We start from the raw sequence: 56,717 nt of genomic DNA, 5'->3' as shown, positions 1-56,717 counted from the left end.
TTCCCGGCGTTCTTGCTTCAATCCAGGGCGGTTTGCCGCCGGTCTACGGCGTGGATTTGGACGATGACGTAAACGCCCGCTACTGGAATGATAAGGCGTTTCAGCAACGGCTCAGCCAAACCCTCAAACTCTCGGAAACCAACAGCGACGACTACAGCGCGGTACTGTTTGTCGGCGGGCACGGCACCATGTGGGATTTCCCGGACTGCCCGGATGTACAGCGCATCATTCGCGAGCTGTACGAAGCGGATAAACCGGTCGCCGCCGTGTGTCATGGCCCGGCGGCGCTGGTTAACGCCACGCTTAGCGATGGGCGCTATCTGGTGGAGGGCAAGCGGGTCGCGGCTTTTACCGATGCGGAAGAACACGCAGTAAAACTGGCGGAGGTGGTGCCGTTCTTACTGGAGACGACGCTGAAAAATCGCGGCGCATTGCACCAGGCGGCAGGGGAATGGCAGCCGTTGACGCTCGTTGACGGCAACCTGATCACCGGGCAGAACCCGCAGTCCGCCACTGGCGTCGGCGAGGCTCTGCGCAATAAACTTAACGGCTAATCGTTACGGCGTGCCGTTGTCGCCATGACGGCGGAACGCCGGGCGTTGCCCAAGCCGTGCGAACCAGGCGTCTATCGCGGGTACAGCGGGGTGATCGATGGGGGTCATCTTCCAGCGGTTGACCGACAGGCCGAGCACGATATCCGCCAGCGTGAAGGTCTGGCCGGTTACCCACAGCCCGCTTTGCTGGAGCTTATTATCCAGAATGGTAATGCAACGGTTCCAGTCGGCGATGCTGGCGTCAATCTCGCTTTGCAGGTTGTACGCCGGGTTTTTGCGCACCAGCGCGTTAAAGGCATAGCGCCAGGCGCTGTTAAGCTCGGTGGCCTGCCAGTCCATCCACTTTTCCACCCGTGCCCGACCGCGCGGCGTGCTGGACAGCAAATCATCACGGCCCGCTTTCCCCACCAGATAGCGGCAAATGGTATTGGATTCCCACAGCACAAAGCCTTCATCAATCAGGACCGGCACCAGTCCGTTAGGATTGAGCGCCAGGAAGTCCGGCGTATCGGTCGGCGCAAAGCCGCTGCCGTAATCTTCCTGATGATATTCCAGACCCAGCTCCTCACAGGTCCAGAGCACTTTGCGCACGTTAATCGAGGTGCTTTTTCCAAGAATTTTTAGCATCGGCCGCCGCTCTCTTTTTATGGGTGATAGAGCAAATATAGCAGCGCGTTCCTCAGGCGTGCCGTTTGCGGGCGAAGCTGGCCGACAGGCGATCCAGCAGGATCGCCATCAACACCACCACCACGCCGCTTTGCAGGCCAAGGCCGATATCCAGTTGCTGAATGCTGCTTAAAATGTCGTTGCCAAGGCCGCCTGCCCCCACCATCGAGGCGATAATCACCATCGACATCGCCATCATGATGGTTTGGTTAACGCCCGCCATAATTGACGGCTGCGCGGCGGGAAGTTGCACCTTCCTCAGTAGCTGCCACGGCGTACAGCCGAAGGCGAGGCCCGCCTCAATGCGTGCCGCATTCACCTGGCGGATGCCTAAATCCGTCAGCCGCACGACCGGCGGCATGGAGAACAAAATGGTGGCGAATATGCCTGGCGGACGGCCCAGCCCGAACAATATCGTCGCCGGAATTAAGTACACAAAGGCAGGCATAGTCTGCATAAAATCCAGCAGCGTGCGCACTACGCTGCCCACCACCGCCCGGCGCGCGCTCCATATCCCCAGCGGAATGCCGATCAGCAAGCTGAAGAAGGTTGAGGAGAGCGTTAACGCCAGGGTGATCGCGGCGTGTTCGCTGTAGCCGCTGTAGATGATGTACAGCGTGGCGAGCAGGGCAAACAGCGCAAACGCTTTGCCGATGCGCCACGCGCCGATACCCACCGCCAGCACCACCAGCCCCCAGGGCGTCAGCCAGCCGATCACGCTTTCCAGCCCACCGGCGAAGCTGTCAATCACTGCCGCAATCGTGTCGAAAAAGCCGCCTGCGTGGGCCAGCAGGGTGTGGATCACGCTGTCTATTTCACGACTAAAATCTAAGGGATAAGCCATACCTACCTGCTCAACAATCGTTAATTACGCCTGGGGCTGCCAGACGTCGGCGTAGCTGTCCGCCAGCTGCCAGCGCGAGGTATCCACGCCAGAAAACAGATGCCGCACATACGACGTCGCCGGGGCGTTAATAATTTTTTCCGGGGTGCCGACCTGGATCAGCTTGCCGGCTTCCATGATCGCGATGCGGTTGCCGAGGCGCAGCGCCTCTTCCATATCGTGGGTGACAAATACGATGGTGCGCTGCTCTGCGTCCTGCAAACTGAGCAGTAGCGTCTGCATTTCGCGGCGGATAATCGGGTCGAGAGCCGAGAACGCTTCGTCCATTAACAGCACCGCCGGATTCACCACCAGCGCCCGCGCCAGCCCGACGCGCTGCTGCATCCCACCGGACAGTTCCGCCGGGTATTTCTCTTCAACGTGCGACAGGCCAACTTTTGCCAGCATCTCCCGCGCCCGCTGGTGGCGAATCTCGCGCGCCACGCCCGCCACTTCAAGACCGAACGCCACGTTATCCAGCACGTTGCGCTCCTCGAACAGCGCGAAGGACTGGAATACCATGCCGGTTTTCTCGCGCCGCAGGGCGATCATCTCGGCGGCGTTCAACGAGCCCAGCGCCTGTCCCTGAAAGCGCACTTCGCCGGAGGTCGGCGTAATCAGGGAGTTCAGGGTACGCAACAGGGTCGATTTCCCCGAGCCCGACAGCCCGACAATGACAAAAATTTCGCCGGGCCAGATATGCAAATTAATGTCGCTTAAGGCGTTAACCGTCGGCACCGCTTCCCGGCGCGATAAAAATCGCTTACGCGGCGCAGGCGAATAATTCTTTACCACATGATGCAATTCAATAATGGGCTGCGACATAGTTCGGTCGTCGGTTAACTGATTTGGTTATACGCTAACGTATTTCCGATATAAGCCGTGACATCTTTTTTAAATTTGGTTAGCTCTATTTTGCAATTGCTTATTAATAATTGAGCAATAGAGGTAAATACCAAAAATATCAGCAATAAATTTACGATAAGAATCGCTGGTTTTTTATTTAACTTGATTATATTCAAGTGTTTATATTGGTATTCTGGCGATAGGTAAGCCTGGCGGTTGTTACTGAATAGCCCGTTATCAGGCCTGAATAATCCTCTTCCCAGAATGAAAATGGCATGCGATAAAAAATGACACGAATGAATGAATACTCTTCTGGTCGGATTTTAAGATGCTTATAAATAAACCGAATATCGTTATTCTAATGGCGGATCAGTTAACGGCGGGCGCGTTACGCACCTATGGCAATAACCTTAGCCTGACGCCCAATATTGATAAATTAGCCAGCGAAGGGGTGGTATTCGAATCCGCTTATTGCAACAGCCCTCTGTGCGCGCCGTCGCGGGCTTCTTTGATGACCGGCCAGTTTTTATCGAAGAACGGGGTATTTGATAACGCGGCGGAATTCCGCGCCGATTCTCCCACCTTTTGCCACTACCTGCGCGAGCAGGGTTATCGCACCTGGCTTTCCGGAAAAATGCACTTTTGCGGCCCGGACCAACTGCACGGTTTTGACGAGCGTCTGACCACGGATATCTACCCGGCGGATTTCGGCTGGACGCCGGACTGGCAGCACCCGGCGCGTCGCCTCGACTGGTTCCACAACATGAGCTCAGTGCTGGAGGCCGGGGAGTGCGTGCGCACTAACCAGCTTGATTTTGATGATGAGGCGCTGTTTATGGCGCGTCAGCGGCTGTATGACGCGGCGCGCCAGCCGGACGACAGGCCGTTTCTGATGCTGCTGTCGCTCACCCATCCGCACGATCCGTTCGCCATTCCGCGCCGCTATCTGGACAGGTTCAACGAGGCAGATATTGATTTGCCGGTGACCGGGGCAGGGGATGTTGAGACCGATCCGCACTCCGAGCGGCTGCGCGCGATGTACCAGTTGGAGGAGGGGCTGCTCAGCGAAGCGGACATCCGCCGCGCCCGTCACGCCTATTATGGCGCGATGGCCTACGTCGATGATTGCTTCGGTGAAGTGATCCGCACCCTCGAAGAGACGGGTCTGGCGGAAGACACGGTGGTGTTTGTGATTGCCGATCACGGCGAAATGCTCGGCGAACGCGGCCTTTGGTACAAGATGACCTTTTTCGAAGGGGCGGTGCGCGTGCCGCTGATTGTCCATAACCCGAAGCGCTTTGCCGCGCATCGCGTCAGTGAAAACGTCTCGCTGGTGGATTTGCTGCCGACGTTTACCGATCTGGCAGGCGGCGCGGCGCGTCTTGCCGCCCCGGTTGCGCCGCTGGACGGGCATAGCCTGGTGCCGCATCTGCGCGGTCTGCCGGGTTCAGACGAAGCCTGCGGCGAATACCTGGCGGAAGGGGCGATTGAACCGGTGGTGATGATCCGCCGCGGCCCGTGGAAGTACATCCATTCGCTCAGCGAAGCGGCGCAGCTCTACAACCTGAAACAGGACCCGCACGAGCGCCGCAATCTGATCCGCGATCCGGCCCATCAGGACACCGCGCAGGCGTTTGCCGCCGAAGTCGCCACCCGCTGGGATCTGGCGGCGCTGAATAAAGAGGTGCGCGCCAGCCAACAAAAACGGCTGTTTTTAACTGCCATTGCCGGGCGCGACGCCATTCCGCAATGGGATTTCCAGCCGCATCAGGCGGCATCGCAACGCTATATCCGTAATCACCAGACGCTGGATGAGCAGGAAGCGTTCGCCCGCTATCCGCGTCCCATTAAACACCCGGTCGGGGAATAAATAATGATGAGCATAAAAAAATTAACCGCATTACTAATTTTGGCAACCACAGCAGGGTTACCCTTTGGCAGTTACGCCGCTGATGAGGCGAACTGCGCCACCGTCACCCAATCCGATCCGGGCTGGACCGATATCGCCGCCACCAACGCGCTCTCTGGCGTGGTGTTGAACGCGCTGGGCTATCAGCAGAAAGTGCAGAACCTGTCGGTCGCGCTGGCGTTTCAGGGCTTAAAAACCGGCCAGGTGGATGTCTTCCTCGGCAACTGGATGCCCGCCCAGGCGCCGGTGATCGGGAAATTCACCGACGACGGTTCTGTTAAGGTGCTGGGCGCGAACCTGCCATCCGCGAAATTTACCCTTGCGGTGCCGGATTACGTGGCTGCGGCGGGCGTCAAAGATTTCGCCGATTTGCAGAAATTCGCGGATAAGTTCGATCGCAAGATATACGGCATCGCGCCGGGCGCACCCGCCAATCAGAACATCAAAAAAGCCATCGACCAGAAGGGGTTGGGCCTGAAGGGCTGGAGCCTGGTGGAGTCCAGCGAAAGCGGGATGTTAGCGCAGGTGACCCGTGCGGTGAATCGTAAAGACTGGGTGGTATTCCTCGGCTGGGAGCCGCACGCCATGAATACCCGCTTTAAACTCACTTACCTGAGCGGCGGCGACCCGTGGTTTGGCCCCAACTACGGCAGCGCGACCGTAAACACCGTCACGCGCAAGGATTACGCGACCCAGTGCCCGAACCTGAACCGCTTCTTTACGCAGCTAAAATTCGACGTGGCGCTGGAAAACGCCGTGATCGCCCGCGTGCTGGATGACAAACAGGACGTTAACGACGCGGCGCGCGCAGAGTTAGCCAAACGCCCGGAGCTGTTGAATGGCTGGCTAAACGGCGTCACCACGCGTAACGGCGAACCGGCTGAACCGGCAGTGAAGAAAGCGCTGGGGATTTAATCCGCAAGATTCGGTCCCTTGTAACAACATCGCTCACACATATAACGATTGGCTATAACGCATATTTATTTATTCGTTCTAAGCCTTAGGGCGGATAGTTATATTTCTCTGAAAACGCTGATAAGCATTAAGAGAAAAAACCTTACGCGCCGTTAAGGCGCGTATTAGTGGGACTCTGGGGACACCAACACATCATGATTGTTTTGCGGAATATTTCGAAGATCTTCCACCACGGCAAGGATGCGCTGACCGCGGTGGATGACGTCAGCCTCGATATTGAGCGCGGGCAAGTTTACGGCATTATCGGTTACAGCGGCGCGGGCAAAAGTACCCTGATCCGCCTGCTTAACGGCCTGGAGAAACCGACGTCAGGCAGCGTGACGATCGCCGGGCAGAATATCTCGGCCGCCAGCGGTGAAACCCTGCGCCGGGCGCGGTTGAAAATCAGCATGGTGTTCCAGCACTTTAATCTGCTGTGGTCGCGTACCGTCAGCGAGAACATCGCGTTCTCGATGCAGATCGCGGGTGTGCCGAAAGCGGAAATCAAAAAGCGCGTGGCGGAGCTGATTGACCTGGTTGGCCTCAACGGCCGCGAAAATGCCTATCCCTCGAAACTGAGCGGCGGGCAGAAACAGCGCGTGGGTATCGCCCGTGCGCTGGCCAATAACCCGGACGTGCTGCTGTGCGATGAAGCCACGTCGGCGCTCGATCCGCAGACCACCGATCAGATCCTCGATCTGCTGGCGGACATCAATCGCCGCTTTGGCCTGACCATCGTGCTGATTACCCATGAAATGCACGTGGTGCGCAAAATCTGCGATCGCGTGGCGGTGATGGAAAATGGCCGCGTGGTGGAAGAGGGCGAAGTGCTTAGCGTCTTTACCCATCCGCAGCAGGAGATTACCCGCCAGTTTGTGCGCCAGATTAGCCAGGAGAGCGACGCGTTTGATGAAACGCTGGTGAACCACCTGGAGGGCGCCATTATCAAACTGACGTTTGTCGGCCACAGCACCCATCAGCCGGTGGTGGGCGAACTGACCCTGCGCTACGGCCTGCCGTTTAACATCCTGCACGGCAAAATGAGCCAGACCGCCCACGGCGTGTTTGGTCAACTGTGGCTGCATGTCACAGCGAATAATGAACAACTGGAAAGCATCCTCGCGGATTTGCGCCAGCACGAGATCCACTGCGAGGTCATTAAACATGGATGATTCACTGTTTCCGCACCTGAAATGGCCGCAACTGCTGGCGGCGACCCAGGAAACCTTATACATGACCGCACTGTCCGGCGTAGCGACCTTTGCTCTCGGCATCGTGCTCGGTCTGGCGCTGTTCCTGACGGCCAAAGGCGGCCTGTTCCAGAACCGCGCGATTTACAGCGTGATTTCCATTGTGGTGAACGTGTTCCGTTCAATCCCGTTCATCATCCTGATTGTGCTGCTCATCCCGTTTACCAAAGCGATGGTCGGCACCATTCTCGGGGCCAACGCGGCGCTGCCCGCGCTGATTGTCGGCGCTGCGCCTTTCTATGCGCGGCTGGTGGAAATCGCCCTGCGTGAGGTGGATAAAGGCGTTATTGAGGCCACCCGCTCCATGGGCGCGCGCATGAGTACCCTGATTTTCCGTGTTTTGCTGCCTGAGTCATCGCCCGCGTTAGTGTCAGGCATCACCGTCACCCTGATCGCCCTGGTGAGCTACAGCGCCATGGCCGGTGTGATTGGTGCTGGCGGGTTAGGAAATCTTGCTTATCTGGAAGGATTCCAGCGTAACCATAATGACGTCACCCTGGTGGCGACGGTGACCATCCTGATCATCGTTTTTATCATCCAGTTTATTGGTGATGCCATTACCTCTTATTTAGATAAACGTTAAAAAACAATAGAGAACACACATCATGAAAAAAGTACTGACACTGATAGCAGCAGCCACCCTGAGTTTCTCCGCCTGGGCCGACACCCTGACCGTGGGCGCGTCCAACGTGCCGCACGCGGAGATCCTCGAGCAGGCGAAACCGATTCTGGCGAAGCAGGGCATCGACCTGGAAATCCGTCCGTTCCAGGATTACATCCTGCCGAATACCGCGCTGGCCAGCCGCGATATCGATGCCAACTACTTCCAGCACATCCCGTATCTGAACAGCGTGCTGAAAGACCATGCCGGCGACAAAACTTATGATTTCGTCAGCGCGGGCGCGATCCACATCGAGCCGATTGGCATCTACTCTAAAAAATACAAATCGCTGAAAGATCTGCCAGAAAATGGCCGCGTGATCATGCGTGACGCAGTGGCGGAAGAGGGCCGTATCCTCTCTATCTTTGAAAAAGAGGGTGTGATCAAGCTGAAGCCGGGCGTGGATAAAGTCGCCGCGCGCATCAGCGATGTGGTGGAAAACCCGAAAAAACTGCAATTCCTGCCGAACGTAGAAGGGTCTTTGCTGCCGCAAATGTATAACAACGACGAAGGTGATGCGGTGGTGATCAACGCTAACTACGCTATCGACGCGGGCCTGGACCCGGTGAAAGATCCGATTGCGGTTGAGAGCGGCGAAAACAACCCGTATGCCAACATCATCACCGTGCATAAAGGCGACGAGAAGAAGAAAGATATCGTCGCGCTGGTTGAGGTATTGCACTCCAAAGAGATTCAGGACTGGATCCGCACCAAATACAAAGGCGCGGTGATTTCGGTAAACAACTGATCATGGTACAGGCAAAACGCCTGTCAGCCTGTGCTGACGGGCGTTTTGCTTTCTTTTTAGCGCAGGTTAGCGCGGTCCAGACCCTGAGCAGTATCCAGCGCGCCGGGCGTCATACGCGATAATATTTGCAGTCGGTTCCAGGTGTTGATGAGGGCAATAGAGAAGGTGAGTTCAGAGAGCTGCGTCTCGCTGAAGTGCTCCTGCACCGCGCGATATAATTCATCGCTTACCCCGTGTTCGCTAATCCGCGTTAAGGCTTCCGCCAGGGCCAGCGCCGCTTTTTCCTTTGCGCTAAACAGCGGCGACTCCCGCCAAATCGTCAGGTGATGGATACGCAGTTCGCGCTCCTCTTTTAACTTCGCTTGTTTAACGTGCATATCCAGGCAGAACGCACAGCCGTTCAACTGAGAAACGCGAATATCAATCAGATTCTTGATGGTCGAATCCAGCGAGCTTTTGTGTGATGCGATGCTGGCATCGGAGAGCGCTTTCGCCAGGGTTGGTGCCGCCTGGAAATGGTTTATGCGAGTCGTCATTGTCTTATCCTCTTTATGGCAGGTGATAAATCTAAAAGGGAGCATGAGGTTCCGTTAGGCGATATCTTATGAGGATATGACATACCCGAAAGGGTCAACACTGTTGAAAACAGGTAGGACATCATGAGGGGTTATCGGGAAATTTACGCGCGTTACCGGCAAAATATCCTCGCGGGGGTGTTAAAGCCGGGGGATAAGGTGCCGTCAATCCGCGTGCTGGCTGAGGAGCTTAACGTCGCCCGTAAAACCGTCGAGGCGGCCTATGCGGTGCTGGTGGGTGAGGGCTATCTGGTAAGCCGGGGCGCGAAAGGGACCTGCGTGAACCCGGATCTGGTGATGTCTGCTCCGCGACCTGATATGACGCCTGATAGCGACGACGCGGCGCTGAATCAGTTTCTCGATCTGCGCGACGGCGCGGGCTATTTACGCCTCGGCATTCCTGCGCTGGACGCGTTTCCCAATAAAAAATGGCTGCTACTGGCGGGCAAAGCGGTGCGTAGCCTGCGCCCCAGTGAGATGACCAACCCACCGGTGATGGGGTATACCCCGCTGCGCGAAGCCATCGCCAGCTATGTGAATATCTCCCGCGGGCTAAACTGCACGGCGGAACAGGTGTTCGTCACCAGCGGCTACCGCAGTAATTTGATGCTGATCCTCCACGCGCTGGGGGAAAAAAGCGACAAAGTGGTGTTTGAAGATCCGGGCTATTTTTTCGGTCAGCGGCTATTAAAGCGCTTTGCGACACGGCTGCACTACGCACCGGTGGATCGGCAGGGCCTCGACGTGGATTACCTGCTGCGCCATCATGAAGACGCCCGCTTTGCCATCGTCACGCCCTCGCACCACAGCCCGCTTGCCGTTACGCTCTCGCTGCCGCGTAAGCATCAGCTGTTGGAGTGGGCGGCGGCCAGGCAGCGTTGGATCATCGAGGACGATTATGATGGTGAATTTCATTACACCCGCAAAGTACTCCCCGCGCTGAAAAGCCTTGATACCCAGGACCGGGTGATTTATGTGGGCACTTTCAGCAAAACCGTGATGCCTGCGATTCGCATTAGCTATATCGTGATGCCGAAAGCGACCATTGCGCGGTTTCGGGAAATTGGCGAGATCATGGAGGCCGGGCAGCCGGTGCTGACCCAAAAAATTCTCGCGGCGTTTCTCGGCGAAGGCCATTTCTATAAACACCTGAAGAAAATGCGCACGCTGTATCAGCTGCGGCGGAAAATGCTGCTGGAAGCGCTGCACACCGTTTATCCGGGGCTGTTTGAGATTGAGCTTTCTGATGGCGGGATGCATATCGTCGCTTTCCTGCGCGCCAGCACGCGCGATGTGGAACTGGCGACACTGTGGCAGCGCCATCAGCTACAGGTCAGCGCGCTCTCCGGCTGGTATTGCCTGAACGCAAAGCGCTATGGCCTGGTGATGAGCTACACCAATATCGCCTCGATGGAACAGGCCATTGCGCTAATCAGCCGCCCACGCGCCGAAACCCTGGCGTTACTTGCTTAATTCGCCGCACAGAGTGCGTGACCGGCGGCGAGGATATGCAGCGCCGCGCCCTGTTCCAGCGGGCGTGAAAAATAGTAACCCTGCATAAAATGCACGCCGCACTGTTTCAGGATCGCCACCTGGATTTTGGTTTCAACTCCTTCGGCAATCACATCAAAATCCAGGCTTTCGGAGATATCTTTTACCGCCTGAACAATGGTGCGGCCTTTATTTTCAATATTATTGATAAACGAGCGGTCGATTTTTATAAAATCGATATTCATATTGTGGATCACCGACAGGCTGGAATAGCCGGTACCGAAATCATCCACCGAGAATTTCACGCCGCGTTTCTGTAACTCGCTGACCTTTTGATAAATCGTGTGCTGCTCGGAGTGAATAATCGATTCGGTCACTTCGAGATGCAGTAAATGCGGAGGAATGGCATAGCGGTCGATAAGGTTATTCACGTTATCAACGAACTCTTTGTCGTAGAACTGAATAATCGAAATATTTACGCACATTGAAATACCCGACTTCAGCTTCAACATTTCGGAAAGTATCCGACAGGCTTCTTCCATTATCCAGTTGCCGATCTGGACGATGCGCCCGCTCTGCTCCATTAACGGAATAAATTCCGCCGGAGAGATATCCCGGCCGCCGAAATGCCAGCGCAGCAGCGCCTCGAAACTGACAATCTCGCCGTTACTGTCGACGATAGGTTGATATACCGCGCGAAACTCATTGCGATCCAGCGCGTAGCGCAGTGCTTCGTTCAGGGTTATTTTGCGCCGCAGGCTTTCTTCAAGCTCATGATTATAAAAGGCGACCCGCTCCGGGTATTTGCCTTTTTGCGAATACATGGCGATATCCGCGAGCTGAATTAGCCGGGTAATGGAAGTATCATGTTCCGGGCACACCGCAATGCCAATGGTTGCGCCCAGCGTAATGGTTTGGTCATCCAGCAGGATTGGACGGGAAAGGCTGGTGACCATATTTTCCGCCAGTTGCCAGGTGAGATGACGGTCGGTTTCAGTGGTCAGATAGATAAATTCATCCCCGCCCCAGCGGCAGATTAAATTCCCCTGGCGATAAAAATCGTTCAACCGGGCGCTGAGGGAAATCAGTACCATATCGCCAATATCATGACCGAGCGTATCATTGATATTTTTGAAGCCGTCTAAATCGATAAAGAAAATTGAAAAGCCTTTTTCCCGGTTGTTTTTGTAGCGGTTGGCGATCTCTTCGGCGGCGGATAAAAATGAAACCCGGTTATAAAGCCCGGTAAGCGCATCGATATGGGATATTTCGTAAACTTCCTGGGTACGCCGTTTGATGGTTTTTTCCATCCGCTCTAACAGCGTTTGATTCCGGTAGCGTAATAAGATGGCTTCTTTAATATAACGGGCGGCTTTCATCGATGAGATAATCATCGTCAGGGTAAAACAGACGCCGAGAAAGCCTAAATTAACCCGGTATTGCTCCGGCTGAAGGATTAATAGCACTGACATCGGCAACAAAATAATAATGTTATACAGCGAGGATAGCATCAGGTTGCCGGATAATACGCTGGTGGCTCCACCCGCCATGGCGGAGAGAATAACGATGGTGGCGGTAAATTCTTCAGTCGAAAAAGTATGATAAAAACAGAGGATATAGGCGCTCCAGATGGCCGCAGTCAGCAGGCAACCGGATGAAAAACGTGCAATCCAGGAAATATCCCCTTTGCGCAGGGGATCGGCTTTTACCCATAATTGGGTATCTATGATGCGAATAATGAGAACCCCCATCATCAGTCCCCACCAGGTCAATTTGGTATACAGATTGTTCGAATTAAGAAATGAAAAGGCCAGGGTAGAGGAGGTGATAAAGGTGATTAAGATGCCGGGTAACGCATTGTTGTATAAAAGTTTTACCCCTTCCGACAGGTATAGCTTTGTATGTTCTTGATTTTTAGTCATTATTATTCACACCGCTGTCATACCGTGATGGCTAATACATTAATATGGCTTATGTAAAAGAATACGTAAAATCATTATCGGCCAGGATGACAAAAATGTTAATAATTTTGCGTTTGCGCAATCGGATAGGGGCGGCAGGATAATATATCGATGAGGAATAAAATTATCCGACAAATTTTCCGCTCAAAGTTAAGCATTGCCGGTTAATTGTACAACAGCGGGATCAAGCTTATTTGGTGTTCAGATGCTTGTAGTAATAGGTGGTGGAGCAAATAACCCCATCCGGCATCAGGGCATAATGGGGAATCTCTCCCACCCGCTGCCAGCCTGCTTGCTGATAAAAGGTTTCCGCGCCGCTTCCTGTGGCGGTATCCAGCACCAGCACCGATCTGTTCTGGCAAGCCGCCTGGCATTCCAGTTCGGCCATAAGCTGTTGGGCAATACCCTGACGCCGTGCGCCAGGACTCACCAGCAGCTTGGCCACATCCGCGCGATGCGGCTGGTTTTCCGGCTGATCGAGGATAAGCTGCACCGTACCCGCGATCTGCTGGTTACCGTCCAGGGCTACCAGCACAATCCGCTCTGCGCGCGCGACGCTGTCGGCTACCCCGCTCCAGAACGCCTGCGCCTTAGCAGGGGTCATCGGCAGCATAAAACTCACCGAGGCGCCGTCATTGACGCAGTCGATCAGTAACTGGCTTAAGGCATTAAGCTGCGCCAGAATTTGCGGTGCGCTAAGGGCGGTGATGGTGGTCATTTTACTGGAGCCTGAGTGCGGAGGATGATTTACCTTGTCAGGAAGCCGCTGCGCTGACAAGCGGTAAAGCAAGAGGTTTTTCTTATGACGACGCGGCCAGCTCCGCGCCAAATCCGCGCTGGCACCAGGCGGTAAGAAATTCCACGCATACCCGCAGTTTAACGCTCTGGTATAACGGCTCCTGATACACCGCCCAGATATTGGCGCTCTGGGCGTAATCCGGCAGAACCTGCACCAGTTCGCCGCGCGCCAGGAACGGCTGCACATCCCACTGGGAGCGCAGCATAATTCCCCGGCCTTCCAGCGCCCAGCCCAGCACGATTTCACCGCTATTGGAGGAGAGATGCCCGGATATTTTCACCGAGCGTTTTTCTTTACCGTTTTCTAATTCCCAGATGCCCGGCGTCATATCCCGTTCTTTAGTGACCAGACAATCATGCTCGCTTAATTCCGCTAAATTACGCGGGGCCGGGTATTTTGCTAAATAGCGTGGCGCTGCACAAAGTATTCTTTTATTGTTAACCAGTAGCCGGGCAATATAGTTTTCCGGTATTTGGTTATTAATGCGAATATCCAGATCGATATTGTCGCGGCTTAAATCAATTTGCCGATCGAACAATTCAAAGTAAATTTGTAACTCCGGATACAGCTGCATTAATTCAGCAATCGCGCTGGCGATATGGGTTCTGCCAAAACCAAAACTGCATCCGATGCGGATCATTCCGGCTGGGCGCTGTTTAATAAGCGTTACCTCATCCACCAGTTGTTGTAACTGATTAAGAATGGTTAATGCCTGTTGATAGCACAGGGTGCCGCTTTCCGTGAGCGCAATGCCCCGGGCGGAGCGCTGTAGCAGGGTGGTCGAGAGGGTAGCCTCAAGGATTTGGATGCGTTTGGTGACGAAGGCGGGCGTCTGGCCCAGGCTTTCCGCCGCCGCGCTGAAGCTGCCGGTGCGGACTATCTCTACCAGAACTTGCAGATCTTTCGCCAGCGGGTAGTTATTTAACGCCATAATCAATCCCCGGAAAAATGTTATTTCTATCATGCCGCGTTAAGCTTATTCCGACAATGGATTTTATTTGCTGACACGTGCGCACCGTTTTATGAATGTATCCGGGCTGTTAAATAAATGCTGCCAGAAGCAATATCTCGCTCTATTCACGATCTGTTAATTGATCATTCACGGCTACCAGAAACATAAATCCACACTTTCCGTGGTAGTTTAATTTTAATTATCAGTATCAGCAGTTCGGTTTAATAAAACTGGAGCAGTGTCGATGAACATAAATAATAAGCAGGATGATATCGGCAAATTAACGCAGATTGTCGCCGATTTTACCGCCATGATTTCCACCCGTATGCCCGACGATGTGGTCGATAAATTAAAAGCCCTGCGCGATGCGGAAACCTCGCCAATGGCCAACATCATTTATCACACCATGTTCGACAATATGCAGCGCGCCATTGATCTCAATCGCCCGGCCTGCCAGGACACCGGGGAAATCATGTTTTTCGTCAAAGTGGGTACTCGCTTTCCGTGGCTCGCCCAGTTGCAGTCGGTACTCAAACAGGCCGTGGAGGATGCCACTGTCAAAGCGCCGCTGCGCCATAACGCAGTCGAGATCTTTGATGAGGTGAATACCGGTAAAAATACCGGCAGCGGCGTGCCGTGGGTCACCTGGGATCTGATCCCCGATGGCGACGAAGCGGAGATCGAAGTCTATATGGCGGGCGGCGGTTGTACGCTGCCGGGGCGCTCCAAAGTGCTGATGCCGTCAGAAGGCTATGAAGGCGTGGTGAAGTTTGTGTTTGAGAATATCTCAACCCTGGCGGTGAACGCCTGCCCGCCAGTGCTGGTGGGCGTGGGTATCGCCACCTCGGTAGAAACGGCGGCGGTACTGTCCCGTAAAGCGATCCTGCGGCCAATCGGCACCCGCCATCCCAACCCGAAAGCGGCGGAACTGGAGCTGCGTCTGGAAGAGGGCTTAAACAAACTCGGTATCGGGCCGCAGGGCTTAACCGGCAACAGCTCGGTGATGGGGGTGCATATCGAAAGCGCCGCCCGTCATCCCTCCACCATCGGCGTGGCGGTCTCCACCGGCTGCTGGGCGCACCGCCGCGGCACCCTGCGGGTCAAAGCCGATCTCTCGTTTGAAAACCTCTCTCACACCCGGAGCGCATTATGAAAAAGATCCTGACGACCCCGATCAGCGAAGCCGATCTGGCGGATATCCGCGTGGGCGATGTGATTTACCTGACCGGCACCCTGGTCACCTGTCGCGACGTTTGCCATCGGCGGCTCATTGAGCTAAAGCGTCCCATCCCGTTCGATCTCGCCGGGAAAGCCATTTTTCACGCCGGGCCGATTGTGCGCAAAAACGGCGACGGCTGGGAGATGGTCTCCGTCGGGCCGACCACCAGCATGCGTATGGAGAGCTTTGAGCAGGAATTTATTAAGCAAACCGGCGTGAAGTTGATTGTCGGTAAAGGCGGCATGGGGCCGAATACCGAAGCGGGCTGTAAAAAGTATAAGGCGCTACATGTGATCTACCCGGCAGGCTGCGCGGTGCTGGCCGCCACCCAGGTGGAGGAGATTGAAGAGGTGCACTGGACGGAGCTGGGGATGCCGGAGTCGCTGTGGGTGTGCCGGGTGAAAGAGTTCGGGCCGCTGATTGTGTCCATCGATACCCACGGCAATAACCTGATCGCCGAAAACAAAAAACAGTTCGCCGAGCGTTGCGAGCCGCTGATCGCGGATATCTGCGAGCACGTGCATTACATCAAATAACCGCGCAGCGCGGATTTCCTGAGAGGCGTTTCGCCTCTCTTTCACAGGACGTTATCATGGCTACATTGCGCAATTACTGGCGCTATCTGGCGCCGCTCGCTGTTATTCTCATTCTTGCCCTTATTCCCGCCCCGGCGGGTCTCGAGCTGCACAGCTGGCTCTATTTCGCCGTGTTTATGGGGGTGATCGTCGGCCTGATCCTGGAACCCGTTCCGGGAGCGGTGGTGGCGATGCTCGGCATTTCAATCATCGCGATTTTATCGCCCTGGCTGCTGTTCAGCCCGGCGCAACTGGCGGAACCGGGGTTTAAATTCACCGCCAAAGCGCTCAACTGGGCGGTCTCCGGGTTTTCCAATTCGGTGATCTGGCTGATTTTCGCTGCGTTTATGTTCGGCACCGGCTATGAGAAAACCGGCCTCGGGCGGCGCATCGCTCTGATGCTGGTGCAGAAGATGGGCCACAAAACCTTGTTTCTGGGCTATGCGGTGATGTTTTCGGAGCTGCTGCTTGCGCCGGTGACGCCTTCGAACTCGGCGCGTGGCGCAGGCATTATTTACCCGATTATCCGTAACCTGCCGCCGCTGTATCACTCGCAGCCCGGCAGCGCCAGCGCGCGCAGCGTCGGGTCGTACATCATGTGGATGGGGATTATGGCGAACTGCGTCACCAGCGCCATTTTCCTCACCGCGATGGCGCCTAACCTGCTGCTGATTGGCCTGATGAAAAGCGCCAGCGGCGCGGCGCTGAGCTGGGGGCAGTGGTTTACCGGCATGCTACCGTTGAGCATTGTGCTGGTGCTGCTCACGCCGTGGCTGGCTTACGTATTGTATCCACCGACCATTAAATCCGGCGATCAGGTGCCGAAATGGGCCGCAGAAGAGTTGCGCGCCATGGGGCCGCTGTGCTGTCGCGAAAAACGGATGTTGGGCTTTATGGTCTGTGCGCTGCTGCTGTGGATTTTCGCCGGGGATTATATTGACGCCGCGATGGTGGGATATGGCGTGGTCGCTCTGATGCTGGTCACTAAAATTATCAGCTGGGATGACATCATCACCAATAAAGCAGCGTGGAGCGTATTTTTCTGGCTGGCGTCGCTGATTGCCCTGGCGACCGGGCTGAACAATACCGGCTTTATCGCCTGGTTTGGCCAACTGCTGGCGAAGGGGATGAGTGGGTACTCACCTGGGCTGGTAATGGTGGTATTGATAGCCGTGTTTTACGGGCTGCGTTACTTCTTCGCCAGCGCCACTGCCTATACTTCCGCGTTGGCCCCGATGATGATTGCCGCCGCCGTGGCAATGCCTGCCATCCCGCTGCCGGTGTTCTGTTTGATGATTGGCGCCGCTATCGGCCTCGGCAGTATTTTGACGCCATACGCCACCGGGCCAAGCCCGATTTACTATGGTAGCGGGTACTTACCTACATCAGACTACTGGCGCTACGGGGCGATCTTCGGCGGGCTGTTTTTAGTGCTGCTGATTGCCACCGGGCTGCTGTGGATGCCCGTCATCCTGTAAAAAGCACGCTTTTTTACACGCCAAACCCGGCTCGCGAAAGCGCCGGGTTTGCCGCTTGTACATTTGGTTACGTGCCGATACCAATCACTCACGGAAGGCCGTCCCTCACATCACTATAGTGAACTCAACGGCCCACAGGGGCTGAATCACACACTACTTGAGGGTTACAAAATGAAAAAAGTATTAGCGCTGGTTGTTGCTGCCACCATGGGCCTGTCTGCTGCGGCATTCGCTGCTGATACCACCGCAGCCCCGGCTACCGCCACTGCCGCGCCGGCGAAAGCACCTACCACCCAAACTACCCATAAGAAAAAACACGCTAAAGTAGAACAGAAAGCCCAGGCGGCGAAAAAGCACCACAAAAAAGCGGAGGTGAAACCGGCCTCTGAACCGGCTGCGCAGAAAGCCCAGGCGGCTAAAAAACACCACAAACAGGCAGCCCACAAAGCGGCGGCAAAACCGGTTGCTCAGCCAGCGGCATAAGTAAACACCCGGGAAACCGGTTGTGATAAAGAACCCTGATTCCCGTCGGAATCGGGGTTTTTATTTTTCTGCCGCCTGATATACACAGGAGACTGTGTTCAAAAACGCCCGCTCCCGTGCGGAGGATTACAGGATCTTCTTCTCGGCCAGATCGAGGGCGAAGTAGCTGAAGATCAGATCTGCGCCCGCGCGCTTAATCGCGCCCAGGCTTTCGAGGGTCACTTTCTCTTCATCAATCGCGCCCGCTTGGGCGGCGAATTTGATCATCGCGTATTCACCGCTCACCTGGTAGGCGCCCAGCGGCAGGGTGGTGCGCTCGCGGATATCGCGCAGCACGTCCAGATACGCGCCGGCCGGTTTCACCATCAGGGCGTCCGCGCCTTCCGCTTCGTCAATCAGTGATTCACGGATCGCTTCGCGGCGGTTCAGCGGGTTCATCTGATAGGTTTTACGGTCGCCCTTCAGCGCGGTGCCTGCGGCTTCTCGGAACGGGCCGTAGAACGACGAGGCAAATTTCGTCGAGTAAGAAAAAATGGCGGTATCGGTGAAGCCCGCAGCGTCCAGCGCCTGGCGGATGGCTTTCACCTGGCCGTCCATTGCGGCGGAGGGGGCGATAAAATCCGCGCCCGCAGCGGCGGCGACCACCGCCTGCTTGCCGAGGTTCGCCAGGGTCGCGTCGTTATCCACGCCGTGATCGCACAATACGCCGCAGTGGCCGTGGGAGGTGTATTCGCAGAAACAGGTATCGGACATGACGATCATTTCCGGCACCGCGTCTTTGCAGATGCGCGACATCCGCGCCACCAGGCCATTTTCATTCCAGGCATCGCTGCCGGTGGCGTCGGTGTGATGAGAAATGCCGAACGTCATCACCGAGCGGATCCCGGCCTTGGCAAAGCGTTCGATCTCGCGGGCCAGGTATTTTTCCGGAATGCGCATCACGCCAGGCATGGCGGTAATGGCTTTGTAATCATCGATCTCTTCTTCAACAAAGATGGGCAACACCAGATCGTTTAAGGTCAGGGTTGTCTCTTCGAACATAGCGCGCAGCGCGGGCGATTGACGCAGACGGCGCGGGCGAGAAATCAGGGAGAAATCAGACATGGTAGCTATCTTATGTGAGTCAAAGAGGCCGCCAGTTTACCCGATGTGACGAAATTTTGTTTCACGAATCTGGGCGTAATCAAAGCAATGCAATTGCATTGGCAATGCAATTGCATTACATTGGGTGAGTACACCGTTCAACGGGAGGGATAAATGAATAACGTAATCATGGCAGGCGTCACGCTGCGAGCTTCCTCGAAATTAACCGCACGCAGCCAGACAACCATTCCGGCTTCTGTTAGAGATGCTATGAATTTAAAACCTGGCGAAGAGATCGAATACGCCGTCTTGGCTGACGGGCAGGTGCTGATGACGCGCAAGCAAACGAATCCCGAAGACGATCCGGTTATGGAAGGTTTTCTGAGTTTCCTCGCTAACGATATCCAGCATAATCCGTCGCAGATCCATGCGCTGGATACAGCGTTCTGGGATGACGTTGAGGCATTAACAGAAGGTGTGGATGTCGATCTCGATGCGCCGCTTGCTGATGAGAAATAAAAATGAATGGAATGCGGGCAGAGGCCCCATGGAAAGTGTATCAACATCCCTGCTTTGTTGCCCAGGTTAAGGCGCTTCGGGACGAGGTAACCGCGCTCAAGCATCACTATCCTGACGACTACCGAAACAAAGCGGCCACCAGGCTGTTAGCGGCTATCAACAAAGCCCGCAAAGAGATTTCTGCTGACCCAACCCAGGCAAAATATCGCCTGGGTGACACATTAGGCGCGGGCTACCGGCACTGGTTTCGGGCAAAGTTTCTCGGCCAGTATCGCTTGTTCTTTCGCTATAGCCTGAGAGAACGCATCATTATTCTTGCATGGGTCAATGATTCGCAAACGAAGCGCGCTTATGGCAATAAGCGAGATGCGTATAAGGTTTTCGGTGCCATGTTGGCTTCAGGGCATCCACCTGACGACTGGGAAACCTTGCTCAAAGAGACGATAAAGCAAGTCTCCCTGAGTCTGTGCGAACCCCAACCCTGAAATAACAAACCCGGCATCACGCCGGGTTTGTTATTTCAGACACCGGGTTTACTCATCGCTCACCGGCACCTGCGCTGACGCGGTAACCATCACCGGCTTATTGCCGGTCAGCTCGGTTATCAGGTTATTCACCCCGTCGCTCATATTCACAAAGCGGGTGAGCGGTGAACGGGTCACCACCACGAAAACGCCAATGTTGCTTTGCGGCACCATCGCCATATAAGTGATGAACCCGCCGCCGCCGCCGGTTTTCTGAATGATGCCCGGGCGGCCATTCTTCGGCTGCATGTACACCCAACCCAGGCCCAGCGCGTCGGCGCGCCCCGGTACGTCCATGCCGATCACTTTGGTGAACTGGCTGCGCTGGTAAATCAGCGTCTGCATCCGGTCCGCCTGGCTGGTGCGGGTATGGAAATCGGAGGCCAGGAACTGCTGCATCCAGCGCATCATATCGTCAGGGGTGGAGTAGATCCCGCCGCTGCCAATCGCCGCCAGGGTGTTGTTGCACGGGCTGGCGCCTTTTTCCGCCACCATTAAGCGACGGCACTGATCGGGGGAGGGCGTAAAGGTGGTGTCTTTCATGCCAAGCGGGCGGGCGATGTACTCATCAAATAACTGCGGATACGGCTTGCCCGCCGCACGGGACAGCGCGTCCGCCAGCAGATCGAAGGCGATATTGGAGTAAGCGACAACGGTGCCGGGCGCGGCTTTTAAATTCGCGGTGGCGAGCCAGTTCCAGCGTTGCTCGCGGGTCGGCCAGACAAACACCGGGCGATGCGCCGCGCCGCCCGGCTGTTCGCGGGGCAGGGCGCTGGTATGGGTCGCCAGGTTCACCAGCGTAATCGGTTTGCCCTGGTAGGTCGGCACCCGCGCGCCGGGAGGCGCGTATTTACTTAGCGGATCGTCGAGTTTCACCGTTCCCTGATCGAGCAGTTTCACCAGCATTTCGCTGGTCATCAGTTTGGTGAGCGAGGCTACGCGCACCACGGAATCGAGCTGCGGGCGCACATTATTGCCCGGGCGAGTTTCGCCAAAACTGCGGAACACCCGCTGGTTGCCGTCAATCACCACCAACGCCATGCCCGTCGCACCGCTGCCATAAAAAATATGCTCAGCGTAACGGTCAGTGATTTCGGACGCGAAGACCGGATCGGGGGAAGTTTGCGCCTGGCTTGCGGCAGGCAGCAGCACGGCACTCAGTGCGGCGAAAGTAAGCAGACAACGTTTCAACGAAGCAATCCATTCAGTCAGTGGCGATAAAAGCTATTTATACTACGGTTGCCGCTCCGGCAATGGGCGGATTAACGAAGTGTAGCGAGAAAAAACGTAACCACGGGTTACAGCGGCCCATTTTTTGCCGCGGCTCACAGTGCAAGCTGTTAAAAAGCCGGGAGTACGCTACGTTTTTAACGTTGGCCCCCTCAACACTGCGGCAATGGAACAGTTTGTTACCGAAACCAACCGGAACTAACCAGGCCGCGCTGTGTCTGATTGTCGCTGCCTCCGAGGCAAATTTTGGGGTTGTGATTCAACCCTGGACTGGATGTAAAAACGTTACGCGCAGCAATCGCGATAACAACAAGAATGAGCAGGAGTGAAGTGATGTTTAAATCGTTCTTTCCCAGGCCGACCGCCTTTTTTTTGTCGGCGTTTATTTGGGCGATGATCGCCGTAATTTTCTGGCAGGCAGGCGGCGCAGAGTGGGCCGGCAGGCTGGCAGGCGCAAGTAAAGAGGTGCCGATTAGCGCCGCGCGCTTCTGGTCACTCAGCTATCTCACTTTTTACGCGTATTACGCCCTTTGCGTGGGCCTGTTCGCGCTGTTCTGGTTTATCCGCAGCCCGCATCGCTGGCAGTACTGGTCGATTCTCGGCTCCGCGCTGATTATTTTCGTCACCTGGTTTCTGGTGGAAGTGGGTGTGGCGGTCAACGCCTGGTATGCCCCGTTTTACGATTTGATCCAGACCGCGCTCAGCTCGCCGCATAAAGTCTCTATCAACCAGTTCTACCGCGAAGTGGGCGTATTTTTAGGTATCGCCCTGATCGCGGTGGTGGTCAGCGTCCTGAACAACTTTTTTATCAGCCACTACGTGTTTCGCTGGCGCACCGCAATGAACGAATACTATATGACGCACTGGCAGCGCCTGCGCCATATCGAAGGGGCCGCTCAGCGTGTGCAGGAAGACACGATGCGTTTTGCTTCTACGCTGGAAAGCATGGGCGTCAGCTTTATTAACGCCATCATGACGCTGATTGCTTTTTTGCCGGTGCTGGTGGCGCTCTCCCCGCATGTGAAAGAGTTGCCGATTATCGGTTACGTGCCCTATGGCCTGGTGATCGCCGCGATCATCTGGTCGCTGATGGGTACCGGATTGCTGGCGGTGGTGGGGATCAAACTGCCGGGGCTGGAGTTTAAAAACCAGCGTGTGGAAGCCGCCTATCGTAAAGAGCTGGTTTACGGCGAAGATGACGCCAACCGCGCGACGCCGCCGACGGTGCGTGAACTGTTTGGCGCGGTGCGTCGCAACTACTTCCGCCTGTACTTCCACTACATGTATTTCAACATCGCGCGCATTTTGTATTTGCAGGTGGATAACGTATTCGGTTTGTTCCTGCTGTTTCCGTCGATTGTAGCGGGTACGATTACCCTCGGCCTGATGACCCAAATCACCAACGTGTTCGGCCAGGTGCGCGGGGCGTTCCAGTATCTGATCAGCTCCTGGACCACGCTGGTGGAACTGATGTCGATCTATAAGCGTCTGCGCAGTTTCGAGCGCGAGCTGGATACGCCGCAGCAGGAGATGGCCGAAGCGAATTAATCCACACACGGAGCGCGAATGCGACTGCAAAACGGAAAACGCGTAAGCCTGCTGGCACTGCTGGTGCTGGCGGGATGCGCTGGTAAACCCACGCCGGAGAAACCCTCCGGCCCCACGGTCGACGTGGCGCAAACGGTGAAGCGTAAAATGCCCGCCAGCGTGAAAGACCGCGACGGCTGGGCGAAGGAGATCGCCACAGCATTCGACAGCCAGAAAATCGCCCCAACGGAAGAGAACGTTTGTTCGGTGCTGGCGGTGGCCGAGCAGGAGGCTAATTACCAGGCCGATCCGGTGGTGCCAGGCTTAAGTAAAATCGCCTGGAAAGAGATAGAGCGGCGCGCCGACCGGGTGCATGTGCCGATGTTTTTGGTACGCACCGCACTGATGATTAAATCGCCCAACGGCAAAAGCTATAGCCAGCGGCTGGATAACGTGACCACCGAAAAACAGCTTAGCGCCATTTTCGATGATTTTATTGGCATGGTCCCGATGGGCCAGACGCTGTTCGGCAATTTAAACCCGGTGCATACCGGCGGCCCGATGCAGGTCAGCATTGCTTTTGCCGAGGCCCATACCCGCGGCTATCCGTGGAAAATGGACGGCACGGTACGCCAGGAAGTATTCAGCCGCCGTGGCGGATTGTGGTTCGGGATTTACCATCTGCTCAACTATCCGGCGAATTATACCCAGCCGCTGTACCGCTACGCCGATTTTAACGCCGGGTGGTACGCCAGCCGCAACGCCGCGTTCCAGTACGCAGTGAGCAAGGCCAGCGGCGTGAAGCTGGCGCTGGATGGCGACCTGATCCGTTACGATAGCGACGAGCCGGGCAACACCGAGCTGGCGGTGCGTAAGCTGAAAACCGGGCTGAGCGACAGCGAGATCCATCGCGCGCTGAAGAAGGGCGATGCGTTAGATTTCGAAGAAACCGCGCTGTACAAGAAAGTGTATGAAATGGCTGAGAAGAAAACCGGTAAGCCGCTGGCGCGTGAAATGCTGCCGGGCATTCAGCTTGAGAGCCCGAAAATCACCCGCAATCTCACCACGGCGTGGTTTGCGAAGCGGGTTGACGATCGTCGGGCTCGCTGCATGAACAAATCGTAAGGTTAGTAGCGTCGTTGTTGAAAGCGCAGCCACAGGCTAATCGCCGCCGCGATCAGGCAGCCCACTAAAAAGGGCACCAGTCCAAAGATCGTGCCGACCAGCATTCCTATTTCGATGTGCGGTCGGCCGTTCTCCTTCACATCAAGTTGCATCAAGTGCTCAAACACACCGGGTGCATTCACCAACATGTTCAGAATCTGCGATCCGACCCAGAAGCAGAACAGGACAAAAACCGCGTACGCGATGTTGCCGAGCGTGGTCGACGGCTCGCGCTTTTTCCCTGCGATGATGGTGGACTTCGACAAAGTAAACTCTGCCATAATGACCTCCCGGAAACGCATAAACCCAGGCATGTCGCCTGATGACTCACAGGCGAGTCTGACAGTTGATCGCAAATGTCAATATCGGATTTCTGGTAAATTCGTGTCCAGATTACTCCTGGATGTCAGAAGTCTGTCTTTAGTCACATTTTTGTAACTTTTGTGAATGACGATTAACATCATGCTTTTGGCGTATTTGTCACGGCGTGTAAAGGCGCGTGCCGTGCCGCAGACAGCCTGAAAGCGATGTGCGATGATGCCGTTTTTCTTCTCTGGAGCCACCATGAATCTGCCCGCAAAAATTCGCCGCGACTGGCATTACTACGCCGTCGCTATCGGCCTGATTTTTATTATGAACGGGGTTGTCGGTCTGCTGGGTTTTGAAGCCAAAGGCTGGCAAACCTATGCGGTGGGGCTGGTAACCTGGGTGATCAGCTTCTGGCTGGCGGGGCTGGTGATCCGTCGGCGTCCGGAAGAGTCGGACGCCGCGCAAGAGTAACGATTACAGCGTGATAGTGCTCTTCAGGGCGCTATCCCGGGCATGGCGCTCCAGCGCCAGCTCAATCAGCCGGGTAATCAGTTGCTGATAGCTGATGCCGCTGGCCTGCCACAGCTTCGGATACATGCTGATATTGGTGAAGCCGGGTAGGGTATTGATCTCATTGATAATCACCTCGTTATCCGGCGTCAGGAACACATCCACCCGCGCCATGCCGCTGCACTCCAGCGTCTGGTACGCCTGGAGCGCAATGGCGCGAATTTTGTCGTTGATGTCCGCCGGGATCGCCGCAGGCACTTCCACCCGGGCGGCGTTGCCGTCAATGTATTTGGTGTCGTAAGAGTAGAATGCACTGTTGACGACGATCTCACCGCAGGTACTGGCTTCGGGATGATCGTTGCCCAGCACGGCGCATTCGATCTCACGTCCTTTGATCCCGGTTTCCACCACCACTTTATGATCGAATTCAAACGCCAGATCGACCGCTGCCCGATATTCCGCTTCGTTGGTGACTTTGCTTACGCCAACTGAGGAACCCTGATTAGCAGGTTTCACAAACAGAGGGGCGCCCAGCTTAGTTACAACATACTCAAAGTCATACTGCGAGCGGTTGGCGCGGGTGAGGGTGACAAACGGCGCAACCGCCAGACCGGCGTCACGCAAAAGGCGCTTGGCAACATCCTTATCCATACTGACAGCGGAGCCCAGTACGCCAGAGCCGACAAACGGCAGGTTCGCAACGCGCAGTAACCCTTGCAGGCAGCCGTCTTCACCCAGCGTGCCGTGAACGATAGGGAAAATCACATCCACCTGCGGCAGCGTGTCATGGCTGTGGGTTTCGATTAGCTGCTGGGTGGCCTGGCCGGGTATTAACGCCAGGGTTTTCTCGGAACGGTTAAGAGCAATATGCGCGGGATCGTTGGCGTTAATCAGGTATTCGCTGGCGTCATTGATGTGCCACTCGCCCTGTTTATCAATGCCCATCAGCACCACGTCAAACTTCTCTTTATCAATGGCGTCGACGATATTTTTCGCTGACTGAAGTGATACTTCGTGTTCAGATGATTTGCCGCCGAACACAATCCCTACCCGCAGTTTTGCCATTTCTCTGTCCATCTCATAAAAACCAAAGCACACAACATAGCACGCTCAATTCGGCTATTCATGCTCAATCGTAAGGGAGGTAGAGATGTCAGCCGCTATACTGGTAGTTCACAGGAGCGGAGGGCGTGGATGGCGACGACGGGCGGAATGATTACCGGATTTTTACTCACTGCGCTGGCGGGGTGGGGGTTGTATGAATACCTGCCGCCGCAGTACAACCCCTTCGCGCCGCTCTCCCCCAGCGACCCGCCCACCGTGGTGACCCGCTATAAGCTGCGTCAGTTAGCTAACGACCCGGCGGCCTGTATGGCGGTGCTCAGACAAGCCAGCGAGCAGGGAATGATCCAGTTTCGGGAGCAAGCCAGCACCACCGGCAACTGCCCGCTGGATTCCCCGGTGCGCGTCACGCGCTTTGGCGAGGTGCAGCTCAGCAGCAGCTTTCTGGCCAGTTGTCCGCTGGCGCTGAGTTCGGCGATGTACGTTCAACAACGCGCGGTGCCGACGGCGCAGCAGATCATGGGCAGCCCGCTGCGGCGTATCGATCATCTTGGCAGCTTCGCCTGCCGCAATATCTACAACCGTGAGCAGGCGCGGCGCAGTGAACACGCCACGGCGGATGCGCTGGACATCAGCGGTTTTCGCTTCGCCAATGGCCAACAAATCACGGTGCGCAAAGGCTGGAATGAAAGCGGGCCGCGCGGCGAGGTGATGCGCGAGCTGTTCAGCCACAGTTGCGCGTTTTATGGCAATTCCCTCGGGCCCAACTACAACGCCGCCCATGCCGATCATTTCCATTTAGGTATGCGCGGGTTCGGGATCTGCCGTTAAAGCAGATTCCCCGGTTAGCTGGCGGTTATTTCGTGATGCGTATCACGGTTAAGCGCTTTTGTGTGATAAATCACTGAATTTCATCCTGGCGCATGGATCGCAAGAAGTCGCAGGCCGACTCTTGCTACCCTGCCATAAAATCTTCACATCTTATTGAAAACGCGCGTCATGGAATCCTGGAAAGTTAATCTTATCTCCGTCTGGTTCGGCTGCTTTTTTACCGGGCTGGCTATCAGTCAGATCTTGCCGTTTTTGCCGCTGTACGTGGCGCAGCTTGGCGTCACGTCCCACGAAGCGCTGTCGATGTGGTCGGGGTTGACCTTTAGCGTTACGTTTCTGGTTTCCGCCATCGTATCGCCGATGTGGGGCAGCCTGGCGGACCGCAAAGGCCGCAAGCTGATGCTGCTACGCGCGTCGCTAGGGATGGCAGTGGCGATCCTGTTGCAGGCATTTGCCACCAACGTCTGGCAACTGTTTTTCCTGCGCGCGCTGATGGGCCTGACGTCAGGCTATATTCCTAACGCCATGGCGCTGGTGGCATCCCAGGTGCCGCGCGAGCGCAGTGGATGGGCGCTGAGCACGCTCTCTACCGCGCAAATCAGCGGTGTGATCGCCGGGCCGCTGATGGGCGGTTTTCTGGCGGACTGGGTGGGGTTGCACTGGGTATTTTTAATTACCGCCGGTTTACTGATGGTCAGTTTTGTCGTGACGCTGTTGTTTATTAAAGAAGGTGTACGCACCGTGGTCACCAAAGATCAGCGGCTGAGCGGCAAAGCGGTGTTCGCGTCATTACCCTATCCGGGCCTGATTGTGAGCCTGTTCGTCACCACCCTGGTGATCCAGTTATGCAACGGCTCGGTGGGGCCGATCCTGGCGCTGTTTATCCAGTCGCTCGCGCCGGGCAGTAATAACATTGCGTTTTTAAGTGGCCTGATTGCTGCGGTGCCCGGCGTTTCGGCGTTAATGAGCGCGCCGCGCCTCGGGAAACTGGGCGATCGCATTGGCACGGCGCGCATCCTGATGGCGACGCTGATTGTCGCTGTGGTGCTGTTTTTCGCCATGTCGTTTGTCACCAACCCGGTGCAACTGGGCATCCTGCGTTTCCTGCTGGGTTTCGCCGACGGCGCCATGCTGCCAGCGGTGCAAACGCTGTTATTGAAATATTCCAGCGACCAAATCACCGGCCGTATTTTTGGGTACAACCAGTCGTTTATGTATCTGGGCAACGTCGTGGGGCCGTTGATGGGCGCGGGCGTCAGCGCCGCTGCCGGGTTTCGCTGGGTATTTGTCGCAACAGCGCTGGTTGTACTGATAAATATCGTCCAGCTTGCGGTTGCACTTAATCGCACCGCGGCTAAAAGACGGGTAGCAAAGTCCTGATATATCATATACATTGCAGCGTGATTTTTTATTCGTTATCGTTGGCAAACCGTTTATTCGCCGCAGGGAATACTATATATTCAGTGAAACGTTTCGCTGAATATATTATTCGCGGTTTCACATAAATACGATAAAATCGGCAAAATACTACTTTTCCCCCCTATCAAAAATGGGGAGGGGATGTTAACGTCATTTGACTTTTTAAAGGGATAATCTTCATGAAGAACTTAATTGCTGAACTATTAGTGACCCTCGCTGATAAAGAGCAGGAGTCAAAAGCGTTAGTGGCTCAGGTTGAAGCGTTGGAGATTGTTGTGACGGCGCTGCTGCGTCGAATGGACCCTGGTGAGCAACAGGCAATTATTGACAGCATCGACGGTGCAATGGATGGTGCGCGCGTAAAGTCTGAGGTCTCTGTAGAGGATTCGGAGCTCCTACAGCAGTACCTGAAAAAGCTCCTGAAACATCCCCGAACCTGAGGTTCAGGATTAGGTATCTGTTATTTTTGAGTCTTAAGCGAAATTATTCGCTGTGCCGATCTCTTTATTACCGTCATGCTATGAGACAATCGGGAAATAAATAACAAGGTATTTTATTTCTCGACTCTCATGGTGCATTTCTTCATTTATATTAAATATGCTTAAGGATATTACCGTTTCGGTAATTACCCGGCATTTTAGCCCTGCCTGGAAATAGCCTGATTGGGTAATAAGCGCGCAATCAGCGTTATTTCGACACGCCTTAGGGTATTGGTGTGTAAAAAAAGACACAAAAATTAATGTTATCCCGCTGGCAATCCTGAGATGCGCCAGTGGTTTTTCTGCTGCGCCAGGCCAGGCTTAAAACGCCTTATTTCAATTGGGATGGTGCTATGAAATCAACATTACTTTTTACGCTTCTGGCTGGAATGTTAAGCAGCTCTCCAGTCCATGCCGCCGAAAGAACGCTCACGCCGCAACAGCAGCGCATGACCACCTGTAACCAGCAGGCCACATCACAGGATCTGAAAGGCGACGCGCGAAAATCCTATATGAGCAATTGCCTGAAGAACAGCCACTCTGCGCCAGGCGATAAAAGTTTGACGCCTCAGCAGCAGAAAATGAAAAGCTGCAATACCGAGGCGGGAAATAAATCTCTTACTGGCGATGCCCGCAAAACCTTTATGAGTGAGTGTCTGAAAAAGGCCAGCTAATCATCCATTAGGGTGAGTTTGATTTAAGTCTCACCCTAAATTTCATACTCCGCGCCGTAGACCCGTTTCTATACTCTGGGAAATTTGTCCAGTAAATCTCCTATACCAATGAATGATGAACAGACCTTCAACAAGTGGCGTCTCTGGGATATTTCGGCGCGCGAAAAACCTCTTAATGACGATAAATACCGCAGCGGTTTACGGTTTGCGCGTCGTATCTGGCTGCCGCGTACCGTAGGCCATTTTTGCAACTTCATCATGTTTGCTGGCGTGCTGGTGGACCAGGCGTTGCCGGGATGGTGGTGGTTGGCGCTGGTGATGTATGCCTTCGTCTGGCCGCACCTGGCGTTGCAAATCGCTGAACGTTCGTCGGATCCGATGACGGCGGAGCGGCGTAACTTAATTATCGATACCCTGATGGCGGGCATCGGGATCGCCATCATGGGCGGCAATGCGCTGCCCTGTTTGCTGCTCTCGATGATGGTTAATATGAACAATATCGGCGCATTCGGCGTGCGCTTTTTTGCCGCCGGGCTGATGTTGCAGATGATGACGGCGTTGATGTCCGTGCCGTTTATCGATGCGCCCCTTAACGTCACCACTACGCCGCTACAGTTTTTCCTCAGTTTACCGACTTTGATCATTTATCCCGCGCTGTTCAGCTTCGTTTGCTATCGCACGGCGGTCAATCTGGCGGAGCATAAGCGGCGGTTGCAGCAGATCAGCACCCGCGACGGGATGACCGGCGTCTATAACCGTCGCCACTGGGAGCAGTTGTTGAGCATTGAGTATGAAAACGCGCTGCGCTATCGCCGCGCCTCCACGCTGCTGCTGATTGACATCGACCACTTTAAGCAAATTAACGACACTTACGGGCATGATGTCGGCGATAAAGCAATTATTGCCGTCACTCAATATTTACAGCTTACGCTGCGGGTGAGCGATGTGATTGGCCGGTTCGGCGGGGATGAGTTTGCGGTGATCATGAGCGGCACGTCCCCGGAAAGCGCCGTCGCCGCTATGGATCGCGTCCACGAGCGTTTGCAGAACCTGAGTATTGATAATGCCGCATCGCTAAACGTGCAGATCAGCGTCGGCATCGCGCCATTCAATTACCATATGAAGGATTATCAGGAGTGGCTGAAAGCCGCTGACATGGCGCTGTATAAAGCAAAGAAGGCCGGGCGTAACCGAACCGAAGTGCATACGGTCAGATGAGCGCCAACGCGCGCCCATCTGACGTGGCGCATTAACCCTTGCTCAGCGCCTCGGATTTGGCCATGCATTGCGCCATGGCTCCCATGACCGCCGCGCGCAGGCCTTTCTCTTCCAGTACTTTTACCGCCTCAATGGTGGTACCGCCCGGTGAGCACACCATATCCTTAAGCTCGCCCGGATGTTTGCCGGTTTCCAGCACCATTTTGGCGGAGCCCATCACCGCCTGGGCGGCGAACTTATAGGCCTGGGCGCGGGGCATGCCGCCCAGCACGGCGGCATCCGCCATGGCTTCGATAAACATAAACACATAAGCCGGCGCAGAACCGCTGACCCCCACCACCGAGTGGATCATATATTCCGGCACGTTTTCCGCCTGGCCGAAGCTTCTGAACATGGTCAGCACCGCGTCGGTCTCCTCCGGTGACACCAGCGCGTTGGCGGTGATCGAGGTCATCCCGGCGTTCACCAGCGACGGCGTGTTAGGCATAGCGCGGATAATTTTACGATCGTGGCCCAGCGCCACGGCGAGCTGATCGAGCGTGATCCCGGCGGCGATGGATACCACCAGCGAATCCTTATTCAGGCTGGAGGCGATGTCGCCCATCACTTTTAGCATGATATTGGGCTTCACCGCGCCGAACACGATATCCGCCGCCTGAGCGACCTCCTGGGCGCTCTGCGCACCGTTGATACCATATTCGTGCTGCAACGCGGCGACATTATCGGCTGAAGGGGTATAGACCCAGATATTGCTGGCGGGTACGTCGCCGCTGGCGATCAGCCCGCCGAGAATGGCTTTTCCCATATTTCCGCAGCCAATAAAACCGATCTTCTTATCCATCTTATCCCTCCATCATGGTTATTTTTCGTTGTGCACGCCCCTAGCTTAACGCGCCTTTTACGGTTTTCGCTATCGCGGCGGCTTTCTGCAACCGTTAAAAATCGCCATACTTTTCGCAAAGCGGGTAGAATCCGCGTTTTTATTATCACGCCGCAGGCGGATCTGGAGTCAGAATGTCGATATGGGTAGATGCCGATGCGTGTCCGAACGTGATTAAAGAAGTGTTGTGGCGCGCGGCAGATCGCTGCCAGGTCATGGTAACGATGGTGGCCAACCAGAATCTGCGCGTGCCGCCCTCGAAATTTGTCCGGGCCTGGCGGGTGGAAGCGGGTTTTGATGTGGCGGATAATGAAATCGTGCGCCACTGCCAGCCGGGCGATTTGGTCATTACAGCGGATATCCCGCTGGCGGCGGAAGTCATTGCCAAAGGCGCGCATGCGTTGAACCCGCGCGGTGAACGCTATACCGAGGCGACGATTCGCGAGCGCTTAACCATGCGTGATTTTATGGAAACGCTGCGCGCCAGCGGTGTACAGACCGGCGGGCCGTCTACGCTCAGCCCGCGCGACCGGCAGCAGTTCGCCGCCGAGTTGGATAAATGGCTGCTGGCCCGCGCCCGTAACGCTTAAGTCCAGCTATCGTCGTCGCCGCCGAAATCGTTGCCGAAATCGTCATCGGCTCCAAAATCCGCATCGTCATTGGTGGCGTAGTCATTGACGTTGTCCTGCGGCAGACCGGCGTCCTGATTCAGGAACTGGCTGTCATCAGACTGGTTATAATCTTCCACCGCGTTGATCGCGCCGCTATCCGTCGGCTGGGTCGGATCGTCAATGATATTCACGATCTCTTCCGGTTGGCTGTGGCTGAACATGCTGGTCAGCATATTGGCCATAATCACGCCGCCCGCCACGCCGACCGCTGTTTGTAACGCGCCGCCCATAAAACCCTGGCCTCGTGGTGCGCCGTAGCCCTGCGCGCTTGCCGGTGGCGCATTGTACTGGCCCGGCGCAGCGCGGCCGTACTGGTCAGCGCCCGGTATCGGTTTGTCGACCGGACGCGCAGGCGTATGGTCGCCGCCGCCGAACAGTCCGGCCAGAAAACCGCCGCTACTCTGTTTTTGCGCCGCTTCATGTTCGCGCTGCGCCAGTTGCCCTTCCAGCGCTTGCAGACGCTGGTTGAGCTGTTTGATGGCGGCTTCCTGGATCAGGATAGTCTGCGCCATGTAATAGGGCGCTTGCGGCTGTTGCTGGAGATGGCTGACAATACGCGCCTCGGCTTCAGCGTCGCGCGGCGCGCTCTGGCTTTCCGCCTGTTGCAGACGGCTAAAGAGTCCATCGATCAGGCGTTGTTCTTCGGATTGCATGATTCATATCTCCGTCATTATGCATCTGTAATAACTATAATCCTGATTTATTCCCTCGATCGCGTTACGGGATAAATCTGCAAAACAGATCCGGTTGATAAAAGGAGGATCCAGATTGCGCATCAGGGGTTGTAATTGATAGTCAGTTTCAAGTAAGGTGGGCGCACCTTTCAGTGGTAGAAATTGTTTACATGCATCAGCCTGATTCCATACGGCCTGGCAGCGGAAAAAATTTCTATATTTCATTTTTGTAACTATATTTTTACACCTATCTTGTGTACTAGCTTGCTGGTATGATTACTATTCTTAACGCTAATAACGCCATCTCAACGGCTGAGATGCTGAGGACACTCCTTTCATGACTCAACCCCTTTTTCTGGTCGGGCCGCGCGGATGTGGCAAAACAACCGTGGGTCAGGGTTTAGCGGCATCGCTGGGGTTTCATTTTGTCGATACCGACCGCTGGCTGTTAGAACAAAGTGGCGCGACGGTGGCGGAAATTGTGGAACAGGAGGGATGGCCGGGATTTCGCGCCAGGGAAAGCCAGGCGTTGCAGGCGGTGACCCAGCCCGCCACCGTGGTGGCTACCGGCGGCGGTATGGTGCTGGCTGACGCCAACCGGGCTTTTATGCGCAATCACGGCGCGGTGATCTACCTGCAGGTTCCGGCTGAAACCCTGGCCGAACGCCTGATGGCGTCACCGGAAGAAGATCAGCGGCCCACACTGACCGGCAAACCCATGGTCGAAGAAATTGAGGACGTGCTGGCCCAGCGTGAAGCGTTGTACCAGGCGGCGGCGCATCATGTTATCGACGCCAGCCTGCCGGTTGACCTTATTATTGCGCGTATTCTGGAAGTGCTGCGTTTAGCTCGCGCGAGCTAGCGGTTGTCTATACTTAATACTTCGAATCCATTGATAAGGAAGTGTTATGGCATCCAGACCCCCGTATCCCCGAGAAGCACGCATTGTTACGATTGAGAAAGGCACCCCAGGGCAGACGGTGACCTGGTATCAACTGCGTGCGGACCATCCGAAACCTGACGCATTGATTAGCGAACATGAAACGGAAGCCGAAGCACTGGATGCGAAGCGGCGCTATGAAGACCCCGAAAAAACGTGACGCCATTCACAGGGGAGAGCGGCTGGCTCTCCCTTCCTCGCTCTCTTCGCCTCGACAAATTCCGAATTTACAATCAGCGAAACCGTTAAATTCCCGTTACTATTAAACCCTTACTCTGATAGCGGCTGCGACGAGAAGAAAATGCGCGGCAAGATTGCCAGAAGCTGCCAGGCTATATGGTTAATTTCTCCCCGATAACCGCATGGCGCAGTAAGCAGTGCAGTAAAAAAGCAAGAGATTAGACAGGCGGAATGAACATGAATCCTACGTTAGCGATACTCACCATTGGCGTTGTCCCCGTCGGCGCAATTTTACCGTTACTGGCGGGGCAGGTTCCTGAGGAGCAAATAAAGCATATCAGTCTTATGGGATCGCTAAGCAAGGAAGAAGCGTTACAGGAGTATGGCGTAGAACCCGGGCACGAGCCGATGCTGACGCTGTTAAGTAATAAAGAAGTGGTTGAAGTGTCGCATAAGAAAACCGAGCAAGCGCTGCAAAGCGCCATTGAGGTGCTGGATGGCCAGGGCTATGACGTTATTTTGTTGATGAGCACTTACCGCTTTACCAAACTTCGCGCCCACAATTCAATCTTACTGGAGCCGCAGCGCATCATTCCGCCGCTGGTGGCATCGATTGTTGATGGTCATCAGGTCGGCGTGATTGTGCCGATCCCGGAGCTGCTGCCCACCCAGGCAGAGAAGTGGGCGCTGCTGGAAAACCCGCCGCTGTATGCGTTGGCGAACCCGGTTTTCGACACCGAACAAGAGCTGGTGGAAGCTGGACGCACGTTAATCGACCAGGGGGCCGATGTGCTGATGCTGGATTGCCTGGGGTATCACCAGAAACACCGCGATTTGTTGCAGCAGGCGCTGGATGTGCCGGTGCTGCTGTCCAACGTGCTGGTGGCCCATCTGGCCTCCGAACTGCTGGTATAACTCAATTCTGTGATACGCGCTGGGCTTGCCTGAAATACCCGTCATTGTTAAAGCTGCAAGTTATATGAATTCGGGTATATTGGTTTTTCGACCATTTCTAAAAGGGCCTGTCCATGCTTCAAAGTAATGAATATTTCTCCGGTAAAGTGAAATCCATCGGTTTTACCAGTAGCAGCACTGGCCGTGCCAGTGTCGGGGTGATGGCGGAAGGGGAATATACTTTCGGCACCGCTCAGCCTGAAGAGATGACGGTCGTCAGCGGCGCGTTAAACGTGCTGTTGCCTGGGGAGGTTGAGTGGAAAACTTACGGGCCGGGCGACGTCTTTCATGTGCCTGGCCACAGCGAGTTCCACCTGCAAGTGGCGGAACCCACTTCTTATTTATGCCGCTATTTGTAATACCTTCACCCTCTTTGCGAGGGTGAATGCTGTCAGCGTTGGGCTTCGCCGCCCAACCCTTCCACCAGGCTGCTAATCAGGGCCGCCAGTTCGCCCGTCATCAGAATAAAATCGGCATCAAAACGTTGGGCCACGTCTTCACGGTCGATATCCTCATTCTGATCGCGCAGCTCGTCGGCAAACTTCAGGCGCTTAATCGAACCGTCTTCACACATCATAAACTGAATGCGCTGCTGCCAGTCGAGCGCCAGTTTAGTGACCACTTTGCCCGCCTCGATATGCACGGCGATTTCATCACTCACCAGTTCCTGCTTTTTACAGCGGATCACGCCGCCATCTTCCAGCATCGCTTTGAGTTCGGCTTCGTCCATCAACTGGAAGCCCTGTGCGGCGCTGCCGCTGCGCACCCATTCGGTCAGGGTCAGTTCCGGCGGCGTCTCCAGGGTCAGCGGCACTACCGGTAGCGAGCCCAGGCTTTTACGCAGCAGCGCCAGGGTATCTTCCGCCTTTTTGGCGCTGGCGCAGTCAACCATAATCAATCCGTTTACGGTATCGATCCACATCATGGTCTGGTTAAAACGGCTGAAGGCGCGCGGCAATAAGGAGTGCAATACTTCATCTTTCAGCGAATCTTTTTCGGTCTTTTTCAGCTTGCGCCCCTGGTCCGCTTCCAGTTTGGCGATCTTCGCTTCCAGCGCCTGTTTGATCACGGGCGCAGGCAGGATTTTCTCCTCTTTGCGGGCACAGATAACAATTTGACCGTTCGCAGTGTGCGTCAGCGCATCACTCTGTGAGCCCATCGGTGGCACCCAACCGGTTTTCGCCATATCCTGGCTGCCACAGGGGGTAAAGGAAAACGCCGCCAGCTGTTTTTCCATCTCTTCGGCTCGCAGCGAGATGTCGCGGCTGACGCGATAAACCATTAAATTTTTGAACCACAGCATGATATTTTCCACGGTCTGGTAGTTAAACGCAGCGGGCATGATAACGAAACCGCCGCTCAGTTTCATGGCCTTTGAGAGAAAGGCCCGCAACCGTCACTCTGAACTGCGTAAATAAGGGGCTTCTTGTGCGTATTGGGATTGATTTAGGTGGTACTAAAACCGAAGTGATCGCGCTGTCTGACGACGGCCAGCAATTGTATCGTCACCGGCTGCCCACGCCGCGTGACGATTACGCGCAAACGATTGAGACCATTGCCGAGCTGGTGCGGCTGGCGGAAGAGGCCACCGGCGAGCGCGGCACCGTAGGGATGGGCATTCCCGGATCGATTTCGCCCTATACCGGCGTGGTCAAGAATGCCAACTCCACATGGCTTAACGGCAAGCCGTTCGATAAAGATCTCAGCGCCCGGCTGGGGCGAGAGGTTCGCCTGGCGAATGACGCCAACTGCCTGGCGGTGTCTGAGGCGGTGGATGGCGCGGCAGCCGGGGCGCAAACGGTATTTGCGGTGATTATCGGCACCGGCTGCGGGTCCGGGATTGCGCTGGGTGGCCGCAGCCATATTGGCGGCAACGGCACGGCGGGGGAGTGGGGCCACAATCCATTGCCGTGGATGGACGCCGACGAGTTGCGCTATCGCGAAGAAGTGCCGTGCTATTGCGGCAAGCAGGGGTGTATCGAGACCTTTATTTCCGGCACCGGGTTCGCGACCGATTACCGGCGGCTCAGCGGGCATCCCCACAAAGGCAGCGAGATTATCCGGCTGGTGGAGCAACAGGACCCGGTGGCGGAGCTGGCGCTCAGCCGGTATGAAATGCGGCTCGCCAAATCGCTGGCGCACGTGGTGAATATTCTCGATCCCGATGTGATTGTGTTGGGAGGCGGGATGAGCAATGTGGATCGGCTGTATCAGACGGTACCGCAGTTGATTAAGCCGTGGGTGTTTGGCGGGGAGTGCGAGACGCCGATATTGAAGGCGAAGCACGGGGATTCGAGTGGGGTGCGGGGGGCAGCGTGGTTGTGGCCTCAATGATGGTTTGTGCTGGGGTGTAGGTTGGGATGTTTCGTTCGCTCATACTGTGTACATTTATGAGATACCGGCGTAGGCGAACGAGTCAGGGACGCTCGCCGCCGCGTCCCCGACACCCCAGGCTCCCGGCCAGCAAAATCGCCGCTTTGCGGTTCCCTCGGCTTCATCTCCTCGTTCCAGGTCGGTCGTGATGCTACATCCTGTAGCTCACGACCTCAGCCAGCATCCATGCTGGCTGACCTGGCTCGTCAATTGCGCCTCGGCGATTTTGATGCCGGACGAAAACCCCCAGCTCTGGCTCCGCAGGGGGGATTTTTGGAGTTAACTTACTGCGTATTCTTTTGCTAATCGGCTGACGCCGAGGCCGTTTATTTTCTTCACTTTGATTTGTACCGGGATGCGTTCTTTCATGGCTTCTACGTGGCTGATGACGCCAATGGTTTTGCCGGTGGCGTTGAGAGCGTCCAGCGCATCGAGGGCGATGTCCAGGGTTTCGGCGTCGAGGGTGCCGAAGCCTTCGTCGAGGAATAGCGAGTCGATGCGAGTTTTGTGGCTCACCAGATCCGATAGCGCCAGGGCCAGCGCCAGGCTCACCAGGAAGCTTTCGCCGCCGGAAAGGGTGCGGGTGTCGCGTACCGCGTCGGCCTGCCAGGTATCCACTACTTCCAGCTCCAGCTCTTCGCTGAGTTTACGCTTCAGCAAGTAGCGCCCGTGCAGCCGGTTGAGCTGCTGGTTCGCCAGCCAGACCAGATTATCGAGAGTTAAGCCCTGGGCATACTTGCGGAATTTGTCGCCTTTTTGCGAACCGATTAAGTGGTTGAGATGCGCCCAGGTCGCCAGATGGGCGCTGGCGTCCTCGATCTGCTGTTGCAGCCCTGACAGCCGTTCACGGTTGTCAGTATCCTGTTTAAGCTGTTGATTGAGTTCCCCCTGGCGGGTGGCGTTTTCGCGCAGCGCCTGGCTGAGTTGCGCCAGCGCGGCCTGTAAGGCGTCCAGATCTATCGTTAAATCAATCTCAGCAGGCGGTGCTTGCAGGTGGGCATTTAATGCCTGTTCTGCCTGGGCCTGCCGGGTTTGCTGCTCATGAAGCTGGCGCTCGGTTTGGGTTTTCAGCGCGCTCAGGCGCTCCAGCTCAAGCGGTTCCAGCACTGCGGCGAGAAACGCGGCTTCATCGGCAAAGGGGCTTTGCGCGAGCATTTGTTCAAATTCCTGCGTTAGCTGCGCTTCACGGACCTGTTCCTGCTGGCACTGTTCGCTGAGCGCCGTCCACTGGGCTTCCAGCGTCAGGCATTGATTGTGGCAGGCCTGCCAGCTTTCCAGCGGTTCGCCAGTGAAGGGCACAAGCTGCATCTCCTCATCCGGCAGTACTGCCAGCACTTCATCGCAGCGGGTAACAAGATTTTGCAGTGTAAGCTGGCGGGTTTGCTGTTGTTGCCACTGCTGCGCTTCCTGCTCGCGCGCCCGGAGCCACTCGGCTTCTTGTTCGTTATCGGGCAGCGTCAGCGCCAGCGCGGCAAAGTGTTCGCTGAGCGCCTGATAGCGCGCCGCCATCTCCGCTTCATATTTTGTGATGGCCTGCTGCCGCGCACGCGCGTCGTCCGCCAATTGTTGGTGCTGTTGCAGCAGATAAAGCTGCTGTTCGTACCGGGTCTGCGCCTCAAGCCACGGCTCCAGCGGCTGGCTGGCGTCCAGCGTCGCGTCCAGCGCCTGACACAGCGCATCCCATTGCGCATTCAGCGCCTGCGCTTTCTGGGTCATGCCTGCCGCTTCGGCGTCCAGTTCCATCTGCTGTTTTTGCAGCGAGCTTTGCTGGCCGCGCAGCGTCGCGCCCTGTTCGCCCAGCGCCGCTTTTTCTTTTTCAAGCTTTTGATAGCGCGCTTCGCTGTCGTTGGGCTGGATAGCGTTATAGGCCTCAATGGCCGGATGATGAGTGGAGCCGCACAACGGGCAGGGCGCATCGGGCCGGAGCCGCTCTCGCTCAGCCATCAGGCCCACGATGGTTTTTTCCAACTCCCAGACCTGGAAGGCATTCGCCGCCTCTTCCTGTTTTGCCTTATACGCCGCGCGCTTCTCTACCAGTTGGCGATCCAGCTCCGCTAACTGCCGGGCGATCCCCTGGCGTTGCTGGTCGATCTGCCCGGTGCGCTGGCGTTGGGCTGCAATATCGCGATGCAGCACCACCAGTTTCTGGCGCTGGTCGCGCTGGGCGGCGGCGCGTTGTAGTTGGCTGCTGAGTTGTTCCGGCGTCAGCGTCAGCGTGACGGGGGCCAGTTGCGCCTGTTTGTTGTTTACCTGATCCAGCGCGGCGCGCAGTTCGCCGAGGCGGCTGCCGTCGCGGCGGCGCTCCGCGAAGGCGGATTTCCAGCCAGCCAGTTCGTTTTGCCACAGGCCCCAGCGGTGATGGGTTTGCATCAACGCGTTGAGCTGTTCCAGCTCCGACCGTGAAGTGGCGGCGCGTTGAGCGATAGCGGCGCGGATCTGCTGGCGGCGCTGCTTTTCGTTAAGTAAGCGAGCGTTTACTTCATCGCGCTGGGTTTGCGTTCGCTGTAGCGCCTGACGCTGGTCGCGCCGTTGCTGCCACAGCGGGCGCAGTTTTTCGGCGGGTAGGGCTCGTTCCAGCCGGGCGATATCGGCCTGCGCCGCGAGCCGGGCCTGCTGCGCCTGCGCCAGATCGGTTTGCGTCTGCTGGCAGTGGCGTTCAAGCTGCGCTTTCTGGCTTATCCACTGGTGATGCTGTTGGTTGCGCTGTAGCGCCGTCTGTAGCGTTTGCTCCTGCGAAGTAAGCGCCTGCAAACTTTCTGTCAGCTGCTGGCGCTGCTCATCGCTGAGTAACAGCACGCCCTGCGCCTGTGACTGCAATTTTTCCAGATCGATCCGCGCCTGCTTGTGCTGCTCAAATACCCGCGCGGAAATGACTCCGTAAATCTCGGTACCGGTCAGCTCTTCGAGAAGCTCGGCGCGCTCCTGGGCTTTTGCATTCAGGAAGGCGGCAAACTGCCCCTGAGAAAGCATCATCGAACGGGTAAAGCGGTCATAATCCAGCCCGGTTAAGGTGGCAACAGCCTCGAGCTTGTCGTTCACTTTATCCGCCAGGATTTTACCGTCGGTGCTGCGTGCCAGTTCCACGCGGGGAGGCTGGAGTTTACCGTCCGGCAGATAGCGGGCGCGATACTGGCTCCAGAACGCACGGTACGCGACGCCTTTGACTTCAAATTCCACTTCCGCCAGGCACTCGGCGGTGTCGCGGGTCATCAAATCGTTCTGTGACTGGGAGATGGTGTTGAGGCGCGGCGTCTTGTGATACAGCGCCAGGCAAATGGCGTCGAGCAGGGTGGTTTTCCCCGCGCCGGTTGGCCCGGTGATGGCGAACAGGCCGTTGCTGGAAAACGGCTCCTGGGTAAAGTCGATTTTCCATTCGCCTTTCAGGGAGTTGAGGTTCTTGAGGCGCAGGCTCAAAATTTTCATGCGTTTTCCTCCTGCTGCATCGTCTCCAGGGTTTGGGCGAACAGCGTCCTCAGCCGGGCGGCTTCATCCTCTTCCAGCGCCTCGCTTTGCAGGCGGCGTTCAAACACCTCCGCGACGCTCAGTTCGCTCAACGTTTCGGTTTCCAGCCGGGCGATGGCCTGTTCCCGTTGTTCGCGATTGCGGCGCAGCAGGATCACCTCCACCGGCAGGTTTTCGGTCATGGCCACGATCTGGCGCTGCATATCGTGCAGGAAGTCATCGCTGACGATTTCGATATCCAGCCAGGTTTTCGGCTCGGCAGGTGCCTCGCGCCACTGTTCAAGCTGCTGCTCGATTTGCGCCAGCGTGCCTTTGATCATCGCCAGCGGCTGGGTGATCGGCACCTCCAGCGGGGTGATGTTTGCCAGCGACCCGGCGGAAAACTCCACCAGGTTGACTATTTTTGCGCCGCCGGTTTCATCAAAACTTAACGGGATCGGCGAGCCGCAATAGCGGATATGTTCGCTCTTCGCCACACACTGGGCGCGGTGAATATGGCCCAGCGCGATGTAATCCGCCGCCGGGAAATGGCTGGCAGGGAAGGCGTCCAGCGTACCGATATAGATATCGCGCACCGCGTCGGTTTTAGTGACGCCCAGCGCCGTTAAGTGCCCGGTGGCGATAATCGGCAACGCTCGGTCGCCGCGCAGCCGGCAGGCGGCGTCAAAGCACGCCTGATAGTGGCGGGTGATGGCATCCAGCAGTTGCAGCTGTTTTTCGCTGCCCGACTCGCCGGCGCGGCTGCGGGTGATATCGCGCGGACGTAAAAACGGGATCGGGCACAGCACCGCGCCCGGTTCGCCCCGGCGGTTATTAATCAGGATCGCCTGGCCTTCCGGGTGATGCTGCGCGCTGGCGATGACCCGGGTATTCAGGCAGGCCAGCAGCTCGCGGGATTCATTGAGCGTAGCGACGGAATCATGATTGCCTGCCAGCACGATCAGCTCGCAGCCTGTGGGCTGGAGATCCACCACAAAGCGGTTATACAGTTCGCGGGCGTAGCTCGGCGGCGAGCCGGTATCGAAAATATCCCCGGCGACGATGATGGCGTCCACCTGCTGCTCCGCCGCCGTCTGGCGCAGCCAGCTCAGAAAGGCCTGATGCTCTGCGGCGCGGCTTTTAGTATAAAAATTTTGACCGAGGTGCCAGTCTGAGGTGTGGAGGATGCGCATCGTCATTCCCTGTGGCGTAAAAGCGAAAGGGGGATTATAACCCTCCTTATACTTCACTGTCCTGACGCCAGATTTATACACCAAACTGATGGGTCATAAGACCGTCATCTTTTTCATAAATCTGTCATAAAACTGACGCATAATGGCGCCGCATTCAGAAAATTCGACTTAATTTGACAGGGCTAATCATGGCGAGACGTATCCTGGTCGTTGAAGATGAAGCGCCAATTCGTGAGATGGTGTGCTTCGTACTCGAACAAAATGGCTTCCAGCCGGTTGAAGCGGAAGATTATGACAGCGCGGTGAATCAGCTTAACGAACCCTGGCCCGATCTTATCCTGCTGGACTGGATGCTGCCGGGCGGCTCCGGGCTTCAGTTTATCAAGCATCTGAAACGCGAAGCGCTGACCCGCGATATCCCGGTGATGATGCTGACCGCGCGCGGCGAAGAAGAAGACCGTGTACGCGGGCTGGAAACCGGGGCGGATGATTACATCACCAAGCCGTTCTCCCCGAAGGAGCTGGTGGCGCGGATTAAAGCCGTGATGCGCCGCATCTCTCCGATGGCGGTGGAGGAGGTGATTGAGATGCAGGGGCTGAGCCTCGATCCCAGTTCCCACCGCGTGATGACCGGCGAAAATCCCCTCGATATGGGCCCCACCGAATTCAAACTGTTACACTTCTTTATGACCCACCCGGAACGGGTTTACAGCCGCGAACAGCTGCTGAATCATGTCTGGGGCACCAATGTCTATGTGGAAGACCGAACCGTGGACGTGCATATCCGCCGCCTGCGTAAAGCGCTGGAGCTGAGCGGGCACGACCGGATGGTGCAAACGGTTCGCGGCACCGGCTACCGCTTCTCAAGTCGTTTTTAATTACGATAACGGGAGAGTGACGCGTGCTGGAACGGCTGTCATGGAAAAGGCTGGCCCTTGAGCTGGTGCTGTGTTGTATTCCGGCCCTGATTTTAGGGGCCATTTTTGGTTACTGGGCGTGGTTTTTGCTGTTGGCGGTCACCGGCCTGCTGGTGTGGCATTTCTGGAATCTGATGCGCCTGTCCTGGTGGATCTGGGTCGATCGCAGCATGACGCCGCCGACGGGACGGGGGAGTTGGGACCCGCTGCTGTACGGCCTGCATCAAATGCAGCTACGTAATAAAAAGCGCCGCCGCGAGCTGGGCAACCTGATCAAACGCTTTCGCAGCGGCGCGGAATCGCTACCGGATGCGGTGATCCTTACCACCGAAGAGGGCAATATTTTCTGGTGTAACGGCCTGGCCCAACAGTTGCTGGGGCTGCGCTGGCCGGACGATAACGGCCAAAACATTCTTAACCTGTTGCGCTATCCCGAATTTACCAACTGGCTGAAGGCGCGGCAGTTTACCCGTCCGCTGAATCTGGTGCTGAATAACGGGCGTCATCTGGAATTCCGTGTAATGCCCTACAGCGAGGAACAACTGCTGATGGTGGCGCGCGACGTCACACAAATGCACCAGCTGGAAGGCGCGCGGCGTAATTTCTTTGCCAACGTCAGTCACGAATTGCGTACACCGCTGACGGTGCTTCAGGGCTACCTGGAGATGATGGACGACAAGCCGCTGGAAGGCCCGCTGCGTGAGAAAGCCATCCACACTATGCGCGAGCAAACCCACCGCATGGAGGGGCTGGTCAAACAGCTGCTGACGCTATCGAAAATCGAAGCCGCGCCGGCGCTGGTGCTTAATGAGCAGATCGATGTGCCGATGATGCTGCGGGTGGTGGAGCGCGAAGCGCAAACCCTAAGCCAGAAAAAACATACGCTTACGTTTGACGTCGACAGCAATCTAAAGGTGCTGGGTAATGACGAACAGCTGCGCAGCGCCATCTCCAACCTGGTATATAACGCGGTAAATCACACCCCGGAAGGCACGGCGATTACCGTGACCTGGCAACGTGTTCCACAGGGAGCAAAGTTTTCGGTACAGGACAACGGGCCGGGAATTTCTGCGGAGCATATTCCGCGTCTTACCGAGCGTTTTTACCGGGTGGATAAAGCCCGCTCCCGCCAGACCGGCGGCAGCGGACTGGGGCTGGCGATTGTGAAGCACGCCCTCAGCCACCACGATGCGCGCCTTGAAATCGAAAGCCAGCCAGGCAAGGGAACCACCTTTACCTTCGTGCTGCCGGAACGGCTTATCGCAAATCCTGCGCCGGTACGGCAAATCAGCTAATCCCGCTGTAAAACTTAGTTTCCATGGGCCAGTAAACTGGCCCTTTTGCCGTTTGGTTTCCTTAACGTCTGTCTTATTTTTGACGGTTGTTTGTTTTTTGTTCGCATTAAAAGCCATAACATTTTTAAGAATCTGGTATGAATATCTAACTCACTTACCGGATGCGGAATAATCTACTGGTTTTTAGATCCCTTATTGCCTTCAAACGTTATAAGCGTTTAAATTGCGCACCTGATGTTGCCAGACTCTCTGTAATTTCGTGGTAAACCAAAAAACTATTCTCCGCCACGGCATCAGGTAAGTGTTTTTCGCTGATTTATAACGAAACGACGCTATTTCGCTCATCGCTGGCAGCAAAAACGTCATTCTTTTCAACACCACATCCACAGGCAGTTAGACTTTATGACCCATCAATTGAAATCGCGTGACATCATCGCACTGGGCTTTATGACCTTTGCGCTGTTTGTTGGCGCTGGCAACATCATCTTTCCCCCTATGGTTGGCCTGCAAGCGGGCGAACACGTCTGGACGGCGGCGCTCGGCTTTCTGATCACGGCGGTCGGTCTGCCTGTGCTGACCGTGGTGGCGCTGGCGAAAGTCGGCGGCGGCGTTGACAGCCTGAGCACGCCGATTGGCCGTGGCGCGGGTATCCTGCTGGCCACCGTGTGTTATCTGGCCGTGGGGCCGCTGTTCGCCACGCCGCGTACCGCGACCGTTTCTTTTGAAATGGGGATTGCGCCGCTGACCGGCGCAGGGCCGATGCCGCTGTTTATCTACAGCCTGATCTACTTCGCGCTGGTGATCCTGGTGTCGCTGTATCCGGGCAAACTGCTCGATACCGTGGGCAACTTCCTGGCGCCGCTGAAAATCATCGCGCTGACCGTTCTGGCGGTTGCTGCGCTGCTGTGGCCGGCGGGCGATATCAGCGTCGCTACCGACGCGTACCAGAATGCGGCGTTCTCCAACGGCTTCGTCAACGGTTATCTGACCATGGATACTCTGGGCGCGATGGTGTTCGGTATCGTTATCGTTAACGCGGCGCGTTCACGCGGCGTCACCGAAGCGCGTCTGCTGACCCGCTACACGGTATGGGCTGGCCTGATGGCGGGTATCGGCTTGACCCTGCTGTACCTGGCGCTGTTCCGCCTGGGTTCAGACAGCGCTACGCTGGTGGACCAGTCTGCTAACGGCGCGGCAATTCTTCACGCTTACGTGCAGCACACCTTCGGCGGCGCGGGCAGCTTCCTGCTGGCGGCGTTGATTTTCATCGCCTGCATGGTAACCGCGGTGGGCCTGACCTGCGCCTGCGCTGAGTTCTTCGCGCAGTATCTGCCGCTGTCGTACCGCTCGCTGGTGTTTATCCTCGGCGGCTTCTCGATGGTGGTGTCGAATCTGGGCCTGAGCCACTTGATCCAGATTTCCATTCCGGTGCTGACGGCTATTTATCCGCCGTGTATTGTGCTGGTCGTGTTGAGCTTTACCCGCGGTTGGTGGCACAATTCCACCCGCGTTATCGCACCGGCGATGTTAATCAGCCTGCTGTTGGGCCTGATTGACGGCGTGAAAGCCTCGGCGCTGGGCGGCATGTTGCCTGCCTGGACGCAGAAAATGCCGCTGGCCGATCAAGGGCTGGCCTGGCTGATGCCGACGGTTGCGATGGTGGTGATTGCCGCTATTTGGGATCGCGCAGCGGGGCGTCAGGTGACCTCCACCGCGCACTAAATAAAGCCGGACAGATTTTAACCACGGAGCCCGCTCCGTGGTTTTTTTATTGTGTAACCAGGTACTTAACAACATGGAAAACGGGACTACGCTCAAACGCGGTTTGAGTACGCGACATATTCGCTTTATGGCACTCGGCTCGGCGATTGGCACCGGGCTTTTTTACGGCTCCGCCGACGCCATTAAAATGGCCGGTCCGAGCGTGCTGCTGGCGTATATTATTGGCGGCGTGGCGGCCTACATTATCATGCGCGCGCTGGGTGAAATGTCAGTGCACAACCCTGCGGCCAGTTCGTTCTCCCGTTATGCCCAGGAAAACTTAGGCCCGCTGGCGGGCTACATCACCGGCTGGACCTACTGCTTTGAAATCCTGATCGTCGCTATCGCCGACGTGACCGCCTTCGGCATCTATATGGGCGTCTGGTTCCCCACGGTGCCGCATTGGGTGTGGGTGCTGAGCGTGGTGCTGATTATCTGCGCAATCAACCTGATGAGCGTTAAAGTGTTCGGCGAGATGGAATTTTGGTTCTCGTTCTTCAAAGTCGCCACCATTATCATCATGATCGCCGCCGGCATCGGCATCATTATCTGGGGCATCGGCAACGGCGGCCAGCCCACCGGCATCAGCAACCTCTGGAGCCATGGCGGCTTTTTCGCCAACGGCTGGATCGGCACCATTATGGCGTTGCAGATGGTGATGTTTGCCTACGGCGGCATCGAAATCATCGGCATTACCGCAGGCGAAGCCAAAGATCCGGAGAAGTCGATTCCGCGCGCCATTAACTCGGTTCCGCTGCGTATTCTGGTGTTTTACGTGGGTACGTTGTTCGTGATTATGTCTATCTATCCGTGGAACCAGGTCGGCACCAACGGTAGCCCGTTTGTGCTGACTTTCCAGCATATGGGCATCACCTTTGCCGCCGGTATTCTTAACTTTGTGGTGATCACCGCTTCCCTGTCGGCGATTAACAGCGATGTTTTTGGCGTGGGCCGCATGCTGCACGGCATGGCGGACCAGGGCAGCGCGCCGAAAGTGTTTGCCAAAACCTCGCGTAACGGCGTGCCGTGGGTGACGGTGATGGTAATGACCGCCGCGCTGCTGCTGGCGGTGTATCTCAACTACATCATGCCGGAAAACGTGTTCCTGGTGATTGCCTCACTGGCGACCTTCGCCACCGTGTGGGTGTGGATCATGATTTTGCTGTCGCAAATCTGGTTCCGCCGCCGTTTATCGCCAGAAGAGGTGAAGGCGCTGAAATTTAAAGTACCGGGTGGCGTCACTACCACGGTGATCGGCCTGATCTTCCTGGTATTTATCATCGGCCTGATTGGCTACCACCCGGACACCCGCATCTCGTTATATGTCGGCTTCGCGTGGATTGCCCTGTTGCTGGTCGGTTGGCTGTTCAAACGCCGCCGCGACGCCCGCGCCCGCGTTACCGCCTAATCTCTTCCATCCCCGCCGCCTGGCGGGGATGCTGTTTTCGCTCTACGCTCAGTGATCTCCACCTGTTAACTCCTCCCCCAAATAAAAGCAAAATGAGGAAGGCGGTATGCCGCTGATATGGCATGGTGGCGTCAAAATTTGACCGAGGGGAAATACGATGTTGCAAGCCTGGCACCTTCCGGTGGCACCTTTTATCAAACAAACCGCCGAGCGACTGACCATCACGCTGTGGCTTTCCGGGGATGATTTGCCGCAGCGGGTGACGCTACGCGCGGAACGCGATAACGAAGAGACCTCTATCCCCATGACGCGGGTACGCAAAGCGCCGCAGCAAGGCGTCACCGCCTGGCGGGCTTCTATCGCGCTGGACGAGGGGCAGCCGCGCCGCCGCTACAGTTTTAAACTGCTGTGGCCCAGCCGCCAGCGCTGGTTTACCCCGCAGGGATTTAACGATTTTCCGCCTGCGCGCCTTGAGCAGTTTGCGGTGGATGCGCCGGATAATGGCCCCAGCTGGGTGGCGGACCAGATTTTTTATCAAATCTTCCCGGACCGTTTCGCCCGCAGCCTGCCGCGCGAGGCGGGGCAGGATAATGTTTACTATCACCACGCCGCCCATCGCGACATTATTCTGCGCGACTGGGACGAACCGGTTACCGCTGAGGCGGGCGGCTCGACGTTTTACGGCGGCGATCTGGACGGCATCAGCGAGAAACTGCCGTGGCTGCAAAAACTCGGCGTCACGGCGCTGTATCTCAACCCGGTGTTTACCGCGCCCAGCGTCCATAAATATGACACCCAGGATTACCGCCACGTTGACCCGCAGTTTGGCGGCGACCAGGCGCTGCTGCGCATGCGCGATAACACCCGGCGCGCCGGGATGCGGCTGCTGCTGGACGGGGTGTTTAACCACAGCGGCGACTCCCATCCGTGGTTCGACCGCCATAACGCCGCCACCGGCGGGGCGTGCCATAACCCGCAATCCCCATGGCGCGACTGGTACAGTTTTTCCGAAGATGGCCGGGCGCTGGACTGGCTGGGCTACCCGAGCCTGCCAAAACTCGATTACCAGTCCCCGACCCTTATCGACGAAATCTACCAGGGCGAAGACAGCGTGGTGCGCCACTGGTTACGGGAGCCCTGGGGCATGGACGGCTGGCGGTTAGATGTGGTGCATATGCTCGGCGAAGCGGGCGGGGCGCAGAATAACTTGCAGCACGTGCGCGGCATTACCCAGGCGGCGAAAGAGGTCAATCCTGAGGCCTATATCGTTGGCGAGCACTTCGGCGATGCGCGTCAGTGGCTACAGGCCGACGTGGAAGACGCGGCGATGAACTATCGCGGCTTTACGGTGCCGTTGTGGGGATTTTTGGCCAATACTGATATCTCCTACGACCCGCAGCATATCGACGCGGAAATCTGTATTAACTGGATGGAACAGTACCGCGCCGGGCTTTCCCATCAGCAGCAGTTGCGTATGTTCAACCAGCTCGACAGCCACGATACCGCGCGGTTTAAAACCCTGCTGGGTAAAGACGTTGCCCGCCTGCCGCTGGGTGTGGTGTGGCTGTTCTGCTGGCCCGGCGTCCCCTGTATCTATTATGGCGATGAAGTGGGGCTGGACGGCAATAACGATCCGTTTTGCCGTAAGCCCTATCCATGGGACGCCGAAAAGCAGGATCGCGAACTGTTTGCGCTGTATCAGCGCCTGGGGCGGCTGCGTAAACAATCACGCGCATTACGCTACGGCGGCTGCAATGTGCTATACGCTAAAGGGGATGTGGTCGTGTTTATGCGCCTGTGGCAACAGCAAAAAGTGCTGGTTGCCATTAACCGGGGCGATGACACGCGCATCGAGCTCCCCTGGTCGCCGTTACTGGCGGAAACCGAGTGGCGGCTGGAGGAAGGAAAGGCGCAAATCACCGGACAATCGTTGCTGATGCCTGCGGTTTCCAGCGGGATCTGGCGCAACGCGTAGCGGTAAATTCGGAAATGCCAGACTATCTCCTGAATGCGCTTTTTGAAAAAATAGACGGCAATCGCGTATGCCGATAACAAGGAAACGGGCATGGATGGACTGGTGTTTTGGGCGGGGCTAATACTCTTTTTGCTGCTGGTCGTCGCTCCGATTATGTCGGTGATGGCCTGGCGCAGAAGTAATGCTGCGATGGATGAACTCACGCGTCTGCGTCAGCGCGTGACCGAGCTGGAGTCGACGCTGGCCGCCGCACCGCTGCCGGTCAGTGTGGCGCAAGCGCCGCAGCGTGCCTCTGAAGACGATATTATCGCCCGGGTTCAGCGTTACCGGCAGAAACCAGCGCCCGTTGCCGAAAAACCGTCTCCCCTGGAGCCTGCTCCGGCATGGGTTGCACAACCTCGCGCCGCGCCTGACGCCGCCCCTGCGGCGTCAGCACCCGTTCAGGATATTCCCCCTTCGCAGTTCAGCGGCATGCTGAGTTCGCTGGTGCGCTGGTTTATGCAGGGTAACCCGCTGGCAAAACTGGGCGTACTGCTGCTGTTTCTTGGTTTGGCCTATCTGTTCCGTTACACCGTTGAGCGCGACATGTTCCCGCTCGAGCTGCGCCTGCTGGCGGCAGCGGCGGGTTCGATGGGGCTGCTATTCTTCGGCTTCAGGCTGCGCCACAAACAGCCGCTGTACGGCCTGATATTGCAGGGCGGGGCGACCGGCGCTCTGTATCTCACGGTATTCGGCGCTTTCCGTCTGTGGCAAATGCTGCCGATGACCCTGGCGTTTGGCCTGCTGCTGTTGATTTGCGCAGCCAGCGTCGGGCTGGCGGTACTGCAAAAGGCGCTTAGCCTGGCGATGCTGGCAAGCATTGGCGGTTATCTTGCGCCGATCCTGCTCTCTACCGGTTCCGGTAACCATATCGCGCTGTTTTCATTTTATCTGCTGCTTTCAGTGGGCATTCTGGCGATCAGTTGGTGGCAACACTGGCGGGTGCTGAATCTGCTGGGCATGGCGTTTACCTTTGGCGTTGCCGGGCTGTGGGGGATGAACGGCTATCGGCCGGAAATTTATCTCAGTAGCCAGTTGTTCTTAATTGCCAATATCTTGCTGTTCGGCGTGTTGTGCGTGGGGCTGTCGCTGCGTGCCCAGGAGAGCAAAGAAAAGATTATCGATGGGGTGCTGCTGTTCGCGCCGCCGCTGATCGGCTTTGGCATGCAGTACGCCATCACCCGCCATTTTGAATACGGCCCGGCGCTATCGGCGCTGGGTTTTGGGCTGGTTTATCTGGTACTGGGCTGGATAGTGCTGCGCCGCTATCCGGGGCAGGGGAAAATCCTGGTACTGGCGGCGCTGGCGTTGGGCGGCGCGTTCACTACCCTGGCGATCCCGCTGGCGCTGTCGGCGCGCTGGACGGCGATGGCCTGGGCGCTGGAAGGTCTGGGGATTGTGTGGCTCGGTCTTCAACAGCACCAGCGGTGGATGAGCTACAGCGGTACCGGGCTACTGGTACTGGCGTTGGGCAGTGCGGTTTATGCGTTGTCGCAGCATCTGACGCCGCTGTCGATGATGGTGATTTTCAGCGTACTGAGCGCCGCCTGGTTGATGGCGGCGTGGCTGTGGCGTACCCACCATGTGCTCATTAGCCATGCATTGCTGGCGGGCGGGATTGCTTTTTGGATCGTCGCGCTGATCGGTTTGGCTGATGCCATCAACCGTTCGCTGAATCTCGCGGTTATTGTGCTGGCGCTGCTTTGCGCGTCGGTATGGGTATGGCGGGCCGCCAGCCAGCGGCTTAACTGGCGGGAAATGGGCTATGCCCAGTGGCTGCTGTGGCCGGGGATCCTGCTGGCAATCCTGTTCACCGTGCAGCATGGCGATCGTTTGCTGAGCGTGGGCTGGACGGGGCTTATCTGGATCGCGGCGATTGCCTGTGCGGGCGCGCTGCTGTACCGGGATGGCGAACCGCTACTGGCCAGTCTGTCGCAGGCGCTGCATCTCACGCTATTCTGGCTTGTGTTGCTGGTTATTGGGCTGGAAATTTACTGGTTTATCGAGGGATTGCCGTGGGGTTCTGACGAATGGCAGGCGGGGATCGTGATGGCGAGCGCCGGGATTGTGATCCTGCTGGTCTACGGCGCAGTACGCCGCGGCCTGTGGCCGGTGCGCGTCTGGCCGCAGGGGTATGCCAGTATCGGCATCGCGCCGCTGATTGCGCTGGAACTCGGCATGTTGATTTTCAGTAACCTGCTGGATGGCACGATGATTAACTGGCGGTGGGTACCGCTGGTTAACCCGCTGGAAATCGGCGCAGGCTATGGGCTGCTGGCGCTGTATGTCGCCGCTCGTTATCTCGAAACCCATCGCCCGCCGGGCTGGCATAACATTTCGCAGAGCGTGCCGCTAGTCATCGCCGGGTTAGCCTTCTGGTGGGCCAACGGCCTGCTGCTGCGTATCCTGGCCGGTTACGGTGACATTGCCTGGCAGCCCGACGCGCTGTGGTCGTCTCGGCTTATCCAGACCAGCTTCGCGCTATTCTGGATGCTAATCGCATTGGTGGTCATGGTGAAAGCCACCCGCTCAGCCAGCCGTAATAGCTGGATGGCGGGGGCGGCGCTGCTTGGCGTGGTGATTATCAAACTGATGCTGGTGGACAGCGCTGGCGGCGGCGGGCTGGCGCGGGCCATCGCGTTTATCGGCGTGGCGGTGCTGGTATTAATTGTCGGCTATTTTTCACCGCTGCCCCCGAAGGCGGCGGTTAACAAGGCGGAACCGGAATGAAGGGATTACTTAACGTTATCGTCATGGCGGCACTTTGTCTGCCGATGGCGGGATTGGCAAACGACAGCGCGCCTGATGCGCCGCAGGATTACGCCTGGGGGATGCATCTGGAGAATGAAGGGGCTTCACCGTTCTGGCAAATTGCGCTGCCGACGCAGGTGTATGAGCAAACCGTCTGGCCCGATTTGCGCGACGTTCGGGTGTTTAACAGCAAAGGCGAAGCCGTACCTTTTGCGTTGACGCCGCAACGCCAGCCGCAGCGCGCGCCGCAGCCCGTGACGCTTAAAGTGTTCCCGCTGGATATCAAACATGCCAAACAGGAAGGGCAGGGTAGCCTGACGGTGAAAATGCCGGGCGGCGCGGAAGTGCATCTGGCGGGCGACGATGTCACGCGTATCAGCCAGAGTTTCCTGATGGCATTACCGGACGGGCAGAAAACTTCGCTGCCCGTGGCGCAGTTGCGTCTCAACTGGAGCAAACCGGCGCAAAACTGGCAGGCGAAGGTCGATCTGTTTTACAGCGACAATTTGAAATTTGAAGATCAGTGGTACAAATTGGCCGAAAATTCGCCCCTGATGGATCTGACCTCTGGCAGCGACCAGCTAAAGCTCAACACCATACCGTCCAGCGTCACGCTCTCCGAAACGGGCTACCGTTATCTGCTGATGACCGTATCAGACGCGTCGCAGCCGCTTGCGTTGCAAAGCGTGGAAGCCCTCGCGCCAGCGGACGATTTCAGTAATGCGTACGTGTATCTGCCTGCCCATAAAGAAAAAGTCGACTCCAGTGAGGCGGTATACCGCTGGGCTAATCCACAGCCGCTGGCGGGCCTGGCGATCACTCCGGGGAGTGACAGCCCAGTATTGCCAGTGGAAATTGAATTTCGTCAGCGCGAGCAGGACCCGTGGAGACCGCTGACGAAAACCGTACTGTACCGGATTAACGACGCGCAGTCTGAGCCCACGCTGCTGAACGGCGATCGGGTTCAGGCCATCAGGATTAAAGGCATTAACGCCAGCTGGGGCGATACGCCGCCGGAAGTGCAGGGGCTGCGCGCCAGCCAGGCGTTGGTGTTTATTCCTCAGGGAACGGGGCCGTTTATGCTGGCATGGGGAAATAAAGCCGCTAAACCGCAGGCGATGGCGCTGGATATGGTGATCCCTGAAAAACTGCGCGGGCAATACACTCTGGAGTCACTGCCGGTTGCCACTGAAGCCGACACCATCACGCTGGGCGGCGAGGCGCGCCTGACGGCGGTCGACCCGGCGGAGCGGCGCAGCCAGTGGATGACGATGCTGATTTGGGGCGTGCTGGTGATTGGCGTGCTGGCGCTGCTGCTGGTCGCGTTCAGGTTGTGGCGGGAAGTGAAGAGTAAACCCTGATAAATAGTCATAAAAAAAGGCCCGATTCGGGCCTTTTTTTTGAAGTCGTTATTACAGCTTAGCGACGTTTTCGCTCAGGTATTTCGCTACGCCGTCCGGAGAGGCGTTCATACCTTCTTTGCCTTTTTCCCACTGAGCCGGGCACACATCGCCGTGCTCTTCGTGGAACTGCAGCGCGTCAACCATACGCAGCATTTCGTCGATGTTACGGCCCAGCGGCAGGTCGTTAACTACCTGGTGGCGAACCACACCGTCTTTGTCGATCAGGAAGGAGCCGCGCAGCGCAACGCCTGCGTCCGGATGCTCGATGCCGTAAGCCTGCTGGATTTCACGTTTGATATCGGCAACCATCGCGTACTGAACCGGGCCAATACCGCCTTTATCCACCGGGGTGTTACGCCATGCGTTGTGAACAAATTCAGAGTCAAAAGAAACGCCAACCACTTCCACACCGCGCTTCTGGAATTCTGCGTAACGTTTGTCGAACGCGATCAGTTCAGACGGGCATACAAAGGTGAAGTCCATCGGCCAGAAAAACAGCACGGTCGCTTTACCGTTGATGTGTTTTTTAAAGTTGAAGTTTTCAACGATTTCGCCACTTCCCAGAACGGCTGCAGCGGTAAAATCCGGTGCCTGACGAGTTACCAGTACCATGAGGACTCCTTGGTGTTATTTAAGGTGAGTAGAACGCAACGCGGGCCAGTATAGAGATATCGCACAGGTTCACAAAGATGAATAAACCGATTATTCAGATAGGTTTTGCCTATCAATAATCGGATTTGGTGTGTGCAGTCCACAAGAATAGCCCTTTTTAGAAAAAGGGCAATATTTACCTTAAGAGGTTGTGAGGGCTATAGGGTTTTCTGCTGCGCCATCGCCATCATGCGCGGATAGAACTGCCAGAACTGCTGCTCCAGCCGATCGTAATGGGCATCCAGATCGCCCCAGCTTTGTTGCAGCGCCGACAGTTTTGGTCTACGGCTCGCCATGCCGTTCAGCACGTTGCCGATAAACGCCATCTCGCTGTAGCGCTCAAGCCAGCGTTCGGACCACAAATACTGGTTCAGGTTGATAAAGCGTGGCGGCGTCAGCGGCAGATGCTGGCCGATTTCGCGCTGGGCCTGGGCCACGAAGCGCGGCAGTTCAAGATCGGGGGAGAGCGTATCCCAGTGGCGCGAGACGAAGTGATCCCACATCACATCCAATGCGATGGGCGCGACGCGGCGGGTTTCCGGGCGAAACCAGGTTTTTGCTTCCAGCACTTCCGGCAGGCTGTCCGTCAGCGCATCCACCCGGCGATGCATATAAATCCCGGCTACCACGTCGGCTGCGTAGTCGCCCGAGGGATCGCCGCGCACAAAGTCGGCCAGCAGATTGCCCAGCAGCGAGCTGTCTGAGAGCCTGGCGAGGTGAAGATGGGCGAGAAAATTCATATATTATCCCAATAAAAGCGTTAACAAGGTGAACGGGTTGCAGCTAAAGCGCCCCGGCACTAGACTATAGCGCCTGTTTTTTCGAGCTGGATTAACAGACCATTTTACTTGCTGGTGAGCAATAGCGCCTGTTAGCGCGCAAAACTCGCCGGGCTTTGACAAAAACCCCTGTTAAGCAGGCTCTACGTTTTAGTGTGAATTGCCATGCGCGTTGCCGATTTTTCTTTTGAATTACCTGAATCTTTAATTGCTCATTATCCGCTGCCAGGCCGGAGTTCCTGCCGTTTGCTGTCTCTTGACGGCCCAAGCGGCGCGCTGACGCATGGCACTTTTACCGATCTGCTGGAAAAGCTCAACCCGGGCGATCTGCTGGTATTCAATAATACCCGGGTGATCCCGGCGCGGATGTTTGGCCGTAAGGCCAGCGGCGGCAAGATTGAAGTGCTGGTGGAGCGCATGCTGGATGACAAGCGCGTACTGGCCCACGTGCGCGCCTCGAAAGCGCCGAAGCCGGGCGCGGAGCTGCTGTTGGGGGAAGACGAAAGCGTCAACGCCACCATGACGGCGCGCCACGACGCGCTGTTCGAAATTGAATTTAATGATGCGCGTCCGGTGCTGGATATCCTGAACGACATCGGCCATATGCCGCTGCCGCCGTACATCGACCGCCCGGATGAAGAGTCCGACCGCGAACTGTACCAGACGGTGTACAGCGCCAAACCGGGCGCGGTCGCCGCACCCACTGCCGGGCTGCATTTCGATGAACCGCTGTTGGAAAAACTGCGTCAGAAGGGCGTGGAGATGGCGTTTGTCACCCTGCACGTCGGCGCAGGGACGTTCCAGCCGGTGCGCGTCGACAGCATCGAAGATCACATCATGCACTCTGAATATGCCGAAGTGCCGCAGGATGTGGTGGATGCGGTGCTGGCCTGTAAAGCACGCGGCAACCGGGTGATCGCGGTGGGCACCACCTCGGTACGCTCGCTGGAAAGCGCGGCGCAGGCGGCGAAAAACGATCTGATCGAACCCTTCTTCGACGATACCCAAATTTTTATCTATCCGGGCTATCAGTACAAAGTCATCGACGCGCTGGTGACCAATTTCCACCTGCCGGAATCCACGCTGATCATGCTGGTGTCGGCCTTTGCCGGGTATCGCCACACCATGAACGCTTACCAACAGGCGGTAAGCGCGCAGTATCGCTTTTTTAGTTACGGAGATGCGATGTTTATCACGTACAATCCGTCGGCGATGACTGAGCAAATCGGCCAGGACCAATAAAACCATGACCAAATAACGCCTTAACCGGGCGTTATTGATTTTCAGCGCGGGGCTCACTCCACGCTGTAAGCATAATCATCAGACTGTCTCTCTGATGCAGGAGAAAACATGAACTTTGAATTACAGACCACCGATGGTCGCGCCCGTCGCGGTCGGCTGGTGTTTGAGCGCGGCGTGGTTGAAACGCCTGCGTTTATGCCCGTCGGCACCTACGGCACCGTTAAAGGCATGACGCCGGAAGAAGTCGAAGCCACCGGCGCGCAGATTATCTTAGGCAATACCTTCCACCTGTGGCTGCGTCCTGGCCAGGAAATCATGAAGCTGCACGGCGATCTGCATGATTTTATGCAGTGGAAAGGGCCGATCCTGACCGATTCCGGCGGCTTTCAGGTCTTTAGCCTTGGTGATATTCGCAAAATCACCGAGCAGGGCGTGCACTTCCGCAACCCGATTAATGGCGATCCGATTTTCCTCGACCCGGAAAAATCTATGGAAATTCAGTACGATCTCGGTTCCGACATCGTGATGATTTTCGATGAATGTACGCCGTACCCGGCCGACTGGGATTACGCCAAACGCTCGATGGAAATGTCACTGCGCTGGGCGAAACGCAGCCGCGATCGCTTTGATTCGCTTG

Annotated in this window: 54 protein-coding genes (2 of these 54 running past the window's edge); 36 read left to right on the top strand and 18 right to left on the bottom strand. The window is 56.5% G+C overall.

Features of this window, described 5'->3' with window-relative positions; genetic code table 11:
- Nucleotides 1-554, top strand: the 3' portion of a protein-coding gene (locus FHW74_RS16600) for a type 1 glutamine amidotransferase domain-containing protein (RefSeq protein ID WP_183171474.1). 127 nt of this gene lie to the left of the window's left edge; the window shows 554 of its 681 coding nt (coding positions 128-681); the start codon falls outside the window, past its left edge; its stop codon occupies nt 552-554.
- A gap of 3 nt (nt 555-557) precedes the next feature.
- Here FHW74_RS16600 and FHW74_RS16595 read toward each other — a convergent pair whose 3' ends face one another.
- The 3 genes from FHW74_RS16595 to FHW74_RS16585 are packed head-to-tail and all read right to left on the bottom strand — an operon-like array spanning nt 558 to nt 2,928.
- A complete protein-coding gene (locus FHW74_RS16595; RefSeq protein ID WP_183171473.1) occupies nt 558-1,181 on the bottom strand; it encodes a glutathione S-transferase family protein in 624 nt (207 codons plus the stop codon).
- A 52-nt stretch (nt 1,182-1,233) separates the two neighbouring features.
- Nucleotides 1,234-2,064 (bottom strand): proline/glycine betaine ABC transporter permease, encoded by an 831-nt coding sequence (locus tag FHW74_RS16590; RefSeq protein ID WP_183171472.1) that lies wholly within the window; start codon nt 2,062-2,064, stop codon nt 1,234-1,236.
- 24 nt (nt 2,065-2,088) lie between these two features.
- Nucleotides 2,089-2,928 carry an ATP-binding cassette domain-containing protein gene (locus tag FHW74_RS16585; RefSeq protein WP_183171471.1) on the bottom strand — a complete coding sequence of 280 codons (840 nt, stop codon included), beginning with the start codon at nt 2,926-2,928 and terminating at the stop codon, nt 2,089-2,091.
- A 349-nt stretch (nt 2,929-3,277) separates the two neighbouring features.
- Here FHW74_RS16585 and betC point away from each other — a divergent pair, with 349 nt between their 5' ends.
- From betC to FHW74_RS16560, 5 genes are all read left to right on the top strand, one after another.
- Nucleotides 3,278-4,819, top strand: a complete 1,542-nt coding sequence (gene betC, locus FHW74_RS16580) for a choline-sulfatase (protein WP_183171470.1) — start codon at nt 3,278-3,280, stop codon at nt 4,817-4,819.
- Nucleotides 4,820-4,822: 3 nt separating this feature from the next.
- Nucleotides 4,823-5,773, top strand: coding sequence for a choline ABC transporter substrate-binding protein (gene choX / locus FHW74_RS16575; RefSeq protein ID WP_255459931.1), 951 nt, complete (start codon nt 4,823-4,825; stop codon nt 5,771-5,773).
- Between the two features lie 194 nt (nt 5,774-5,967).
- A complete protein-coding gene (locus FHW74_RS16570) occupies nt 5,968-6,984 on the top strand; it encodes a methionine ABC transporter ATP-binding protein (RefSeq protein ID WP_183171469.1) in 1,017 nt (338 codons plus the stop codon).
- Nucleotides 6,977-7,645: a methionine ABC transporter permease gene (locus FHW74_RS16565; RefSeq protein WP_161662033.1), complete on the top strand. Its 669-nt coding sequence runs from the start codon at nt 6,977-6,979 to the stop codon at nt 7,643-7,645. The genes FHW74_RS16570 and FHW74_RS16565 overlap by 8 nt, the downstream gene beginning before the upstream one ends.
- Before the next feature lie 22 nt (nt 7,646-7,667).
- The gene (locus tag FHW74_RS16560) at nt 7,668-8,471 is read left to right on the top strand and encodes a MetQ/NlpA family ABC transporter substrate-binding protein (RefSeq protein ID WP_183171468.1); all 804 of its coding nucleotides are present in this window, start codon (nt 7,668-7,670) and stop codon (nt 8,469-8,471) included.
- A 56-nt stretch (nt 8,472-8,527) separates the two neighbouring features.
- Here FHW74_RS16560 and FHW74_RS16555 read toward each other — a convergent pair whose 3' ends face one another.
- The gene (locus FHW74_RS16555) at nt 8,528-9,007 is read right to left on the bottom strand and encodes a carboxymuconolactone decarboxylase family protein (RefSeq protein WP_183171467.1); all 480 of its coding nucleotides are present in this window, start codon (nt 9,005-9,007) and stop codon (nt 8,528-8,530) included.
- A 120-nt stretch (nt 9,008-9,127) separates the two neighbouring features.
- Between FHW74_RS16555 and FHW74_RS16550 the strand changes: the two genes are divergently transcribed.
- On the top strand, nt 9,128-10,519 hold the full coding sequence (locus FHW74_RS16550) for a PLP-dependent aminotransferase family protein (RefSeq protein WP_183171483.1): 1,392 nt from the start codon (nt 9,128-9,130) through the stop codon (nt 10,517-10,519).
- On the opposite strand, the gene FHW74_RS16545 is transcribed toward FHW74_RS16550, so the two are convergent.
- The 3 genes from FHW74_RS16545 to FHW74_RS16535 all read right to left on the bottom strand — a co-directional run bounded on the left by FHW74_RS16545 (nt 10,516) and on the right by FHW74_RS16535 (nt 14,228).
- Nucleotides 10,516-12,459: a bifunctional diguanylate cyclase/phosphodiesterase gene (locus FHW74_RS16545; RefSeq protein WP_183171466.1), complete on the bottom strand. Its 1,944-nt coding sequence runs from the start codon at nt 12,457-12,459 to the stop codon at nt 10,516-10,518. The two genes, FHW74_RS16550 and FHW74_RS16545, sit on opposite strands and share 4 nt — an antisense overlap.
- A 229-nt stretch (nt 12,460-12,688) precedes the next feature.
- Nucleotides 12,689-13,216, bottom strand: a complete 528-nt coding sequence (locus FHW74_RS16540; protein ID WP_183171465.1) for a GNAT family N-acetyltransferase — start codon at nt 13,214-13,216, stop codon at nt 12,689-12,691.
- A gap of 82 nt (nt 13,217-13,298) precedes the next feature.
- Nucleotides 13,299-14,228 (bottom strand): LysR family transcriptional regulator, encoded by a 930-nt coding sequence (locus FHW74_RS16535; RefSeq protein ID WP_183171464.1) that lies wholly within the window; start codon nt 14,226-14,228, stop codon nt 13,299-13,301.
- A 265-nt stretch (nt 14,229-14,493) separates the two neighbouring features.
- On the opposite strand from FHW74_RS16535, the gene ttdA reads away from it, so the two are divergent.
- From ttdA to asr, 4 genes are all read left to right on the top strand, one after another.
- Nucleotides 14,494-15,402 carry a L(+)-tartrate dehydratase subunit alpha gene (gene ttdA / locus FHW74_RS16530; RefSeq protein ID WP_183171463.1) on the top strand — a complete coding sequence of 303 codons (909 nt, stop codon included), beginning with the start codon at nt 14,494-14,496 and terminating at the stop codon, nt 15,400-15,402.
- Nucleotides 15,399-16,004, top strand: a complete 606-nt coding sequence (ttdB, locus tag FHW74_RS16525) for a L(+)-tartrate dehydratase subunit beta (RefSeq protein ID WP_183171462.1) — start codon at nt 15,399-15,401, stop codon at nt 16,002-16,004. The genes ttdA and ttdB overlap by 4 nt, the downstream gene beginning before the upstream one ends.
- Nucleotides 16,005-16,060: 56 nt before the next feature.
- A complete protein-coding gene (locus FHW74_RS16520) occupies nt 16,061-17,521 on the top strand; it encodes an anion permease (RefSeq protein WP_183171461.1) in 1,461 nt (486 codons plus the stop codon).
- 171 nt (nt 17,522-17,692) lie between these two features.
- Nucleotides 17,693-18,004, top strand: coding sequence for an acid resistance repetitive basic protein Asr (gene asr, locus FHW74_RS16515; protein ID WP_183171460.1), 312 nt, complete (start codon nt 17,693-17,695; stop codon nt 18,002-18,004).
- Between the two features lie 126 nt (nt 18,005-18,130).
- Here asr and hemB read toward each other — a convergent pair whose 3' ends face one another.
- Nucleotides 18,131-19,108 carry a porphobilinogen synthase gene (hemB, locus tag FHW74_RS16510; RefSeq protein WP_183171459.1) on the bottom strand — a complete coding sequence of 326 codons (978 nt, stop codon included), beginning with the start codon at nt 19,106-19,108 and terminating at the stop codon, nt 18,131-18,133.
- 153 nt (nt 19,109-19,261) lie between these two features.
- Between hemB and FHW74_RS16505 the strand changes: the two genes are divergently transcribed.
- Complete coding sequence (locus FHW74_RS16505) at nt 19,262-19,606, top strand: type II toxin-antitoxin system PrlF family antitoxin (protein ID WP_183171458.1); 345 nt, start codon at nt 19,262-19,264, stop codon at nt 19,604-19,606.
- A gap of 11 nt (nt 19,607-19,617) precedes the next feature.
- Nucleotides 19,618-20,091 carry a type II toxin-antitoxin system YhaV family toxin gene (locus tag FHW74_RS16500; protein ID WP_255459930.1) on the top strand — a complete coding sequence of 158 codons (474 nt, stop codon included), beginning with the start codon at nt 19,618-19,620 and terminating at the stop codon, nt 20,089-20,091.
- A 48-nt stretch (nt 20,092-20,139) separates the two neighbouring features.
- Here FHW74_RS16500 and ampH read toward each other — a convergent pair whose 3' ends face one another.
- A complete protein-coding gene (gene ampH / locus FHW74_RS16495) occupies nt 20,140-21,321 on the bottom strand; it encodes a D-alanyl-D-alanine-carboxypeptidase/endopeptidase AmpH (RefSeq protein WP_183171456.1) in 1,182 nt (393 codons plus the stop codon).
- Nucleotides 21,322-21,693: 372 nt separating this feature from the next.
- Between ampH and sbmA the strand changes: the two genes are divergently transcribed.
- The gene (gene sbmA / locus FHW74_RS16490) at nt 21,694-22,908 is read left to right on the top strand and encodes a peptide antibiotic transporter SbmA (protein ID WP_183171455.1); all 1,215 of its coding nucleotides are present in this window, start codon (nt 21,694-21,696) and stop codon (nt 22,906-22,908) included.
- Between the two features lie 18 nt (nt 22,909-22,926).
- A complete protein-coding gene (locus tag FHW74_RS16485) occupies nt 22,927-24,012 on the top strand; it encodes a DUF1615 domain-containing protein (protein ID WP_183171454.1) in 1,086 nt (361 codons plus the stop codon).
- A gap of 2 nt (nt 24,013-24,014) precedes the next feature.
- Here the strand turns inward: FHW74_RS16485 and FHW74_RS16480 are convergent, their stop codons facing one another.
- Nucleotides 24,015-24,332: a DUF2755 family protein gene (locus FHW74_RS16480; protein ID WP_125295549.1), complete on the bottom strand. Its 318-nt coding sequence runs from the start codon at nt 24,330-24,332 to the stop codon at nt 24,015-24,017.
- Nucleotides 24,333-24,615: 283 nt separating this feature from the next.
- On the opposite strand from FHW74_RS16480, the gene FHW74_RS16475 reads away from it, so the two are divergent.
- Nucleotides 24,616-24,831, top strand: a complete 216-nt coding sequence (locus FHW74_RS16475; protein ID WP_125295548.1) for a DUF2754 domain-containing protein — start codon at nt 24,616-24,618, stop codon at nt 24,829-24,831.
- A 3-nt stretch (nt 24,832-24,834) separates the two neighbouring features.
- On the opposite strand, the gene ddlA is transcribed toward FHW74_RS16475, so the two are convergent.
- On the bottom strand, nt 24,835-25,935 hold the full coding sequence (ddlA, locus tag FHW74_RS16470) for a D-alanine--D-alanine ligase (protein WP_183171453.1): 1,101 nt from the start codon (nt 25,933-25,935) through the stop codon (nt 24,835-24,837).
- 129 nt (nt 25,936-26,064) lie between these two features.
- Here ddlA and FHW74_RS16465 point away from each other — a divergent pair, with 129 nt between their 5' ends.
- The 5 genes from FHW74_RS16465 to adrA all read left to right on the top strand — a co-directional run bounded on the left by FHW74_RS16465 (nt 26,065) and on the right by adrA (nt 30,553).
- Nucleotides 26,065-26,763, top strand: a complete 699-nt coding sequence (locus tag FHW74_RS16465; RefSeq protein ID WP_183171452.1) for an extensin family protein — start codon at nt 26,065-26,067, stop codon at nt 26,761-26,763.
- Nucleotides 26,764-26,931: 168 nt separating this feature from the next.
- The gene (locus FHW74_RS16460; RefSeq protein WP_183171451.1) at nt 26,932-28,143 is read left to right on the top strand and encodes a multidrug efflux MFS transporter; all 1,212 of its coding nucleotides are present in this window, start codon (nt 26,932-26,934) and stop codon (nt 28,141-28,143) included.
- Between the two features lie 218 nt (nt 28,144-28,361).
- Entirely contained in the window at nt 28,362-28,622 is a 261-nt protein-coding gene (gene iraP / locus FHW74_RS16455; RefSeq protein WP_183171450.1) for an anti-adapter protein IraP, read from the top strand.
- Between the two features lie 392 nt (nt 28,623-29,014).
- Nucleotides 29,015-29,335, top strand: coding sequence for a phosphate starvation-inducible protein PsiF (gene psiF, locus FHW74_RS16450; protein ID WP_183171482.1), 321 nt, complete (start codon nt 29,015-29,017; stop codon nt 29,333-29,335).
- A gap of 108 nt (nt 29,336-29,443) precedes the next feature.
- Nucleotides 29,444-30,553, top strand: a complete 1,110-nt coding sequence (gene adrA, locus FHW74_RS16445) for a diguanylate cyclase AdrA (RefSeq protein WP_183171449.1) — start codon at nt 29,444-29,446, stop codon at nt 30,551-30,553.
- 31 nt (nt 30,554-30,584) lie between these two features.
- On the opposite strand, the gene proC is transcribed toward adrA, so the two are convergent.
- Nucleotides 30,585-31,394, bottom strand: coding sequence for a pyrroline-5-carboxylate reductase (gene proC / locus FHW74_RS16440; RefSeq protein WP_183171448.1), 810 nt, complete (start codon nt 31,392-31,394; stop codon nt 30,585-30,587).
- 173 nt (nt 31,395-31,567) lie between these two features.
- Here proC and FHW74_RS16435 point away from each other — a divergent pair, with 173 nt between their 5' ends.
- Complete coding sequence (locus FHW74_RS16435; protein WP_125295540.1) at nt 31,568-32,023, top strand: YaiI/YqxD family protein; 456 nt, start codon at nt 31,568-31,570, stop codon at nt 32,021-32,023.
- Here FHW74_RS16435 and FHW74_RS16430 read toward each other — a convergent pair.
- On the bottom strand, nt 32,020-32,757 hold the full coding sequence (locus FHW74_RS16430; RefSeq protein ID WP_183171447.1) for a DUF2076 domain-containing protein: 738 nt from the start codon (nt 32,755-32,757) through the stop codon (nt 32,020-32,022). The two genes, FHW74_RS16435 and FHW74_RS16430, sit on opposite strands and share 4 nt — an antisense overlap.
- Before the next feature lie 358 nt (nt 32,758-33,115).
- Between FHW74_RS16430 and aroL the strand changes: the two genes are divergently transcribed.
- From aroL to ppnP, 4 genes are all read left to right on the top strand, one after another.
- Nucleotides 33,116-33,640, top strand: a complete 525-nt coding sequence (aroL, locus tag FHW74_RS16425) for a shikimate kinase AroL (RefSeq protein ID WP_183171446.1) — start codon at nt 33,116-33,118, stop codon at nt 33,638-33,640.
- 46 nt (nt 33,641-33,686) lie between these two features.
- Nucleotides 33,687-33,878 carry a protein YaiA gene (gene yaiA / locus FHW74_RS16420; protein WP_125295537.1) on the top strand — a complete coding sequence of 64 codons (192 nt, stop codon included), beginning with the start codon at nt 33,687-33,689 and terminating at the stop codon, nt 33,876-33,878.
- A 257-nt stretch (nt 33,879-34,135) separates the two neighbouring features.
- Entirely contained in the window at nt 34,136-34,813 is a 678-nt protein-coding gene (locus tag FHW74_RS16415; RefSeq protein WP_183171445.1) for an AroM family protein, read from the top strand.
- A gap of 113 nt (nt 34,814-34,926) precedes the next feature.
- Nucleotides 34,927-35,211 (top strand): pyrimidine/purine nucleoside phosphorylase, encoded by a 285-nt coding sequence (gene ppnP, locus FHW74_RS16410; RefSeq protein ID WP_183171444.1) that lies wholly within the window; start codon nt 34,927-34,929, stop codon nt 35,209-35,211.
- A gap of 32 nt (nt 35,212-35,243) precedes the next feature.
- On the opposite strand, the gene rdgC is transcribed toward ppnP, so the two are convergent.
- The gene (gene rdgC, locus FHW74_RS16405) at nt 35,244-36,155 is read right to left on the bottom strand and encodes a recombination-associated protein RdgC (RefSeq protein ID WP_183171481.1); all 912 of its coding nucleotides are present in this window, start codon (nt 36,153-36,155) and stop codon (nt 35,244-35,246) included.
- Nucleotides 36,156-36,280: 125 nt separating this feature from the next.
- Here rdgC and mak point away from each other — a divergent pair, with 125 nt between their 5' ends.
- Complete coding sequence (gene mak, locus FHW74_RS16400) at nt 36,281-37,186, top strand: fructokinase (protein ID WP_183171443.1); 906 nt, start codon at nt 36,281-36,283, stop codon at nt 37,184-37,186.
- A 318-nt stretch (nt 37,187-37,504) separates the two neighbouring features.
- On the opposite strand, the gene sbcC is transcribed toward mak, so the two are convergent.
- Both sbcC and sbcD read right to left on the bottom strand, forming a co-directional pair.
- Nucleotides 37,505-40,648, bottom strand: a complete 3,144-nt coding sequence (sbcC, locus tag FHW74_RS16395) for an exonuclease subunit SbcC (RefSeq protein ID WP_183171442.1) — start codon at nt 40,646-40,648, stop codon at nt 37,505-37,507.
- Complete coding sequence (sbcD, locus tag FHW74_RS16390) at nt 40,645-41,859, bottom strand: exonuclease subunit SbcD (protein WP_183171441.1); 1,215 nt, start codon at nt 41,857-41,859, stop codon at nt 40,645-40,647. The genes sbcC and sbcD overlap by 4 nt, the downstream gene beginning before the upstream one ends.
- A gap of 188 nt (nt 41,860-42,047) precedes the next feature.
- Here sbcD and phoB point away from each other — a divergent pair, with 188 nt between their 5' ends.
- From phoB to FHW74_RS16355, 7 genes are all read left to right on the top strand, one after another.
- A complete protein-coding gene (gene phoB, locus FHW74_RS16385; protein ID WP_183171440.1) occupies nt 42,048-42,737 on the top strand; it encodes a phosphate response regulator transcription factor PhoB in 690 nt (229 codons plus the stop codon).
- 23 nt (nt 42,738-42,760) lie between these two features.
- Complete coding sequence (gene phoR, locus FHW74_RS16380; RefSeq protein ID WP_183171439.1) at nt 42,761-44,071, top strand: phosphate regulon sensor histidine kinase PhoR; 1,311 nt, start codon at nt 42,761-42,763, stop codon at nt 44,069-44,071.
- A 402-nt stretch (nt 44,072-44,473) separates the two neighbouring features.
- Nucleotides 44,474-45,793: a branched-chain amino acid transporter carrier protein BrnQ gene (brnQ, locus tag FHW74_RS16375; protein WP_183171438.1), complete on the top strand. Its 1,320-nt coding sequence runs from the start codon at nt 44,474-44,476 to the stop codon at nt 45,791-45,793.
- A gap of 73 nt (nt 45,794-45,866) precedes the next feature.
- Nucleotides 45,867-47,240: a proline-specific permease ProY gene (proY, locus tag FHW74_RS16370; RefSeq protein ID WP_183171437.1), complete on the top strand. Its 1,374-nt coding sequence runs from the start codon at nt 45,867-45,869 to the stop codon at nt 47,238-47,240.
- 157 nt (nt 47,241-47,397) lie between these two features.
- Nucleotides 47,398-49,215, top strand: a complete 1,818-nt coding sequence (gene malZ / locus FHW74_RS16365) for a maltodextrin glucosidase (protein WP_183171436.1) — start codon at nt 47,398-47,400, stop codon at nt 49,213-49,215.
- Nucleotides 49,216-49,305: 90 nt separating this feature from the next.
- Nucleotides 49,306-51,984: a DUF2339 domain-containing protein gene (locus tag FHW74_RS16360; RefSeq protein ID WP_183171435.1), complete on the top strand. Its 2,679-nt coding sequence runs from the start codon at nt 49,306-49,308 to the stop codon at nt 51,982-51,984.
- Entirely contained in the window at nt 51,981-53,366 is a 1,386-nt protein-coding gene (locus FHW74_RS16355; protein WP_183171434.1) for a DUF3999 domain-containing protein, read from the top strand. Before FHW74_RS16360 ends, FHW74_RS16355 begins: the two co-directional genes overlap by 4 nt.
- A gap of 51 nt (nt 53,367-53,417) precedes the next feature.
- Here the strand turns inward: FHW74_RS16355 and FHW74_RS16350 are convergent, their stop codons facing one another.
- Nucleotides 53,418-54,020: a peroxiredoxin C gene (locus tag FHW74_RS16350; protein ID WP_183171433.1), complete on the bottom strand. Its 603-nt coding sequence runs from the start codon at nt 54,018-54,020 to the stop codon at nt 53,418-53,420.
- A gap of 197 nt (nt 54,021-54,217) precedes the next feature.
- On the bottom strand, nt 54,218-54,799 hold the full coding sequence (gene acpH, locus FHW74_RS16345; protein WP_183171432.1) for an ACP phosphodiesterase: 582 nt from the start codon (nt 54,797-54,799) through the stop codon (nt 54,218-54,220).
- 204 nt (nt 54,800-55,003) lie between these two features.
- Between acpH and queA the strand changes: the two genes are divergently transcribed.
- The gene (queA, locus tag FHW74_RS16340) at nt 55,004-56,080 is read left to right on the top strand and encodes a tRNA preQ1(34) S-adenosylmethionine ribosyltransferase-isomerase QueA (RefSeq protein ID WP_183171431.1); all 1,077 of its coding nucleotides are present in this window, start codon (nt 55,004-55,006) and stop codon (nt 56,078-56,080) included.
- A gap of 108 nt (nt 56,081-56,188) precedes the next feature.
- Nucleotides 56,189-56,717 carry the 5' end (the start) of a tRNA guanosine(34) transglycosylase Tgt gene (tgt, locus tag FHW74_RS16335; protein ID WP_144130074.1) on the top strand. It continues 599 nt past the right edge of the window, so 529 of the gene's 1,128 nt are visible here — the first part of the coding sequence; the start codon lies at nt 56,189-56,191; its stop codon lies off the right edge, out of view.

The organism is Atlantibacter sp. RC6 (assembly GCF_014193285.1).
GTDB lineage: Bacteria > Pseudomonadota > Gammaproteobacteria > Enterobacterales > Enterobacteriaceae > Atlantibacter.
The sequence above is the reverse complement of the archived record's forward strand: the minus strand, read 5'-3'. Positions and strand labels throughout refer to the sequence as shown.

Bases quoted from the DNA above. Each gene is read 5' to 3' on its own strand.
- FHW74_RS16595 (WP_183171473.1), bottom strand. From the start codon at position 1,181: ATGCTAAAAATTCTTGGAAAAAGCACCTCGATTAACGTGCGCAAAGTG.
- FHW74_RS16590 (WP_183171472.1), bottom strand. From the start codon at position 2,064: ATGGCTTATCCCTTAGATTTTAGTCGTGAAATAGACAGCGTGATCCAC.
- FHW74_RS16585 (WP_183171471.1), bottom strand. From the start codon at position 2,928: ATGTCGCAGCCCATTATTGAATTGCATCATGTGGTAAAGAATTATTCG.
- betC (WP_183171470.1), top strand. From the start codon at position 3,278: ATGCTTATAAATAAACCGAATATCGTTATTCTAATGGCGGATCAGTTA.
- choX (WP_255459931.1), top strand. From the start codon at position 4,823: ATGATGAGCATAAAAAAATTAACCGCATTACTAATTTTGGCAACCACA.
- FHW74_RS16570 (WP_183171469.1), top strand. From the start codon at position 5,968: ATGATTGTTTTGCGGAATATTTCGAAGATCTTCCACCACGGCAAGGAT.
- FHW74_RS16565 (WP_161662033.1), top strand. From the start codon at position 6,977: ATGGATGATTCACTGTTTCCGCACCTGAAATGGCCGCAACTGCTGGCG.
- FHW74_RS16560 (WP_183171468.1), top strand. From the start codon at position 7,668: ATGAAAAAAGTACTGACACTGATAGCAGCAGCCACCCTGAGTTTCTCC.
- FHW74_RS16555 (WP_183171467.1), bottom strand. From the start codon at position 9,007: ATGACGACTCGCATAAACCATTTCCAGGCGGCACCAACCCTGGCGAAA.
- FHW74_RS16545 (WP_183171466.1), bottom strand. From the start codon at position 12,459: ATGACTAAAAATCAAGAACATACAAAGCTATACCTGTCGGAAGGGGTA.
- FHW74_RS16540 (WP_183171465.1), bottom strand. From the start codon at position 13,216: ATGACCACCATCACCGCCCTTAGCGCACCGCAAATTCTGGCGCAGCTT.
- FHW74_RS16535 (WP_183171464.1), bottom strand. From the start codon at position 14,228: ATGGCGTTAAATAACTACCCGCTGGCGAAAGATCTGCAAGTTCTGGTA.
- ttdA (WP_183171463.1), top strand. From the start codon at position 14,494: ATGAACATAAATAATAAGCAGGATGATATCGGCAAATTAACGCAGATT.
- ttdB (WP_183171462.1), top strand. From the start codon at position 15,399: ATGAAAAAGATCCTGACGACCCCGATCAGCGAAGCCGATCTGGCGGAT.
- FHW74_RS16520 (WP_183171461.1), top strand. From the start codon at position 16,061: ATGGCTACATTGCGCAATTACTGGCGCTATCTGGCGCCGCTCGCTGTT.
- asr (WP_183171460.1), top strand. From the start codon at position 17,693: ATGAAAAAAGTATTAGCGCTGGTTGTTGCTGCCACCATGGGCCTGTCT.
- hemB (WP_183171459.1), bottom strand. From the start codon at position 19,108: ATGTCTGATTTCTCCCTGATTTCTCGCCCGCGCCGTCTGCGTCAATCG.
- FHW74_RS16505 (WP_183171458.1), top strand. From the start codon at position 19,262: ATGAATAACGTAATCATGGCAGGCGTCACGCTGCGAGCTTCCTCGAAA.
- FHW74_RS16500 (WP_255459930.1), top strand. From the start codon at position 19,618: ATGCGGGCAGAGGCCCCATGGAAAGTGTATCAACATCCCTGCTTTGTT.
- sbmA (WP_183171455.1), top strand. From the start codon at position 21,694: ATGTTTAAATCGTTCTTTCCCAGGCCGACCGCCTTTTTTTTGTCGGCG.
- FHW74_RS16485 (WP_183171454.1), top strand. From the start codon at position 22,927: ATGCGACTGCAAAACGGAAAACGCGTAAGCCTGCTGGCACTGCTGGTG.
- FHW74_RS16480 (WP_125295549.1), bottom strand. From the start codon at position 24,332: ATGGCAGAGTTTACTTTGTCGAAGTCCACCATCATCGCAGGGAAAAAG.
- FHW74_RS16475 (WP_125295548.1), top strand. From the start codon at position 24,616: ATGAATCTGCCCGCAAAAATTCGCCGCGACTGGCATTACTACGCCGTC.
- ddlA (WP_183171453.1), bottom strand. From the start codon at position 25,935: ATGGCAAAACTGCGGGTAGGGATTGTGTTCGGCGGCAAATCATCTGAA.
- FHW74_RS16465 (WP_183171452.1), top strand. From the start codon at position 26,065: ATGGCGACGACGGGCGGAATGATTACCGGATTTTTACTCACTGCGCTG.
- FHW74_RS16460 (WP_183171451.1), top strand. From the start codon at position 26,932: ATGGAATCCTGGAAAGTTAATCTTATCTCCGTCTGGTTCGGCTGCTTT.
- iraP (WP_183171450.1), top strand. From the start codon at position 28,362: ATGAAGAACTTAATTGCTGAACTATTAGTGACCCTCGCTGATAAAGAG.
- psiF (WP_183171482.1), top strand. From the start codon at position 29,015: ATGAAATCAACATTACTTTTTACGCTTCTGGCTGGAATGTTAAGCAGC.
- adrA (WP_183171449.1), top strand. From the start codon at position 29,444: ATGAATGATGAACAGACCTTCAACAAGTGGCGTCTCTGGGATATTTCG.
- proC (WP_183171448.1), bottom strand. From the start codon at position 31,394: ATGGATAAGAAGATCGGTTTTATTGGCTGCGGAAATATGGGAAAAGCC.
- FHW74_RS16435 (WP_125295540.1), top strand. From the start codon at position 31,568: ATGTCGATATGGGTAGATGCCGATGCGTGTCCGAACGTGATTAAAGAA.
- FHW74_RS16430 (WP_183171447.1), bottom strand. From the start codon at position 32,757: ATGCAATCCGAAGAACAACGCCTGATCGATGGACTCTTTAGCCGTCTG.
- aroL (WP_183171446.1), top strand. From the start codon at position 33,116: ATGACTCAACCCCTTTTTCTGGTCGGGCCGCGCGGATGTGGCAAAACA.
- yaiA (WP_125295537.1), top strand. From the start codon at position 33,687: ATGGCATCCAGACCCCCGTATCCCCGAGAAGCACGCATTGTTACGATT.
- FHW74_RS16415 (WP_183171445.1), top strand. From the start codon at position 34,136: ATGAATCCTACGTTAGCGATACTCACCATTGGCGTTGTCCCCGTCGGC.
- ppnP (WP_183171444.1), top strand. From the start codon at position 34,927: ATGCTTCAAAGTAATGAATATTTCTCCGGTAAAGTGAAATCCATCGGT.
- rdgC (WP_183171481.1), bottom strand. From the start codon at position 36,155: ATGCTGTGGTTCAAAAATTTAATGGTTTATCGCGTCAGCCGCGACATC.
- sbcC (WP_183171442.1), bottom strand. From the start codon at position 40,648: ATGAAAATTTTGAGCCTGCGCCTCAAGAACCTCAACTCCCTGAAAGGC.
- sbcD (WP_183171441.1), bottom strand. From the start codon at position 41,859: ATGCGCATCCTCCACACCTCAGACTGGCACCTCGGTCAAAATTTTTAT.
- phoB (WP_183171440.1), top strand. From the start codon at position 42,048: ATGGCGAGACGTATCCTGGTCGTTGAAGATGAAGCGCCAATTCGTGAG.
- brnQ (WP_183171438.1), top strand. From the start codon at position 44,474: ATGACCCATCAATTGAAATCGCGTGACATCATCGCACTGGGCTTTATG.
- proY (WP_183171437.1), top strand. From the start codon at position 45,867: ATGGAAAACGGGACTACGCTCAAACGCGGTTTGAGTACGCGACATATT.
- malZ (WP_183171436.1), top strand. From the start codon at position 47,398: ATGTTGCAAGCCTGGCACCTTCCGGTGGCACCTTTTATCAAACAAACC.
- FHW74_RS16360 (WP_183171435.1), top strand. From the start codon at position 49,306: ATGGATGGACTGGTGTTTTGGGCGGGGCTAATACTCTTTTTGCTGCTG.
- FHW74_RS16355 (WP_183171434.1), top strand. From the start codon at position 51,981: ATGAAGGGATTACTTAACGTTATCGTCATGGCGGCACTTTGTCTGCCG.
- FHW74_RS16350 (WP_183171433.1), bottom strand. From the start codon at position 54,020: ATGGTACTGGTAACTCGTCAGGCACCGGATTTTACCGCTGCAGCCGTT.
- acpH (WP_183171432.1), bottom strand. From the start codon at position 54,799: ATGAATTTTCTCGCCCATCTTCACCTCGCCAGGCTCTCAGACAGCTCG.
- queA (WP_183171431.1), top strand. From the start codon at position 55,004: ATGCGCGTTGCCGATTTTTCTTTTGAATTACCTGAATCTTTAATTGCT.